Origin of the sequence: Streptomyces sp. NBC_00344 (assembly GCF_036088315.1) — a bacterium.
In the GTDB taxonomy this organism is placed as follows: domain Bacteria; phylum Actinomycetota; class Actinomycetes; order Streptomycetales; family Streptomycetaceae; genus Streptomyces.
In genome coordinates this window covers 5,089,360-5,147,030 of the sequence record NZ_CP107996.1, presented here as the reverse complement: position 1 = coordinate 5,147,030, position 57,671 = coordinate 5,089,360, and the positions used below count along the sequence as shown (strand labels likewise).

Below are 57,671 nucleotides of genomic sequence, written 5' to 3'. Positions count from 1 at the left end.
CAGGGGCCTGACGTCGTCAGGCGCACCGTTCCGGGCAGTTCTCCACAGTGAGATGGTCGCGGCGGAGCCGTGCCGGATGAAGCGGGGAGCCAAGGGGAACAGCGGGCAACGGGTCGGCGGACGACGAGGTCCCATCGCCGCTCCGACGCAGGTCAGCGGCGCGCAGACGCTGCCCATGGAGGACCGCCGCCGACCGCGTGGGCACGCGACGGCGCACCCCTCTCACGGAGGGCTCTGTCCGCCGAGGGGCTCCGCTCTCGACGTCGAGCGCATCGGGATCTGCTCCGGCTCAGCGCCGAGCGCCCGGCGCGCCCAGGCTACGAACTCACCGTTGGTAGCAAACCGAACCTCAAGCGCCTGCGCTCGTGCAGACGGGTCGAGTTCGGCGGCGCGGTCCGTCGCACCGGGATGGGAGCCCACGACACGTGTATGCAGGCGGAATTCGTCGCCTATGCCACGGACTACTGCGGCTCCCAGCGCTGCGACATTTTCCGGTCCTGCCAGGCTTACCCGGATGTAGGCCTCATCCAGTGCCCTGCGCGCAGCGAACCCCGCTTCCCGATGCGGCGGCTCGCTGAACGGACTTGCCATCCACCCGCTGTCCAGCACCCGGTAAGCAGCATCAGTCTGTGACAGGAACCGTTCGTACGACTCGCGCCGCATCTCCCTGTGGGTGTTCGCACGCTGCTCGGCGCGTTCCTCGGCTGCCAGGAGAGCCTGATGCCGCAGTTGCCTGCCGGTCGTCCAAGCCGAGAGCGAGCCGGCCAGCCCGGCAGCGGTCAGCGTTGACAAAGAGGTGACCAAGGCAACCGCGACCGTGTCATTCACGGCCGTTATTGTCTCGTACCCGGCACTGCCGCGCCCCTGCTTTGGGTTGCCGCTCGGAGTGCCGGGCTGAAGCAGACTTCGAGGGCGGCGGCGGCCGTGAGTCATGGAGCGGTTGTCTCTCCCGGAGCCCGGGAGAGACAACCGCTCTCCGCATGTTCCGCGCTGTCCCCCGGTCCCTCGTGATGGGGCGTGAAGGGACACGGAAACGATGGTCCCGCGTCCCTTCACGGGCCCGGCGCCGGGCGCCGGCGCTGCCGGGTCCTCAGTGCAGGGTGAACTTCTGGGCGGCGGAGCCGTTGCAGTCCCAGATCTGCAGCCGAGTACCGTTGCCGGTCGCGCCGCTCGGTGAGTCCAGGCAGCGGCCGGACTGCGGGTTGATCAGCGAGCCGTCGGACTGCTGGTTCCAGACCTGCCCGCCGACGCCGTTGCAGTCCCAGAGTTCGACCTTGGTGCCGTTGGCGGTACCGTTCCCGTTGATGTCCAGGCAGCGGCTGATGGTGCTCAGGGAACCGTTGGTGTGGTGCGTCCAGTACTGGTCCTCGGCGTAGGACTGGCAGTTCCACAGCTGGACCGCGCTTGCGTTCACGCCGGTGTCGTCCGCCGCGACGTCGACGCACTGGCCGCCCGGACCCGTGATCTGTCCCTGGGGGCCGTTGGGCACGTTCGTCTCACCCGAATAGCCGACCGAGACGACGTTGGCCTGGACCGCGTTCTCGGCGGCGTCGGTCGGATAGCCGGAGACCATCACACCCTCGAAGAACGTGCCCATGTTCCAGTTGCTGTTGTCCCCGCCGGTGCCCAGGATGATGCCGCCCTCCTGCTGCATCGGCCGGTAGCCGCCGCGCGTCGGCAGCGCACCGTTCCACCATGTCGTCAGGCCACCGGACTGCGAGTTGCCGCCCTTCAGCGCGTAGGTGGTCTGGCCGTTGTTCTTGAGAACCGCCGTGACGAACGCGCTCTTGTTGCCGGCGTTCGCCGTGTTGGAGCCGTTGTCGCCCTGGAACATGCCGTTCTCCAGGTCGGCCTCGACCCAGGGGCCCGACCCGGTGCACGGCGCGAAGTAGCACGTGGTGGCGATGGACACGGCGTCCATGTGTCCGTTGCCGGTGTCGGCCGGTGTGCTTTCCGCGTTGCCGTAGTCGAAGCAGCAGGCGGAGCCGACGTGGGTGCCACTGGCCACCATGTAGGCGCCCTCGGCCTGTCCGTTCACCGCGACGCCGGACGCCGCTCCGGTGGAGCGGTAACCGACTCCCGGCGAGATCCATATGCCGTAGACCTTGTGGCCGCCGGCCGTGACCGAGAGCTCGCTCGCGTCCGCCCCGCGGTCGGCGCCCATACCGGCCGTGCCCGCGGGCCCCGGGGTGAGGGTGTTGTGACGCGAGGTCTGGTCGTAGACCTTCGAGATGCGACAGGTGCTGTTCCCGCAGAAGCTGTCCTGCGCCGCCGCGTTCGCGTAACCGCCGGCGGACAGCAGCCCGATGTCGGTGGTAGCGCCGTCCGACGCGCGAGTGACCTGGTAGAGCGGGCCGTTGAAGGCGGAGAAGAGAGCGCGCGTCGTGCTGTGGGCGGCGACGCAGGGGGTACCGGCGGCGGCGTAGATGTCGCACGGCTGCGAGCCGGCGGCCTGCGCCGCGCCGGGAAGGCTGATCAGAGCGGCGATGAGGAGCCCGACAGCCGCCACGGCGGACAGCAGGGCTCTGCGGTATCGACGGACCGGTCCGGCCGCGCCGTCGTGGAGGGCTCTCGTGGCGACAGATCTCGTTCTGCGCATGATGTGCTCCTGGATGCCGGAGGAGAGGTGCAACTCGTCTGCACAGCAGCGGAGTTGACGCTGCCCGACGACTCGCTCGGAAGGTACGCGCCCTGGTTGTTTGCGTCAACATTTGTTGCTTTTATTTCCTTGTAACTCTTCACAACGTCCGAATCTGTTGCTTTCCCGGAACCCGTATCTCGCTGGAAGCCCGGGTCCGCCGGCCGCGGGCCCCCAGTGGTACGCCCCGTCGGACGGAAGGGACCTCATGCGCACGCCCCGGCCTGTGACCGGGCACGACCGTGCCCTTACCTCCGGTGTAATCGACCCCCGCACCTGCGCACGGCAGGCTGACGTCATCCGGAACCCCGGGGGCCTCCGCCCCTGCGGCCTACGGCTCCACCAGCCCGTACGACCTCACAGGAGGCTGCTCACCATGTCCGTTCACCAGACCGCTGTCGCCCGTTACTTCACCGCCTGGAACGCCGAGGGACCCGAGGACATCGCCCAGGCGGTGGCCGCGGCCTGGAGCGAGGACGGGAGCTACACCGACCCACTGGCCGATGTCGCGGGACACCAGGGGATCGCAGCAGTGATCGCCGCGGCCGGAGAGCAGTTTCGCGGCTTCGAGTTCCGGCAGACCGGGCCGGTCGACGGCCACCACGGCGTCGCCCGCTTCAGCTGGGAGCTGGTCTCGGCCGTGGACGGTTCCGCGCCGGTCGCCGGTTCCGATGTGATCGCACTTGCCGACGACGGCCGTATCCGTACGGTGCACGGGTTCCTGGACCGCGTTCCCGCTGTCTGAGCGGCGCGCGCGGCTGTCTGAGCGGAGCGCGCCGCTGTCCGAGCGGAGCGCGCCGAGGCAGACTGGCGGTATGCCCGAACTGCCGGAGGTCGAGTCCCTCACCCGGTTCCTGGCCGGCCACGCCGTCGGTCAGGACATCGATCGGGTGTATCCGGTCGCCGTGAACGCCCTCAAGACGTACGAACCGCCCGTCACAGCCCTCGAGGGCCGGCAGTTCGACGAGGTGACCCGGCACGGAAAGTTCCTCGACCTGCGCACCGGGGAACTGCACCTGGTCATACACCTCGCCCGTGCGGGATGGGTGCGCTGGAGCGACGCGCTGCCCGGTACGCCGCCACGTCCGGGCAAGGGCCCGCTGGCGCTCAGGGTCCGGTTCGCCGGCCCCGAGGGCGCGGGCTTCGATGTGACCGAGGCCGGCACCCAGAAGCACCTCGCGGTGTACGTCGTACGCGATCCGCGGGATGTGCCCGGCATCGCGCGGCTCGGGCCTGATCCGCTCTCCGGGGGTTTCACCCTGGCGGCTTTCACCGGGCTGCTGGACGGAGAACGACGCCAGATCAAGGGTGTTCTCCGCGACCAGACGGTGATCGCCGGGATCGGTAACGCCTACTCGGACGAGATTCTGCACGCGGCCCGGATGTCGCCGTTCAAGTTGGCGGCCAGGCTCTCCGAGGAGGAGGTGGTCCGCCTCCATCTGGCGATCGGTACGACGCTCACCGAAGCGGTCGAACACTCGCGGGGGCTGCCCCTGCGAAATCTCAAGGCGGAGAAGAAGAGCGGGCTGAGGGTCCACGGCCGGAAGGGTGAACCCTGTCCGGTCTGCGGGGACACGATCCGTGAGGTGTCCTTCAGCGACTCGGCGCTGCAGTACTGCCCGACCTGCCAGACCGGCGGCAAACCCCTCGCTGACCGGCGGATGTCGAAACTGCTGAAGTAGGGCGCGCGCTCACCGGGCGGCGTCCGCCGGTATGCCGAAGGTCCCCTCCAGCCCTTCCCGGCCGGCGTCGGTGAGTCGCACGACCCTCCGGTACTTCCCGTGGCGCAGCCAGTCCAGGTCGAACAGCCGGTCGGTGATCGCGGCGCCGAGCGCACCGGCGAGATGGTGGCGCTGCTCGGCCCAGTCGACGCAGTAACGGACCGGACTCCGGCGGCGCGGCAGCAGTGTCAGGTCGATTCCGAAAGCATCGAGTTCCCGTTTTCCGTGCTCGGTGAGCAGGTAGGCGACATCCCCCGGGCCGTCGTCCGCAGCGGTGTCCCGCCGGGTCCTCCGTTCGGCGACGGCGTCCTGCTCACGGATGATGTCCCGCACGCGCAGGGCGTCCATCAGGTCGACGCCCAGCCGTCCCGCGAGGTGGTCGTAGCAGAGCCGGGCCCGCAGCAGCGCCCGGGCCCGGGTGTCCGCGTTGAGCGAGCGGGGCGGCAGCGGCCTGGCGATCCGTGCCAACTGCTCAAGGGCGCGGGCGACGTCGGCGGTCGCCAGACGGTAGTAGCGGTGCCGCCCGTCGAGCTCGAAGGTCACCAGCCGGGCTTCGCGCAGCCTTGCCAGATGGCCGCTGATGGTGGAGTTGCTGACTCCGGCCTCGGCGGCGAGGGCGCTGGCCGGCAGAGCCGCGCCGCCGGCCAGCGCCATGAGCACCCGGGCGCGGGACGGATCACCGATCGCCGCCGCGACATGAGCCACGTCCGTCTCGGTACGGGCCTGCTCGGAACCGGCATCGGGGCGGACCTCGTCGGGACCGGCATCATCCGGGCGGAGCCGGTCGGGGCGGGCATCATCGGTGCGGACCCGGTCGGGGCGGGCGCTCTCCATGCGTTCACCGTACGTCCAGGACACTTCGGTGGTCACCGTATCGATCCGCCGTGCCGGCCCTGTCCGTCCGGCCTCCCGGGCCGGCTCGCGGGCAGTTCCGGGACCGGCGGGCGGGCCGCCGGATTCACCGAGGCGAAGCGCGGACGGTAGGGTCACCGGCCTGTACATCGCCGTAGCCATCGGCGTTCCGCGCCGCACCGCCGGTGTTCCGGCGGCGTGCTTCATCCGGGAGCAGCCAGGGCAATCCGGGCGCGAGTGCGGTAGAGCGGCGAGGAGCATACGGGCGTTGGACGAAGCAGCGGCGGTACTCGACCTGCTGGGCTCCGTGGGGCCGTACTTCACCGTGCGGCACGGCGAGCGGGCCGACCCGGAGGGTTTTCGCCCGGTCGCCGACCTGTATGCGGCGGATGATGCGCTCGCACCGTATGTGCGGTCCTGTTCCCGGCGGATGGGGACCGATCAGGGCCGGGTCGCCGCCTCCACCTTCCAGCTCGGTTTCGCTTCCCGGCTGTGGTCCGTCGCGCTGGGCTCGGCGCTGCTGGACGGGCGCGTACCGGATCTGTCACCGAGCCGGCTGCACGCCCGGCAGACAGCGGACGGCGGAATCGAGCTGTGGCTGCCCGAGCCGCAGTTCGGACCGGAGGCGACGCGGCCGGCCGAGTCGCTCCGGGCACAGGTGGCGTTCGCCCATCTGCGGCCGCTGCACGAGACGCTGAGGTCCCGGTATGCGTTGTCGCCGCAGGTCCTGCACGGCAATGCGGCCTCCGCTCTGGTCGGCTCCCTGCGGGTGCTGGCGAACCGCAGGCCGGACGTCGAGGGGCCGGGGGCCGCGCTGGTGTCCCGGCTGCTGGCGGGCGAACCGCTGACGGACAGTGGTGAGTTCATCGTCGAGGAGGGCCTCGGATTCGCCTTTCTGCGCAACAACTGCTGCCTCTACTACCGGGTTCCCGGAGGCGGCCTCTGCGGCGACTGTGTACGGCGCCGGCCCCGGCCCGCGGAGCCATCGCCCCGGCCGTGATCCCCGGCCGGCCACCGGCACTCCCTCGCGACAGCGACACTTCGGTGACGCCCCACCGGCTGCCCGGCGGGCCCGGAAGGGCCGCAGTTCGGCGGACGGCCGGCCCCCGCCCGTGCCCGACGGGTTGCTGTACTGTGGCGGCTCCACACCAGTGGACCGATCGAGGAGGTGAGACCCATTACCGCTGTATCAGGTCGGGTGCTCCCCCTCACTGCCGCACGGCCCATCTGACCCAGGTGGCCCAGGGAGCCCCACAGGCATCCCGAAAGGCTCATATGCCGGTCTCACCGTCACCTGCCCCCGCTCCTGCGCTCTCCGCCGTTGTCGCGAGACTGCGCGCCGCCGGATGTGTGTTCGCCGAGGACGAGGCGGAGTTGCTGCTGTCCGCCGCACGCACGCCGGCCGAACTCGCCACCCTGGTCGAACGCCGCGCCATCGGCCACCCGCTGGAACACGTCCTGGGTTGGGCCGACTTCCGGGGGCTGCGGATCACCGTGGATCCAGGGGTCTTCGTACCGCGTCGGCGCACCGAGTTCCTCGTCGAGCAGGCGCTTGCGCTCACCCCGCCCGGAGCAGTGGTGGTGGATCTCTGCTGTGGCTCGGGTGCGCTGGGCACCGCGCTGGTTTCCGCGCTGCCCGGCCGCGCCGAGCTGTACGCCGCCGATGTCGACCCGGCCGCGGTGCGGTGCGCCCGCCGCAATGTCGCCGGTGTGGGGGGCCGGGTCCATGTAGGCGACCTCTACGACGCGCTGCCGGTCGCGCTGCGTGGCCGTATCGACATCCTGCTGGCCAACGTGCCCTATGTGCCCACCGGGGAGATCGGACTGCTGCCCACCGAGGCACGGGTGCATGAGGCGCGGGTGGCGCTGGACGGGGGCGCGGACGGACTCGATGTGCTGCGGCGGGTGACCCGGGCGGCGGTGGACTGGCTTGCGCCCGGCGGGCATCTGCTGTTCGAGACGAGTGAACGCCAGGCCGGGGAAGCCGTCGAAACCGTCACCCGGGACGGTCTGGTGCCACAGGTGGCCTCTTCGGACGAGCTGTACGCCACCGTCGTCATCGGTACCAGGCCGGATGTCCCGGGCAGGACCACTGCGAGTGACGAGCCCCGGCCGTAATCTCCGCGACCGGATGCCCGGCTGCGGCAAGAATCGGTTCATGGACATCACACCTGTCAATCTGACCGAGGCGCTGGCGTCGTTCGACGACGTCTACAGCCCCCGGATCGTGGCCACCATGAACGACTACGACGTGCGGGTCGCCCACACCCTCGGCGAGCATGTGTGGCATGTGCACGAGGACACCGACGAGTTCTTCCTGGTGCTCGACGGCGAGTTCGACGTCGCGTTGCGCGATGCCGGGGGCAAGGAGCACACGGTCGCCCTGCGCAAGGGAGACACCTATGTCGTCCCGAAGGGCACCGAGCACAAACCCTCGTCCCGAGGAGGGTCGATCCTGATGTTCGAGCCGTCCGGGACGTCGTCGACGGGCGACCGCCACGAGGGCGAGGTGCCCGGTCATGTGGACACCACGACCGGGCACCGGCTTGCCTAGCACGAAGGCTCGTGCCCCGGACAGACGCCGGGGCCACGGCACGACGGCTCGGGCCCCCACGACGCCGGGTATCAGCCCAATGCCGCGCGCGTCCGCCCCGCCGCCGCGCGGGGCGGACCTCAGGGTAGACGGCATGCGTGAGCTGTTCACCTCTGCCGCTCGGGCCATCCGCAGTCCGGCACCTCTCGCCGTCCGGGTGCTCCGCCAGCTCGCCTCGGTCAATATCCTCGACTCCGCCACCCGGCTTGCCGCCCAGGCGTTTCTCTCCGCGGTCCCGGTGCTGTTCGTCATCGGCGCGTTCGCGCCGCAGTACGTACGCGATCAGCTGATCACCTCACTCCATGCGGTGATGGGACTCGACGGAAGTTCGCTCGATGACGTGCAGAAGGTCCTCGGCGCCGAGGAAGGAGAGGCGAAGGAGGCCTCCGGGGCCGTCGGGGCGGTAGTGACCCTGCTTTCGGCGACGGCGTGCAGCCGGGCGCTGCAACGGGTCTGTGAACGGTCCTGGCATCTGCCGGCTGCCGGACTGCGGTCGATCGCCTGGCGCTGGCTGGCCTGGCTGGGGGTTTGGCTTGTCGCGCTGCTCACGCAGGGGGCCCTGCACATCAACCTCGACGCCGGACCCTGGGTCGGCGTACCGCTGTCGTTGCTGGCCAGTCTGCTGCTGTGGTGGTGGACCCAGCGGCTACTGCTCGCGGGCCGGGTGGACTGGCTGCCCCTGCTGCCGGGAGCGGTGCTCACGGCAGCCGGGGTGGTCGCGCTGACCTGGAGTTCACGCCTGTACATGCCGCGCATACTGCAGCGGAGTACCGATCAGTTCGGCCCGCTGGGCGCGGTGTTCACCATGTTGTCCTGGCTGATCACCCTGTTCACCTGCATCACGGTGGGGATCGCGCTGGGCCATGTGGTGGCGCGCGAGACGCCGTTCGACCGGTGGGTGCGGATGCGGGCACCCACCGGCCGGGCGGAACAGTGACGCCGTGGGGCGCCGGGCTCTCAGCGCCCGTAGCGGATCAGGAAACGAACCATCCGGCAGGTGGTGTCGGACGGCGGGTGGATGCCGATACGGGCCGCGGTGGACCGTATTCTGCCGTCCGGTGCCTGGGACGGAAGGTAGACACCCGAGTCGAGCAGGGCGATGGCCAGGCGCATCGCCTTCAGCCTGCGGTTGTGCGAGACATACCAGTCACGTGGTTTTCCGGCGGGCAGGGGCTTCTTGAGGAGCGGCTCCGTCGGATACGTGGCGACGGCCATCGGCGACCTCCAGGCGCTGGTGGTGGGACCCTCACGAACTGCTTCCATTTTACTGCCCACCACTGACAAAAGCCCCTGGCCAGAGCGGTTCGGCGGACCTCTGAAGTACCTTTGGCCCATGGAGATCTGGATCAATCCCGCCTGTTCGAAATGCCGGAGCGCGATCAGCCTGCTGGATGCCGAAGGCGCCTCGTACACCGTCCGCCGCTACCTGGACGACGTCCCGAGTGAGGACGAGATCCGGGAGGTGCTCGGCCGTCTCGGGCTCGAGCCCTGGGACATCACCCGGACACAGGAGGCGGAGGCCAAGGAGCTCTCGCTGGCGGACTGGCCTCGTGACGAGGCTGCCAGGGGCCGCTGGATCGCGGCGCTTGCCGGACACCCGAAGCTGATCCAGCGGCCGATCATCACGGCGGAGGACGGAACGGCCGTGGTGGGGCGCACGGACGAAGCGGTCAGGGATGCGCTCGGCCGGTGACCAGGGCTCCGGCGGCCGGTGCTCCGGCCCGGAAGGTTCACCGGACTGCGGCTCTCGACCTTCCCCTTGCCTCCGGTGGGATGTTCCCCGGGCGCCGTCGCCGCCCAGGTCCCCGACTCCTCGCCGGCCGGCTTCGGGCCTTCCGGGCACGGCTGGTCAGCTGTGGTGCAGCTGCTGCTCCGCCGCCGCCAGGATCTCCGTGAGCCGCAGGCCGAACCGCACATCGCAGGGGTGCGCGATCCCGGTGCGTACGGACTCCAGCAGGGCGTCGACAGCGGCGGCGAACGGAACCAGCGCTCCGCCACCGCCCTCGGGCAGGGTCGCCACGCCCTGCTCACCGCGGAACTCGACGGCCACCCCCGATGCCCTGACCGGGGCGCTCAGGCTGAGCGTGATGGAGCTGGAGGCGCCCGAGGCGTGACGCAGCGCGAGCTGGACGGTGTCGCCGGGGCCACCGGCCGCCGTCACCTGGGTGGCGTCGCCGAGCACCGGGAGCAGCACCGAGAGCGCGTGCGGGCCCACGTCCCACAGCCCGCCCTTCTCCTTGCGCCACGGCGACGCGGCGTACGGGCTGTCCGCACCGGGGGAGAAAAGCGCGCCGAGCCACTCGGCCCGGCCGACGAACCAGCCGTCCACCGCGGCCTGTTCACTGATCCAGGCAGCCGTTCCCGGGGCGAAGCGCATGGTGCAGAAGACAACGGAGGCGACACCCGCGCGTTCGGCCGCCTCGAGGACGTCCCGGGCGCCGCGGGCCGTCGTGGCGACCGGCTTGTCGAGCAGCAGATGGCATCCGGCGGCGGCAGCGCGGGCCGCGAGCGGGGCCTGGATGTCCGGCGGGAGGGCGACCGCGACGGCGTCACTCGCCTTGAAGAGGGCGTCCACATCGTCGTATGCCGTCGTCGAGTGCGCGGCGGCCAGTTCGGCCGCCGCCTCCGGGCGCCTGCCCCAAACGCCGCTGAGTTCCGCACCGGGATGGGCGGCGAGCGCGGGGGCGTGGGTGGACTGCGCCCAGGGGCCGGTGCCGAGGAGCCCGATACGGAGCGGCGCGGTGGGGAGCTTGCTCACGGATGGCGTTGTCATACCGGTCAGTGTCCGCCATCGGCTCGCACGGTGGAAACACGGGAAACGTGTCGTTCACACCTGAGCAACGGACGGGAAATCGCGGATTGCGATGCTGCGGCCACAGACCTGGCGCACCCGCAAAGGATGGCTTCCGTGACGTTCAAGGCCGAGTACATCTGGATCGACGGCACCGAGCCGACCGCCAAGCTCCGTTCCAAGACGAAGATCATGGCAGGGGGTGCGGACCTGCCGATCTGGGGCTTCGACGGATCGAGCACCAGTCAGGCCGAGGGCCACGCGTCCGACCGGGTGCTCAAGCCGGTCTTCACCTGTCCGGACCCCATTCGCGGCGGCGACCACATCCTGGTGCTGTGCGAGGTGCTCGACATCGACATGACACCGCACGAGTCCAACACCCGTGCCCCGCTGGCCGCAGTGGCCGAGCGGTTCGCCGGACAGGACGCGATCTTCGGTATCGAGCAGGAGTACACCTTCTTCGACGGCCACCGGCCGCTCGGCTTCCCCGAGGGGGGCTACCCGGCAGCGCAGGGCGGGTACTACTGCGGTGTCGGCGCCGACGAGATCTTCGGCCGCGAGATCGTCGAGAAGCACCTGGACCACTGCCTCGCGGCCGGTCTCGGCATCTCCGGCATCAACGCCGAGGTCATGCCGGGCCAGTGGGAGTTCCAGGTGGGTCCGCTCTCCCCGCTCGAGGTCTCCGACCAGCTGTGGGTCGCCCGCTGGCTGCTCTACCGGACGGCCGAGGACTTCAATGTCTCGGCGACGCTGGATCCGAAACCGGTGAAGGGTGACTGGAACGGTGCGGGCGCGCACACCAACTTCTCGACCAGGGCGATGCGCGAGGGCTACGACGCGATCATCACCGCCTGCGAGTCGCTGGGCGAGGGCTCGAAGCCGATGGACCATGTGAAGAACTACGGCGCGGGCATCGATGACCGGCTGACCGGTCTGCACGAGACCGCTCCGTGGAACGAGTTCACCTACGGCGTCTCCGACCGCGGCGCCTCGGTCCGTATCCCCTGGCAGGTCGAACAGGACCGGAAGGGCTACATCGAGGACCGCCGGCCGAACGCAAACGTCGACCCGTATGTCGTCACCCGGCTGATCGTCGACACCTGCTGCACCGCGCTGGAGAAGGCCGGACAGGTCTGAGGACAGCCCCGGCTCACGGAGGGCCGCGGACACCGGCACGCACAGGAACAAGAACCGGCTGACAGCGGGACCTCGACGGGCCTGCGGGCGGGCCCGCGAATGTCACCTGCCGAGAAGACCCTGCTGCCGGCCGCCGACATCTGCTTCAATGGGCTCATGGACAGCTACCGGAACACCTCGGCGGGTCGCAGCGACCTCGAGCCGTTCTGGCCGTCCCGTCAGCACCATGACTTCGACCGGGTGTGTTGCCACGCGACGCAGGCGCCGGTCCTCTAAAGCCTGTTCGCAGGTCTTCGCCCGGCGCGCTCGACGTACGTCCCCCCGACGAACTCTCTGCGCGAAAGAGCTGACCACTCATGGCTGACACCCGTTCCCTCTCCGCTGCGACCGCCACCCCTCTTCCGCTCCACCGCAACCGGCTCCGGGCCGTGGACCGTGACGAGGTGGTCCAGATCGCCGACTTCCTCCCGCCGGGTGCGACCTGGCTGCCCGCACCCCAGCACATCCTCCCCTCCGTGCCCGGCCGGCCGCCGATGATCGGCTATCTGGTGCTCGTGCCGGCCGATCACCCGGCGCCCGCCCCGGTCGTGCCCGTTACCGGGGCGCAGCCGGGCGGCCCGGTGCGGATCGACAGTGAGGAGCGCACGGCTGCCGTCGACGGGCAGCCACTCGATCTCACCTATCTGGAGTTCGAACTCCTCGCGCACCTGGTCGCTCATCCGCACCGGGTGCACAGCCGCGACCAGTTGGTGACCACCGTGTGGGGCTACGGACACGTCGGCGACGGCAGGACCGTCGATGTCCATGTCGCACGCCTGCGCCGCAAGCTGGGCGCCGAGCACCGTCACGCGATCCAGACGGTGCGGCGCGTCGGCTACAAGTACGCACCCTGACCGGTTTCGGCGGACCGGCAACGGGCCGCCCCAGGTCCCGGGGGACCTGGGGCGGCCCGTTGCCGGTGCGTGCGCTCAGACCCCGGCCGGCGCCCGGTGCCCCTCGTCGTACTCGTCCCCGCGCTCCGGACCCGGCAGTCGTGCGGAGCCCTTCCTGGCGGGCCAGTTGCGTTCGCCGAGGAGCGTCATCACCGACGGCAGCAGAACCATCCGTACGACGGTGGCGTCCAGCAGGACCGCGACCGCGAGGCCGACACCCATCTGCTGCATGTCCTGCATCGACAGCGTCCCGAAGACGGAGAACACCGCGACCATGATCACCGCTGCGCCGGTGACGGCACCCGCGGTCCGCCGGATGCCTTCGCCGACCGCTTCGCCGGTGCTCAGCCCGCGGTCGTGCGCCTCCCGGATCCGGGACACCACGAACACGTGGTAGTCCATCGAAAGACCGAAGAGAACGACGAGGACGAACAGCGGCATCCAGGACTCGATGGCGCCCGCCTTCTCCGAGCCGATGAGCGAGGCTCCCCAGCCGTACTGGAAGACGGCGGTCATCACTCCGTAAGCGGCCGCCACCGAGCCCAGGTTGAGCAGGATCGATGTCACGGCGATGACCCAGGAGCGGAAGCAGAACAGCATCAGCAGGAAGGTCACCACCGTGATGAAGGCGAACACCGGGACGATGCCGCGCTTCAGCTGGGCCGTGAAGTCCACCGAGCCCGCCAGCTCCCCCGTCACATAGGCCCGGGCGCCCGTACCGCCGAAGGCCGCCGGAACCCGGTGGTCACGCAGCTCGGCCAGAGCGGCCCGGCCTCCGGGCAGCGGCACCTCGATCTCGGCGACGTTCTGCTTCTTGTGGACGGTCACCCCGTCGAAGCCGGACAGTGCCGCGCGTACCCGCGGTGCTCCGATGTCGTCAGCCTGTACCACCACCCGCGCCGGGGCGGGCCCGCCGGGGAAGGTGTGGGCGATGTGCCGGTAGGCCACCGAGAGCTGGGACGACGACCCGAACTGCTTCTCCATGCCGAGCTGTTCCGTCTTCATACCGAGAGCGGGAGCAGCCAGGGACAGCAGGACGACGACCGCGCCGGCCGCGAAGAACTTCGGTCGCGACAGCACGGGCCCGAGGAGTGTGCCGGCGATCCCCCCACTGCGGCGCACGCCCCGTGTGCGACGCCGGGCGAGGAAGGGCACCCGCCCGGCGTCCGTGCGGTCGCCGAGCCAGGAGAGCAGCGCGGGCAGCACCGTCACCGAGCCGAGCATCGCGATGAACACCACCACGATGGTGGCGAGGGCGAACCCCTTGAACAGCATCAGACCGGACAAGAACATACCGGCCATCGCGACCATCACCGTGAGCCCGGAGACCAGCACGGAACGCCCGCTGGTCGCGGCGGCGATCCGCAGCGCGGTCCCGGCGTCGTGGCCGGCCGCCCGCTCGTCCCGTTCGCGGCGCAGATAGAAGAGGCAGTAGTCGACACCCACCGCGAAGCCCATCAGGAACATCACGGAGTAGGTGGTCTGGAAGAGGTGCAGCCGGTGGCTGGCGAGCGTCAGCAGTCCGAAGGCGGCCATGCACGCGGTGAGTGCGAGCCCCACCGGGAGCAGTGCGGCCACCACGGCCCCGAAGGCGACCAGGAGGATGCCCAGCGCCAGCGGTACGGCGGTGAACTCCGCGCTCCGGAAGTCCTTGGAGAGCAGGTCTCCCAGCCATTTGCCCGCACTCGCCTCGCCGAACTGGTACACCGTGACGTCCGGCCGGTCCGCCCGTACGCCGGACACCGCGTCGAGCACCGGCTGCACCCGGTCGGCCGATGAGGCGGCGTCCCCCTTCATGTCGAAGGTGATCAGTGCGTCCTTGCCGTCCTTTGAGGCGACGGGCGCCGCGAGATTCTGCACCTGGCCGGTCCTCGCCACGGCGGTCCGCAGCTCGGCCGCGGCCTGCCGCCACTGACCGGCCCTTCTGGCGGAGACCATGACCATCTCGCCGGCCGGGCGGCTGAGGCCCGCGTCGTCGAGGATGCGGGCGGCCCGCGCCGAGTCGCCGGCGCCGTTCTCGGATTCGGACATCTCGATCATGCCGGATGCGCCGCCGATGCCCGTGGCGAGCACGACGAAGAGCAGCCAGCCCAGGATGGCCGTCTTGCGGTGGTGTGCGCTCCACACACCGATACGGGCCGCGAGGTTGGACCGCATGGCGTTTCGCCCCCAGAGGTAGGTGCCGAACAGGTCGTGTCCGACGCTAGAAAGCCGGCGCCCCGGCCCCAAGCCGTCCGGGCCCCCCTCCGCGGAGCCGCAGAGCGAGGCCGGGGGGTGTTGCCACCTACACCCCCCACCCGGGTGGCCGGCCCCATGACCCGGCTGCCCCTCTGCGGCCAGACTGGGTGCCGCGCCGGCACTCAACCGGCCGAGGACGAGAGGGACTCACCATGAACGCGACGACGGCACGCGACGCCGCACTGGCTGCCGCCCAGGGGCTGGCGCTGACACTGATCTCCCTCATCGGGTCCATCACGCTCTTCACCCTGGCTGCCGTCTCGATTTCCCTGATCCCTGTCGGCGTCGGCGTCTTCACCACCCCTGCCGTGCTCCAGCTGGTACGTGCGCACGCCAATCAGCGCCGGCTGCTCGCGGCACAGTGGGCAGGGACGCGGATCCCGGTCCCCTACCGGCCGTTTCCGGATGACATGCGCAAGGGCGTCACAGGCGGCGTCGAGCGCTGCATGCTCATGCTCAAGGATCCGGCGACCTGGCGGGATCTGCAGTGGCTGCTCGTCGACATGACAGCGGGCGCGGTGCTCGCGATCCTGCCACCCGGCGTACTCGCCGAGGGACTCTTCGGGATGGTGCTGCTGTGCGGTCTGTGGAGGCCGATCAGCGAGGCGGGTGGCGGCCTGTGGTACGGGTTCGTGCCGGTCACCGGTTGGTTCACGGCCTTCCTCGCGGCGCTGCTCGGATGCTGCTGGATACTTCTCGGTACGCGCTTCGCCCGTGCCCTGGTCACCGCGCACTTCAGGCTGACCGCGTCGTCGCTCGCCCCGACCAAGGAGGCCGAACTCGCTCAGCGCATCGACCGGCTGACCGAGACCCGGCACGACGCCGTGGACAACTCGGCAGCCGAACTGCGCCGGATCGAGCGGGACCTGCACGACGGGGCGCAGGCCAGGCTGGTCGCCATGGGGATGAATCTTTCGACCATCGAGGCGCTCATCGAGAAGGACCCCGCGCAGGCCAGGAAGATGCTGTCGACAGCCCGTGAGTCCTCTGCCGAGGCCCTGACCGAACTGCGTGACCTGGTGCGCGGTATCCATCCGCCGGTTCTCGCCGAGCGGGGTCTCGGTGACGCGGTACGGGCTCTCGCGCTGCGGCTGCCGGTTCCCACCGAGGTGTCCGTGGAGATGGCGGGCCGGGTCGACGCGCCGGCCGAGTCGGCCGCGTACTTCGCGGTCAGCGAGTCCCTGACCAATGCGGTGAAGCACGGGGGCGCGGACCGGATCTGGATCGACATCCACCACCGGGAGGGCATGCTGCGGATGTCGGTCACCGATGACGGCCGGGGTGGTGCGGCGATCGGACGGGGGTCGGGCCTGAGCGGAATCGAACGCCGACTGGGTACATTCGACGGCGTACTGGCAGTCAGCAGCCCCGTTGGCGGCCCGACCATGGTGACAATGGAGATTCCGTGCGCGTTGTCCTCGCCGAAGACCTCTTCCTGCTGAGGGACGGCCTGGTCCGGATGCTGGAGGCCTACGACTTCGAGATCGCCGCAGCCGTGGAGACCGGGCCCGAACTGACAGCAGCTCTGGCGGAGTTGGAGCCCGACGTCGCGGTTGTCGACGTCAGGCTCCCGCCGTCGCACACCGACGAGGGGCTGCAGTGCGCTCTCGCCGCCCGCCGCGCCAGGCCCGGGCTGCCGGTCCTGGTCCTCTCGCAGCATGTGGAACAGCTTTACGCCCGCGAGTTGCTGGCCGACGGCACCGGCGGGGTGGGCTATCTGCTGAAGGACCGGGTCTTCGACGCGGACCAGTTCATCGACGCGGTACGCAGGGTGGCTGCCGGCGGCACCGCGATGGACCCGCAGGTGATCCAGCAGCTGCTCTCCCGGCGCGCCCAGGACAAGCCGGTCGGCAGTCTGACACCGCGCGAGCTGGAGGTCATGCAGCTGATGGCGCAGGGCCGCTCCAACGCGGCTATCGCGGGCCAACTGGTCGTCACCGAACGGGCGGTGGCCAAGCACACGTCGAACATCTTCGCCAAGCTGAGCCTGCCGGTGTCGGACGACGACAACCGGCGGGTGCTCGCGGTGCTCGCCTACCTCGACCGGGGCTGACAGCGGGTGCGGGTGCGGGCCCGGAGCCACCGGCTCCGGGCCCACTCGATGCGCGGGTACGGATCAGCTGATGTTCAGCGCCGCGTCATCGATGACGAACGACGTTCCGAGGCTGCTGTCCTCGGCGCCGGTGAACTTGATGGACACCGTCTGTCCCGCGAACGAGGAGAGGTCGAAGGACTTCTGGGCATAGCCGGTGTTCTTGTTCAGGTTGGAGTAGCTCGCCAGGGTGGTCGAGCCCGCCGTCGCCTTCAGTGTGTCGTAGGCCGTGGAGCCGGTCGTCTCCTCGGTGTCGATGTGCAGGTAGAAGCTCAGAGTGGCGTGGCAGCCGGCCGGGACGGTCACCGACTGGGCGACCGTGTCGGTGTGGGTGCTGCCGTATCCGTTCAGCCATGCCTTCCAGGAACCGGAGTGCGCCGGCTCGCCGCTGCTGTTGTCGACCACGCCCGATGTGGTGGTCCAGGGTGCGGCGCTGCCGGTCTCGAAGCCCGGGTTGCCGAGCAGCTGAGCGGCGGTGCAGCCACCTCCGCCCGACGTGGAGACGGTCCAGTTGAAGGAGGTGCTGCCGGACGCGTTGGTGGAGTCCTTGGCGGTGACGGTCACAGCGGACGTGCCGGTGCCTGTCGGGGTACCGGAGATCAGCCCGGTCGAGGCGTTGATGGACAGACCGGCGGGGAGGCCGGTGGCGCTGTAGGCCAGCGACTTGGACGTGTCCGAGTCGGTAGCCTTGATCTGCAGGGATACCGCGGTGTTCACCTTGGTGCTCTGGTCACCGGGGCTGGTGACCGAGACGGTGTTTCCGGTGCTGGTGCCGGGGGCGAAGGCGGTCACACCGTTCGGGGTGCCGAGGCCGGTCGGGCCGTCGTAGCCGGCTGCGGCCTTGCACAGGTAGCTGCCGCAGTTGCCGTTGGCGCCCGATGTGACGTCGTTGAGCGCCGATGTGTGGGCATAGGGGTAGGAGGCCGGGACGGTGTTCGCCGAGGGGGTGCCGGCGAGGGCGTACACACCGGCGATGATCGGTGAGGAGGCGCTGGTGCCGCCGTACACGTTCCAGCCGCTGGTCTGGTAACTGTCGTACACCGCGAGGCCGGTGGCCGGGTCGGCGACCGCGGAGACATCGGCGACGGTGCGCTTGGAGCAGCCGGTGTCGTGCTGCCACGAGGGCTTGGCGTCGTACGCGGAGCAGCCGGAGCCCGCCCCGTCGCCGCCCGAGCTCGTGCCCCAGACCGACTCGGTCCAGCCGCGGGAACCACTCGAGCGGCTGAGCGATGTGCCGCCCACCGCGGTCACGTACTGGGAGGCCGCGGGGTACTCGGTGCCGTAGCCGCTGTCGCCGGAGCTGACGGTGATGGCGACACCCGGGTGGTTGAAGTAGCTCGCGTCCGATGCGGGGTCGGTGGAGTCCTCGTCGCCGCCGTAGCTGTTGGAGACGTACTTGGCGCCCATGGTGACCGCGCGGTTCACGGCAGCGCCGAGGTCCTCCATGCTCGCGCTGTCGGCCTCGACCAGCAGAATGTGGCACTGCGGGCAGACTGCGCTGACCATGTCGACGTCGAGCGAGATCTCACCGGCCCAGCCGGAGTCCGCCGTGGGATAGCTGGTGCCGCCGTTCTGGTCGACCTTCTTGAAGCAACCGTTCGCGGTGGTGCAGGCGGGGAGTCCGTACTGGGAGCGGTAGGTGGCGAGGTCCGCTTCGGCCTTGGGGTCGTCCTGGGCGTCGACGATCGCCACGGTCGCACCTGCACCGGCGCCCGACGGCAGTGCGTAGGCGCTCTGCAGATCAGTGGGGCCGTATCCCGAAGGGGCGGCGTCCGGGGTGATGCCGAGGTGCTGCCTGACATCCGTACGGGCGAGCGCGAGGCAGGCCATCCTGCCGGGCGTCGTGGGCTGCGCGCAGAGCCGTTCGACGGCGGCGCCACCCGACTGTGCGGGTCCGGCCTGTGCGGTGGCGGTCGGTGCCACGGCTATCAGGCCGCCGGTTATCAGCGCCGCGGCCGACAACAGCACCGCACCGGCGCCGCCGGTGAGCCCTGAGCGGCCGGAGGATCTCTTCGAGTACAAGGAACTGCCCTCCATCGGAGATGTGTTCGCCCAGAACGGGCGAGCGGAGGCGCATGCCAAGGGGTGTTAGGTACATGACAAAACACCTCGCGAGATGCCACCCGGTTGAGTGGTGGCAGAGATGAAGGTAGCGACGCGCTCACACACCGACAACAGCGGTGCGGCATACCGGAGGTAAAGGCTTGTCCCCGAAACGGGCTGGATCAAGAGAGGCCCCCCGCGGAGGTTGCGCGTATACCGTGGCGGCCATGGAGCCGGAGGAACCGTCGGTCAGTGCCCTTGTCGAACTCGGCCTGTCGCGCTACGAGTCGCGCGTCTACCTCGCCCTGGTCAGACGGGACTCGTACACCGCGGCACAGGTCGCGCGGGAAGCGGATGTACCGAGGCAGCGGATCTACGACGTGCTGGACGCCCTGGTCAGGGCCCGGCTTGCCGTCGCCCATCGCGGCCGGGTGGCCACCTTCGCCGCGGTGACACCGGAACTGGCCATCACCAGGCTGATGAACCGTCAGCGGGAGTCCCTGGAACAGATGGAGCGGCTGTCGGCCGGACTGGCCGCCACACTGCTGCCCATCTGGTCCGACGGGCGCTCCCACACCGATCCGCTGGACTACATCGAGGTACTGCGCGACCCCCGGCAGATCGCAGATCGCTATGCGGACATCCAGAAACAGGCCAGCGGTGAACTGCTCAGCTTCTGCATGCCGCCGTTCGTCACCCCTGCCGCCAACACCGCCGGCATCAAGGCCGCACGGCGGATCAGCCGGGCCGGCGGAACGGTGAACGCGGTCTACACCCACGACAGCCTGGACGACGAGGAGATGCTGGAGAACGTCAGACGGTTCGGCGACGCAGGAGAGGTGGCTCGCTTCGCCGAGCGGCTGCCGCTCAAACTCGTCATCGCCGACGCCTCGTTGGTGCTGTGCGACATGCCTGACCCGGTCGCGGGTACCGGCGCCACCACCGCACTGTTCATCGAGCACCCGGCACTCGCCGCCTGCCTGCGTCTCACGTTCCAGACCGTATGGGACCGGGCGGCGCCCCTGCAGCACGCGCGCAGTGCATAACGCTCGATCCGTCCGGTTCGCGTACGGAGATTCCTACGATTTACCGGACCGGCTGAACGGGCCGCACTCCGCGCCCGTATGGAACGTCGCGCTTCTTTCCCCTGCCGGGATCCCCGTTACCGGATACGAAGTCTGAGGAGTTCCATGGGACGCACATCACGAAAACGCTCCACGCTGACGACCCGCATGGTGGCCGCATCGGCCGCGCTGGTCCTGGGCGGTGGTGGTTTGCTCGCGGTCAACGTCTATGCCTCCGCCGGTGAGAACCACTCGGGCTATTCGTCGCACCGGCGGTACGCGCAGACACAGAGCGAGAACACCGCGCAGCAGATGTCCACTGTCGACTGCCCCGACGTATCGAACGAACTCCCCGATGTTCCCTATTCGGCACGGCGGGAAGTGGACGGCGAACTGGCCAGGATCGACAGTCAGATCACGGACGCATACAAGAAACTGGCGGACTCCAGAACCCAGATCGCACAGGATCCGGGCTATGCCCAGAACGCCATTCTCGGCCCGCTGAAGGACAAGCGGTGGGCGTCGATCGACCGGATCGCCGTCGCGATCGGCCGCAGCGGCAGCAAGCCGCAGAACCTCGAGAGCCTGGCGCCGTGCAGCATGCGCGGCGACGGCGGCCAGGACACCGGCCAGGACGGTGGTCAGGACGCGGGCCAGAACGGCGGCCAGGATGCCGGTCAGAACGGCGGCCAGGGCGGCGATCAGGGCACGGACCAGGGCGGAGACCAGGGACAGGACCAGGGCGGTCAGGGTGGCGACCAGGGCGGCGGCCAGGCTCAGCAGGGCAACGGCCCCGAGGCGTCCGACTTCGTCGACATCACATCCGTGCAGCCCAACGTCGCCGCACCCCGCCAGCGCCGGTCCGGTTCCACCGGAGTGTTCACCTCGAACTGCGGACGCAACGAGAACGGCAAGTTCAACCCGGCGAACGTCATCGTGGCACCTGGTGTGAGCAACGGCGCGCACCATACGCACGACTACGTCGGAAACCAGGCCACCGACGCCTTCTCGACCGACGACAAGCTGGCCGCAGGCCAGACGAGCTGCCGGAACCAGGGTGACAAGTCCACCTACTACTGGCCCGTCCTCCGGCTCCAGAACGGCCAGGACGAGAACGACGTGAACGAGGACGGTGGCGGCAAGGACCAGAACATCGGCCAGATCCAGACGCCGGCCCAGGTCACCATCAACTGGAAGGGGAGCCCGGTCAGCAAGGTCACCGCCATGCCGCGCTTCCTGCGGATCATCACCGGTGACGCCAAGGCGTTCACCAACGGCGACGCCAACGCCAACGCCTCCTGGTCCTGTACCGGATTCGAGAACCGTCAGCTCAAGGACAAGTACCCGATCTGCCCCGACGGCAGCAAGGTGGTCCGGAGCTTCCACTTCCAGAGTTGCTGGGACGGACAGAACACCGACAGCGCCAATCACCGCACCCATGTGGCGTTCGCCGATGCGAACGGCGCCTGCCAGAACGGCTTCAAGGCCATCCCGCAGCTCGTCCAGCGGATCGTGTACGACGTCCCGCCGGGGCCCGGCTTCGCCGTGGACTCGTTCCCCGAGCAGCTGCACAAGCCGATCACCGACCACGGTGACTTCATCAATGTGTTCAGCGACCAGCTGATGAAGCGGGTGGTGTCCTGCATCAACGGCGGACGCAAGTGCACCTGAGAAACGTCACGTCCGAGTAGCAGTAAGGCCTGTGACCTCAGTGGTCACAGGCCCCCGGACCTGCGCGGTCAGCTCGTGTGATGACCGGAATGCCCGTCGCTCCCCCCGCTGCCACTACTCCCCTGGTGGTGCTGCGAGCCGGCTTCCACGGTCCCACCGAGCCGGCCGCGCAGTGCTGCGACCACCGTGGTGTCGCCGACCGCGACCCACTTGCGGCCCAGCAGATAGGTCCCGCCGTAGTCCTTGGCCGAGTTGATCCACTCACGCTGCCCGCGGTCGGTCGCGAACGTGACCAGCACATACCGCCCCTGGGTGGTGGTGCAGTTGGCCTGGCGCAGTTCGCTGGCGTCCGTCTGGATCTCCGGCTTGCACCGTGCCTTCGACGCCAGCTGCTCCAGGCTGCCGGTCGCCGTCCTCGGCTCGGGTGGCGCGTCGTCGGATTGGTGGGGGTGGGAGGTCGAGCAGCCGGCCAACAGGCCCAGGGCTGCGACCGCCATCGCTGTTCGCGCTCGCATACGCATTCGCCCATCGTGCCGTCTCCGGAACGTTTTCGCGGGCGAACCGTCTACCTCGTCCGGCTGATCCCGCCCCATTGCTCCGGCCCTGCCTCCTCATTAACGTGCGCTGCGCATGCACCTGTTGTCGCAACGCAACACGAGCAACATAAGGAGCGCAGATGCCCGAGCTGTCGAGACGTACGCTGCTGAGCACCGCCGGGGCGATCGGATGCGGAGCGGCGCTGGGCGCCCACTCCCCCGCGTTCGCCACCGGGACCGCGGGGGCCTCCACCGGGGCCGCCAGGGCCTCACTCGATACCGGCCCCGCCCGCGCCGCTCTGCACCGTCTGCTCCCCCACCACGCCGACCAGTTCCGGCTCACACCGCTCACCGGCCGTGAACGCTTCCGGGTCACCGGCTCGTCCGGCCGTATCGAGGTCGCTGCCACCGGCCCCGCCGTGGCCCTGACCGGGGTGCACTGGTATCTCAAGTACGTCTGCCGGGCCCATATCTCGTGGAACAGCTCCCAGCTCCGCCTCCCGGCCCGCCTGCCCGCGCCCGGCGCCGCCGTTCAGCGGTCGGCGACCGTCCCGCACCGCTTCGCCTTCAACGACACCCACGACGGGTACAACGCCCCGTACGCCGACTGGGCCCACTGGGAGCGGACGATCGACGTCCTCGCACTGCACGGGTGCAACGAAGCCCTCGTCACCGCGGGCCAGGAGGCCGTCTACCACCGGCTGCTGCAGGACTTCGGGTACTCCGACACGGAGGCGCGCACCTGGCTGCCCGCCCCGTCTCACCAGCCGTGGTGGCTGCTGCAGAACATGAGCGGATACGGCGGTCCGCTCTCCACCGAACTCATCGAGCGCCGCGCGGCTCTCGGCCGCCGTATCGCCGACCGGCTGCGCGATCTCGGGATGCACCCGGTGTTCCCCGGCTACTTCGGAACCGTCCCCGACGGTTTCACCGGCCGCAATCCAGGTGCCCGCGTCGTCCCGCAGGGCACCTGGAACGGGCTGCGGCGTCCCGACTGGCTGGACCCGCGTACCGAGGTCTTCGGCAGGACGGCAGCCGCCTTCTACCGGCATCAGCGCGAGCTCTTCGGCGATGCGGCGCACTTCAAGATGGATCTGCTCCATGAGGGCGGCACCCCGGGCGACGTCCCGGTATCCGACGCCGCCCGCGCTGTCGAGACGTCCCTGCAGACCGCCCGCCCCGGCGCCACCTGGGTGATCCTCGGCTGGCAGGCCAACCCACGCCGCGAACTGCTCCAGGCCATCGACACCGAACGGGTGCTGATCGTCGACGGACTCTCCGACCTGGACTCCGTCACGGACCGCGACAAGGACTGGGGCGGGGCCCCGTACGCCTTCGGCACCATCCCCAACTTCGGCGGCCGTACGACGATCGGCGCCAACACCGACCGCTGGACGGCGAAGTTCACCGCCTGGCGCGACAAGCCGGACAGCGCACTGGCCGGCACCGCGTACATGCCGGAGGCCGCCGAGCGCGATCCCGCCGCCTTCGAACTCTTCAGCGAACTCGCCTGGCGCACCGAGAAGATCGACAGAGCCGACTGGTTCACCGGCTATCCCGGGTTCCGCTACGGCGGGGACGACCCTGCGGCGAAGGCCGCGTTCGCGGCGCTCGCCACCACGGCCTACCGCCTGACGAGCACCGACGGCCGTCCGGTCGACTCGCCCTTCTCCCGCCGCCCCAGCCTCACCGCCTCCGTCAACTTCGCCTTCGACACCGCCGGTTTCGACGTGGCGTTCGCCTCCCTGCTGCGCGTGCGGGAATCGCTGCGCGGCTCCGACGCCTACCGCTACGACCTCACCGACCTGGCCAGACAGGCGCTCGCCGACCGCGCCAGGATCCTGCTTCCGCAGTTGCGCGCCGCCTACACCGACAAGGATCTGGACACCTTCCGCGAGCTGGCGGCGCTCTGGCTGAAGCTGATGCGGCTCACCGACGCCGTCACCGGCTGCCACCGTGCGTTTCTGCTCGGCCCCTGGCTCGAGGAGGCCAGACGCTCCGGGACGAGCCCGGACGAGGCGGTGCAACTGGAGTGGACGGCCCGGACCCTGATCACCACCTGGGCGGACCGCACGGCGGCCAACGATCTCAGCAACTACGCCAACCGCGACTGGCACGGACTGATGGGCGACGTGCATGTGCCGCAGTGGCAGGCCTATCTGGACGAGTTGACGGCCGCCCTCACCGAGGGCAGGCCGGCGAAGACCTTCGACTGGTACCCGTCGGAGGACACCTGGACCCGGAAGACGGATGCCTACCCGGTACGGGCGACCGGCGACATCCACCGCACCGCGCAACGTGTGTACGACACGCTCGCCGGCGCCCCTTACCAGGGCAGCGCATCCGTCTCTGCCGACCCGGTCGCCTTCACCCCCGGCAGCAAGGGAGAGGTCACCGCGGTCTTCCGCAATCTCAACGGGCTGCGCGGCACCGGCCGGGTCGATTTCACGCTGACCGGCCTGGACGCCACCGCGCAGGGCGACACCTCCCTCAGCGGTGTCGGCCCCGGCGGGACCGGCTCGGTCTCCTGGCAGGTCACCGCGCCGGCGGAGCCGCTGACCGCACCGCTGCGGCCGATGCCGTACTCACTCGTCACCCGGTTCGGGCCGCGCGGCGAGGACCGGGTCGCCGTCACCCGGCGGAGTGCGGTGTACGTGGCGGCGCCGCTGGACACGGTGTGGCGCACCTACACGGGAAACGAAGCGGTGTTCGGGCAGCTCGGTGAGCGGCTGGCGATCAACGGCAGCGGCCAGGACCTGTGGAAGGGCACGGCACAGTTCGGCACGGCCTTCCGGGCCGGGGCGATGGCGGACGGGCGGAGTGCGACCGTGCGGGTGGACTCCCAGGAGAACACCGGGAGCTGGGCCCGCTCGGGCCTTGCCGTCCGCAACAGCCTGGCCACGCCGGGAGCGCCCGGATTCCTCGATCTGGCGGTGACCCCCGGGCAGGGCGTGGTGCTGTCGTACGACAGCACGGGCGACGGGACGCTGGACACCTACAAGCGCGTCACCGGGATCAAGGCGCCGGTTCTGCTGCGGCTCGTCCGCACGGGTACGGCCTTCACCGGTACCTGTTCCACGGACGGCGGAGCGACCTGGCGGACGGTGGGCACCGTCACCGTGCCGGGCACCGAGATCACCCAGGACGTGGGCATCTTCATGAGCGCCACCAACGGCGGCAGCGGCCTGCGCGGCACCGTCGAGTTCAGCCAGTGGTCGATGAGCTGAGCATCCGGTGACCGTACGGGGCGGCCGCCCGCCGCCCCGTACGCCGCGGGAGGGTGACCATCGGCCGACTGGCTCGTTCTGCTGGACGTGCAGCCACAGGATGTCGTCCCGAGCCCCGCGCCGGAAACCGCCCCGGTCGATGCCGAGCAGGCCGGTGCCGCGCTCGCCGAGCACTACCCCCGGTTCGTCAGGCTCGCGTATCTCGTCCTGCCGTCATCGCCCGGACGCAACCGCAGGGTGCTGACCGCGCATTCCCTCGTCCAGCGCGCGCTGCCGCGAGGGCCCCGCCCGGAGGACGACGCGCTCCCCTCGCCTCGCCGGGCCGACGGGCTGGACGACGGCTACGCGTATGTACGCGCCCGGGTGCTCGGGGCGGCACTGAAGGCAGCCGCTCCGCACCATCGCCGCCTGGCGATGCTCCCGCTGACTCCGCCGCTGCTGCCGCAGGTGTGGGGGCTGCAGCTCTTCCCGCACTGCGGAGGGGCCGATGAGCTCGCCCTGGACCAGCGGCTCGCCGATCTCACGGGACCTGCCCGCGCCGCCTATGTGCTGCGCGGTCTGGAACAGCTCGACGATCCGGCGGTGCTGCGGGTACTCGACGAGGCGGGAGTGGCCGACCCCGACGCGGCACTCGCCCTGGCGGACACCGCGCCCGCGCAGTACGAACTGCTGAGCTCCGCCGAGTTCGACCCCTGTTCGCTCCAGGCCAGGCCCACCGATCTGGTGCGGCGCCGGTGGCGGGGCAGAGCGGCGCTGGCCGCGGCGGCCGCGGTGCTGGTGTGCGGGACACTGCTGGCGCTGCCGGACGGCGGCTGGGGCGCGGACGGGCCCGCGGCCCCGCCGTACGCCCGCAACGCCGCGTCCGAACAGGCCCTGAAGCCGGCAAGCCTGCAGCGCGTCGCTGCCGATGCCTGGAAGACCTCGGACCGTACCGACTTCTCCGTATGGCCGGTCCGCGGTGATCACGCCCACGACACCGCGCTGCTGCGCCGTGCGCTCGCCGTCTGGGCCAGGCCCGGCCGTTCCGTCGAGGTCTCCACGACGCCGGGCTCCCCGGCGGGGCCCCCGATGGGCGCGCCGCAGTTGCTGTACGCGGGCACGGTGGACCAGGCGTCCGTCGTGCTGTTCTACGACGGCCTGCGCGTGGTGCGGTACGCCGAGCCCAGGGAGCGCAGCGGTGGCACCGCACTCGACTTCGCACGGGTGGACGGCGCAGGCGAGGCCGGTTCCGACGCCCTGGTCGTCGGGCGCACCGACGGCAACGTCCGTTATCTGACGGCGCCCTGGGTGCGGAGCACCGCCGTGCGGGACCTGCTCACCCCATCGGCCCGAGCGGTCGCGCTGCACCGCACGGCGGACGGCGTCACCGACCCGGTGCGCAGCTCCGCGCTGGCCCGCACCTGCACCTCCTGGGACACCGTCGAACTGCGCGACTCCACCGCTGACCGAGTGATGACGGACCTGGGGGAACTGACCCCCGCCCGGCTGACGTCGGGCCCGCCCGGCAACTCGCACGACGTCTCGGCAGCGGCCGAACGGGCGGCCTGGAAACGTACCGCCTGCCTGCTGCCCACCGTGCGGTCGCACGGCGTACGCACGGTCAACTCCTGGCAGTTCGCCACCCAGCAGCTGCCGGAGCGCAATGGCACCGCCCGCTGGCTGTGCACCCGTGCCGACACCTGGCGCGGCACCGGAAGCCGGGTGCTCGCACAGTTCCAGGCGCCCGGTGCGAAGGCGAACGCCCCGGGCGCGGTGGCGGCCCGCGCGGAGGACTCGGCCGCCTGCGGGGAGCGGAAGCCTCAGGTGCTGGCCGGCGTGCTCTGGAAGTCGCAGGGCGGGCACTGGTTCGTAGTGGCCGCCGGCAGCTCGCAGTTCGCTTCCCTGGCCACTTCCGGCGGGGTCACCGGAAACGCCGTGGGACACCTGCTGACGGTGCCCGCCGAGCGGGGCGCTCAGGCAGAGCTGAACGGACGGCTCGCGGACGGCACCGAGGTCGGTTCTCTGCGATAGCGGCCAACAGCAGGCGCGGGCCCGGCTCCCGGCTCGGTGGGGGACTCCCGGGGCCGGATGACCGGATTCCGAAAATCCTTGACACCCCCGGACCCACAGGAGGAGCATCCTGACGTCGTTGACAACGTTGTCGGGCAGTTCCACCGCTCCCCGTCGCGTTGACCTTCCGTCATACACGAAGGGCAGGAACGGTGTCAGACACGCACAACCGCCGGCCGCGCACCCGGCTCAGAGCGCTCGGATCCGTAGCGGTGACCGCCATGGCCGCCCTCGGGATGGCGGCCACCACCGTCCCCGCGTCGGCCGCGCCGGGCCAGGGCGGCTCCCGTGGCGCCGTGCAGGATCCGGTGTCCTACGTCAAGCCACTGATCGGCTCGTCCAACGCGGGCAACACCTACCCGGGCGCTGTGCAGCCGTTCGGAATGCTGGCCTGGAGTCCGCAGAACTCCCGTGGCAAGCAGGTCTCCACGCCGGCGCCCGGCGGATACCAGTACGACGCGACGAAGATCCGCGGCTTCAGCCTCACCCACCTCAACGGGGTCGGGTGCTCCGGCGCGAACGGCGATATTCCGATCATGCCGTACGTCGGCGATGTGGACTCCTCCCCCACCGCGGACACCACCGACTCCACGTACGCGAGTACCTTCTCGCACACCCATGAGACGGCCTCGCCCGGCTCCTACGAGGTCGGCCTGGACAGCGGCGCGTCCGCCGCGCTCACCACCACCGCGCGCACCGGTACCGGCAGGTTCGGCTTCCCCGCCGGCAAGCCGGCCAGCATGCTCTTCCGCACATCCAACTCGGAGAGCGGCAGCACCGACGCCTCGGTGAAGATCGACGCCGCCGGGCGGACGGTGACCGGTTCGGTGACCGCCGGCAACTTCTGCGGCCCGCAGAGCGCGAACAACCGCAAGGACCTCTACACGCTGTACTTCACCGCCCACTTCGACAAGCCGTTCGCCAAGACCGGCACCTGGACCGACGGCAGCCTGAAGCCGGGCTCCACATCCGCCACCGGCGGTACGGGCTACAGCTCGTCCGGCAACCCGGTGGAGGGCAAGGGCTCCGGCGGGTATGTGACCTTCGCGGACGGGACCAGCTCGGTCCAGGTGAAGGTGGCCGTCTCCTACGTCAGCCCGCAGAACGCCGAGGCCAACCTCCGTGCCGAGAACGCGCCGCACAGGAGCTTCGATTCGGTCAAGTCGCAGGCGGCCGCCGCGTGGAACCGCGAGCTGCGGAAGATAGCGGTGAGCGGCGGCACCGACGCCCAGCGCTCCACCTTCTACACCGCGCTGTACCACTCCATGCTCGAACCGACCCTGACCAGTGACACCGACGGACGTTATCTGGGCGCCGATCGCAGGACGCACCGGCTGGCGAAGGGGCAGAAGGCGCAGTACGGCACCTTCTCCGGCTGGGACCAGTACCGCGCCCAGGTGCAGCTGATGACACTGCTGAACCCCCGGGCCGGCAGCGACTACGCCCAGTCGCTCTACAACTTCGCGGGCCAGCGCGGCGGGGAATGGGACCGCTGGCTGCTGGAGAACGGCAAGACCAGTGTGATGTCAGGCGACCCTTCGGACGCCGCGCTCGCCGGGATCTACGCCTTCGGCGGCCATGACTTCGACGCCAGGGGCGCACTGAAGTCCCTGGTGCGGGCGGCGACCGTACCGACCGCGAACGACTCGGACAGTTCGGGCTGCAACGTCGAGTGCGTGGGCCAGCGCCCGGCACTCGACAAGTATCTGGATCTCGGCTACGTCCCGTCCGACAGCTGCCACTGCTGGGGCGGCGCGGCGGAGACCCTCGAGGACGCCGCGGCCGACTACGGCATCTCCGAACTCTCCGCACAGCTCGGCGACCGGGCCGGCCGGAAGACGTTCCTGGACCGTTCGGGGAACTGGACGAACGTCTTCGACGCCAACGCCACCCCGCAGGGCGGCTACATCCGCGACCGCAAGGCCGACGGCACCTGGGCGGGCACGTTCACCCCGGGCACCGGCAGCGGTTTCGTCGAGGGCACCAGCGCGCGCTACACCTGGATGGTCTACTCCGACGTGGCCGGGCTCGCCCGTGCGATGGGCGGCAAGGACGCGGCCACGAAGCGGCTGGACGCCTTCTTCCGGACGCCGGACGGAAAGTTCGACTTCTCCGCGAAGGACGACACCCGTTACGACCCGACCAACGAGCCCGACATCAACACGCCTTATCTGTACGACTACCTCGGCGCTCCGTACAGGACGCAGGAGACCGTCCGTGCGGAGATGGACCAGCTGTGGACCGACGCGCCCGGCGGCATCCCCGGTAACGACGACGCCGGGACCATGTCCTCCTGGTACGTCTTCTCGGCGCTCGGCATGTACCCGCAGAACCCCAGCCGTGCCGACCTGACGCTGTCCGCACCGCTGTTCCCGCACGCCGTGATCCACACCGGTCAGGGCCGGACCATCAAGGTCAACGCCCCGGCCGCCTCGGCGGACAACATCTACATCCAGAGCCTGCGCACCAACGGCAAGAAGTCGGACAAGCCCTGGGTTCCCGCCTCCCTGGTCACCCATGGCGGCACCCTGGACTACACCCTGGGCGCCGAGCCGGACACCTCCTGGGGCAGCGCGGCGGCCGACGCCCCGCCGTCCTTCCCGGGCGGTGGCGTGAAGTACTTCACCGGTGCCACTCCTGAACAGCTGAAGGTCGAGCCGGGGGGTGATGGTGCACAGACGACCGTCAAGGTGCAGACCCTGGAGGACAAGGCGACCACGGTGCACTGGAAGGCCACCCCGCCGGCCGGTGTCACGGTCACTCCCGCGGAGGGCGATTTCACGGTGCCGGGCGGCGGCGCGGTGAGCGCCAAGCTGTCGGTGTCGGCGGCGACCGGCACGGACGAGGGGCACTACACCGTCCCCGTCACCCTGGAGTCGTCCACGGGCGCGCTCCCCAGGACATCCGTCGCGGTGACCGTGGCCGAGAAGAACGGCATGCTGTGGAATCGCAACAGCGCCGGCATCTCCGCCGATGACGCCAATCCCCAGGCCAACTTCGACGGGGAGGGCTGGAGTTACTCGGCCAAGGCACTGAGCGCGGCCGGTGCCACCCCGGGCGGCACCGTGTCGGCCAACGGTTTCGACTTCAGCTGGCCGAAGGCGAACGCCGGCGACCCCGACAACATCGAGGTGGCCGGTGAGTCCGCTCAGGTCGTGAACGTACCGAGCGCGTCCGGCGCCACCAGGCTCGGCTTCCTGGGCAGCGCGGCCGAAGGCAAGGCGAGCGGCACCGTCACCCTGACCTATACCGACGGCACCACGCAGCAGGCCGACATCGGCTTCAGCGACTGGACGCTGGGCGGCGGCGCGGACAAGCCGGCGTTCGGCAACACGATCGCGGTGCACACGGCATACCGCGACGTCCAGGGCGGCGGCACCGACCCGGTGGACACGGAGATCTTCGCCACCGCGCCGATCGCTCTGCAGGCCGGCAAGCAACTGGCGAGTGTGACACTGCCGTCCAGTACGGACGGCGGCATCCTCCATGTATTCGCGGTAGCCACCGCCTGACAGCCCGCGCCACAGCAACAGGGCCGCTGCGACCGATCCTCCTGGTCGCAGCGGCCCCTCTCATGTGCCGCGGGCTACCGCGCACTCTCGGCCGACTTCAGGTCCGTACCAGGTTCTTGACAAGTGCATGGCGACGGAGAAGGCTCGCAGAGAGCGCTCTCTGACTGGTGCCCCCCATGCTTTTCCGCACGAGCCGGACGGTGCGCTTCCAGCCCCCACAGCCAGGGAGAGCCCATGCCCTCAGCACCACGGACCCCGCATCGCCGCAGCTCCACGCGTCTGCGTACCGCCGCACTCGCCTTACTCGCGGTGTGCGTCGTCACCGCCCTGCCGTCCTCGGCCCAGGCCGCCGGAGCACATGGCTCCGGCACCGCAGCGGCGACCGCTGCGGGCGACCCGCCGCCGGACTCGTTCTGGGGCGACACCAGCAGCATCCCGGCGGCTCAGAACGTCGTCGAGGTCAAGATCCTCAACAAGACCAACGGCAAGTACCCGGACAGCGACGTGTACTGGAAGTTCGGCAACGAGGAGCACTCGATCGCCGAGCAGCCCTATCTGGACATGCCGGCGAACTCGGCGGGCCGGATGTACTTCTACGTCGGCTCACCCGACAGCCCGTACTTCGACTTCATCGAGTTCACCGTCGGCGACGACGTCTTCAACGGCAACACCACCCGCGTGGACGCCTTCGGCCTCAAGCTGGCGATGCGGCTGCACTCCCACGACGGCAACGACGTCCAGGTGGGCGACGACTACGCCACCTTCCAGCAGACCCGGGAAGAGACCTTCCAGCAGTTCAAGGACGAGGTCCCCACCGAGTTCAAGGGCCTCGCCGACATCCAGGCGCCGTACCGCATCCCGGCCCCCGGCAGCGCCCCCGACTTCCGCACCGGCGGCAAGTACGCGGACTACCTGACCGCTTACGCCGCATCGGTCGGCGTGAACGCCCCCACATCCGACATCACCGGCTGCGCCGGAGTCCTGGCCAACGACCCCGGCATGTGCTCGGCCCTCAACCGCCATGTGGCGCAGCTCCCGCAGGACCAGTGGTCGACGCCGAGCCTCTACTACCAGGCCGCCCCGGCGAACTACTACGCCAAGTACTGGCACGACCACGGCATCAACCACCTCGCGTACGGCTTCCCGTACGACGACTACGCGGGCCAGTCCTCCTTCATCTCGCACGGCGACCCGCAGTGGCTGGAGGTGGCGGTCGGCTGGTAACAACCGGCCGGTACGGGGGTGATCGGACGGGACGGTCCGTGGGGCGCCGGTGAGAACGGTGTGCCGCGGGCCGGCCGGGGTGCGCTGCCGGGCGTCACAGGAAGAGGAGTTCGACGCCCTTGTCCCTGCAGAGCCGCAGGACGACCGCCAGCTGCAGGGCATCATCGATGTGTCACTGAAGCACCGATCACCGATCTGGCCCTGCCATTGACCAGTGATCGCCTCCAGCCGTCGCCGGAGATCGTGGAAGCCAGTGCACGACCAAGCAGCGCCCGGACTGCTGACGTCTCCATCATCCGGGAAAAGGATCAGTCCCACGTCACACTCCCTGCTCGACGAGTTGACAGGATCGACCAGGGTGAACGCCGTCTGCAACTGAGATGACGGCGACTTCGGTAGTCGCACAGAGGCCTCTGGCACGATCAGCAGCGGTCCGACCTCGTATCTCAAGCGCAGGAGTCGCCGATGGAAGAGACCGAAGCGCCATACGCCGCTCGGCGCGCGACCGCTCACGCAGCGGTTGGAGCACAGCTCTCTCTGCTCAGCGATCGCAGGCTGGGGAATGCGGTCGCCACCGCGCCGGCACTTGGATCGGGCATCGGTGGCAGGCGAACAGAGATGGAGGTCGCGGGGGTCCCCGTCTTTGTGAAGCGGGTCCCGTTGACGGACATCGAGTTGCGCTCGGAGCATGCGCACTCGACCGCCAACCTGTTCGGTCTTCCGCTGTTCTACCAGTACGGAGTGGGGTCTGAGGGGTTCGGGGCCTGGCGTGAACTGGCCGCTCATGTGGCCACTACCGCTTGGGCCCTGAGCGGCGAGTACGCGGGTTTCCCGCTGCTGTACCACTGGCGGGTACTGCCCGACCATCCACCAGGAGACTTCGCCGATGAGTTCGGAGGCATCGAGGGGGCCGTCACCCACTGGGAAGGGTCACCTGCCGTGCGGCGTCGACTGGAGGCCATCGGCAGATCCTCCGCCAGCCTGGTGCTCTTTCTGGAACATGTACCTCAGACGCTCGGTGCCTGGCTCAGCACCATCCGTGATTCGACTGAAGCGGAGCCGGATCTCGACTCGCCCTATCTGTGAGTGGAAGACGCACTGCTGCGTGGAACGGAGTTCATGAGCTCACGCGGACTCGTGCACTTCGACACGCACTTCAGCAATGTCCTCACCGACGGCCGGCAGGTGTATTTCGCGGATTTCGGGCTCGCCCTCAGCCGCGACTTCGACCTCTCGCGGCGGGAGACCGCCTTCCTCACCGACCACCTCCTGTACGACCGCTCCTACGCCCCCGGTCACCTGTTGCGTCACCTGCCCGAAGCCGTGCGTGGTGGTTCAGAGCATGGAACCTTTCTGCACGACTGGAACGCAGGCCGCCGCCCCGTCGGCGTACCACCCGGGATCGGTGCGATCATTGACCGCCATGCCCCGCACGCCGCCATCCTGGACGAGTTCCACCGTCAACTGATCACGGAAAGCAAGTGCACGCCCTTCCCTGCGACCGATATCGAGCGGGCCCTGGCTACTACTCATAGTTCCGCTCCGGGGCGCGCCCCTCGCAACTACGTGAAAGCAGCGGCCGACCATTCAACTCTCCCCAGATCTCCACACGTGTCGCGCCATCCACGGTTCCACGGCCCGTAGCGTCAGCAGCAACCGTGAACAACGGTAGGGACGTCGAGCCGATACAGGATGGCCGAACTCCACCTCGGCACCTGCCGCTTGACCGCTGCAGCCGGCCATAATTCGCGGGGCATTGTCCGTGCGGCCATGTGCGGTACGAACACGAGGCATTCCGGATGATCCCACTGCTCGAGCGGGCCGGGACGCCCAGTGGCCGTCGATGTGACGAGGGCCCCGTCCCTCGCCCCGGAGGCGGTGCCGGCGCATCACAGGTAGGAACGTTCGACCCCTTGCCCCTGCTGAGCCGCAGCATCACAGCCGACTACAGGCATTACCTATCGTCGGCGGTCCGTCCGCCGTCACCGCGGGCGGGCAAGACTCTGCTTGTTCGCCTCGCGCACCTTTGCCAGTAACTCCGCGCGGCGCGCGTCCTCTTCGTCGTCGCGTTCCGTGGCCTCCGGCTCGGCCGGTTCCGATTCGGCCGACTCCGGCTCACCAGTCACGGAACGTACCCCGCAGTGCTGCTGCCAGCTGTCGGGCCACGCTCGGGTGGCAACGGCCGAGCTCCACCAGCGGAGGCAGGTAGGTACTGGCGAGTGAGACCGGATCGAGCCCCAGCGACGGAAGGAGCACATCCACCGCCGCCAGCGCCGCACGCAACTCGTCCCGTGCCGCCTCGGCTTCCCTGATGCCGGGGCCCGAACTCCCGTACTCCCACGTGCCCATACCTGTCTCGCCCCTCTCGCGATGGCTTCGCCTTCCACGGACAAGCATCGGTCCGTACGGCTACGATCACCAGGAGTAACAGTTTTCGGAGCGCCGAACGAAAACGGGGGCCGCCGATGCCGGCACCGAAGGACCTCGACCCGTCCGCCTCACTCGCCGCCCTCTACGGCACGAAGCTGCGCAAGCTCCGGGTCCGCGCCGGGCTCACCCAACGCCAACTGGGCGACAAGGTCCCCATCGCCCACAGCCGCATCGCCCAGTACGAACTCGGCAACGAGACACCACCGCAGGATGTCAACACCACGCTCGATGCGCTGCTTGGCGCGGACGGGGATCTGGTCGACCTGTGGGGCCACATCAGGCGGACACCGATCCCGGACTGGGCGCGGGCCTTCATGGCCTATGAGGCCAAGTCGGCCAAAATGCTCAAGTACACGTCACAGACAGTGCCTGGACTACTCCAGACCGAGCCGTATGCGCGGGCCCTCCTGCGGATCAGCCGTCCACGGGACATCGACAGCCGGATCGATGAACTGGTAGTCGCCAGGCTTGATCGGCAGAACATTCTCGACGGCGCCGCGCCTCCCCTCCTGTGGTGCATCCTGGACGAAGCGGTGATCCGCCGGCCGGTGGGCGGTGTGACGGTCATGATCGGGCAGTTGGACCACTTACTCGGCCGAGCACTCACGCCACATGTCATCCTGCAAGTACTCCCTTTCGGGAAGGGTGAACACCCGGTCATGGGTGGATCGTTGACCCTTCTGAGCCTCGAGACAGGCCGAGACGTGGCCTACACGGAGAGCTCGCACTCCGGAGAGCTGGTCGAGACTCCAGAACAGGTTGCGGAGTACGCACTGGCATACGATCTGCTGCAAGCACAGGCTCTGCCACCCGATGAGTCCCTTACGGTGATCCGTTCCGCACTGGAGGAGTACCGCGCATGCGCTTCACGCGAGTCGACTTGAGCAGCGCCACCTGGCGCAAGAGCACGTACAGCAACGGTCAAGGCGGCGACTGCCTCGAGGTAGCCCCCGGCTTCCCCTGCACCCTCCCCGTCCGCGACAGCAAGAACCCGGCCGGCCCCGCGCTCCTCATCCCGGCCGCCGCCTGGACCGCCTTCGTCGATGACCTGAAGCGGGTCGGAACCACCCGCCCCTGACCGCTCGCCCGGGCCCGAAACCCCACAACGAACGGGTCGCGCCTGGCGAGACGGACCAGCAGCATGACTGCCTGATCGAACAGGCTGCCTGCCGGGCGGGCGCTCGGCTTGCGGCGGGTGGGCCGACGGGCGGAGCGGTCCGGGACTGGTGAAGCGATCGCACGGTGGGTGTCGGCGCCCTGGTCGAGCAGCGCCGGGGACCGTGTCGTAAACCATTGGTCGATCGCATCATCGCGGAGGGAAGCTGTGCCCATGACGACAACCTTGATCACCGGGGCCAACAAGGGCCTCGGGCACGAGACCGCCCGCCGCCTCATCGCCGCGGGCCACACCGTCTACCTGGGAGCGCGCAACACTGAGCGGGGCGCGGCGGCCGCGGCCGAGCTGGGCGCACGATTCGTGCAACTCGATGTCACCGACGATGCGTCGGTCGCCGACGCGGTGGCCACCATTGAGGCCGACGGCGGCCTGGACGTCCTGGTCAACAACGCCGGAATCGAGGTGCGGTCACCGGGAGGCGACATCATCGGCGCCGCGGAGCTGACCGCCGACGTGATGCGGGAGGTGTTCGAGACCAACGTCTTCGGCCTGGTCCGGGTGACCCATGCCTTCCTGCCACTGCTGGAACGCTCCTCCGCCCCTGTCGTGGTCAATGTCAGCAGCAGCCTGGCCTCGTTGGCCCAGGCAGGCAAGGGGTACCCGGGGGTCGCCTACCCGGCCTCCAAGACCGCGGTCAACATGCTCACCGTGCAGTTCGCCAAGGCGTTCTCGCGGATGCGGATCAACGCCGTGGAGCCCGGCTACACCGCGACGGACCTGAACCGGCGCGAGGGCACACAGACCGTCGAGCAGGGCGCCGAGATTATCGTTCGGATGGCCCAGCCGGGGCCTGACGGCCCGACCGGCGGCTACTTCGACGCGGCGGGCCCTCTGCCCTGGTAAGCGACGAGGTCTACAACACGGTCCGCGATGCCGCTCGACCATTCCGTCGGGAGAAGATCCTCTCGGTGAGCCAGCCCCTGCCGCAGTTGCCGAAACCCGAGTTCGCCTTGATCCGCATCGTCGCTCCACCCGAGGCGCCTGCCCAGATTGCTATCGATCTCGATGAAATTGGTGTCCCGGTCGGGTTGATCGGATATGAGTACCGGCCGCTGAGTGAGCCGGTGTTCCTCGGGGGGATCGGTGAGCGAGGGCTGGTCGCCATCGCGACGAGTGGCCTGTTCGGACGCATCGCCGTCGACGTTGCCACTGGTCACGTGGTGCAGATTCCCGAGATCGAGTCAGCGAGGGCCCGTCATGTGAACAGCGATCTCGGCTCCTTCAACCAATGCGTGGCCGCGGTGATCGCACGATTCCCGTTCTATGCGGACGGCGACGAGGACGGGTACGAGGAGGTGGCGGAAGAGCTTCGTGATCTCATCTCTAGCATCGACGAGACCGCTCTCGCGGACAGCGGTTTCTGGGAGACGTTCTGCGACGACGTGGCGATCGGGGACTTTGGGATGTGTGATCCAACAGCGATTGCCGCCTCAGATCATCCGTCCAGTCTCAGGTCTGTGTCGGCAAGTCAGCCGTCGACCATGTTCGGGTGGAGCTGGATCTGCCTGAGTCTGTGCTTCACGTCCCGGGCGATCTGACCGAGGTCGGCTGCCGCGAGATTGCCGATGTCGCGCTTGACCAGCGACCAGATGCTCTCCTGCGGGTTGAGGTCCGGAGCGTAGGTGGGCAGTTGGAACACGGTGAGCCAGTGGGAGTTCGCTTCGATGAACGCCCGCAGCGGCTTGGTCAGGTGCAGGCAGACGTTGTCCCAGACCAGAACGATCGGGCCACCGAGCTGGATCCGGGCGTGGACGATCAGGTCCCGGAAGTCGCGCCAGCCGAAGCCTTTCGGCTCGTCCTTGCGGCCGCGGTACTCGCGGATCCGATAGATAAGCCGAGACCGCTCACCCGGCTTGTAGCAGGTCATCCCCGCCATCGACACCCGACCGAAACCTCGACCGCGGACTCGGACGACCGGAGTCTGGCCGATCCGGCCTCAGGTTCTGGCACGCGGCGGAATCATCGACTGCCCGGCTTCGTCCTCGAAGACGATCCAGGCCCCGAGGGCCGCTGCGGCGCTTTTACTCGTGGCCAGACCTCCTTCTTCCACAGCTCCACCGCCACGTCGTCGCGCTCGATCGCCTGGCGGGCGGGCTGCTGCCACGACCAGCCGTGTCGTCTCAATAGCCGCCACGTGCCCTCCACCGTGTACAAGACGTGGAACAGTCGGCCGATCAGCTTCTTCACCCGCGCCAGAGACCACCGCTGGTCAACCCACCCATGGACCAGCGGCCCCCGCTCCAACTCTCGTTCCAGCCCGGACCGAGCCTCGGACAGCCGGGCGACCCCTTCGACTGGACGCCAACATCTCCGCGCTCGCGCCAGGCCCGGCGCCACCGCTCCACCGACCGCTCGCTCACGCGTAGCGTGGCGGCGATCCCCCCCGGTTCTTCTCCCCGCCCTCGAAGCGTTCCACGGCCTGCAGCCGGATCCGCTCCCGCGCGGCCCTCTCGGCGTCGGTCAACCCGTCGCCCTGTGCATACCTCACAATCCAGGGCTACCGGAGTCAACATGCCGCTGTCAGGCGAACGGATCCGACATCGCTCAACCAAGTTCAGTAGACCAGCGAATAAAGCGCCGTGTTGGACGCACAGTTCGACCAAGCAGTCTGGATTCACGTGAAAGCTACATGGACTGAGCGATAATGGCTTTTCTTTCGAACAGGGCATTTTCTGTCAAGTTCATTGGTACGCTCCCTGTACCCCCACGCTCCAGCAGAACGAGGCACGTAACGAGTAGGCCGTCCATCAATGAATGCATCACTGGATGCCGGGTGGAGTTATAACACTCTCGCAATCCGTCAACAAAACCCCGAAAGATTTTCAGTTCGATATCGCAGGAATCCTGACTGGAAGGCGCCAACCCCGTTGGTAGATCAATAAGTCCTGCCACACTCTCCGCGGAGGCGATGAACCACCGCCCGATACGGAGGGAGCAATCCCACACGGTCCGCCCATCGACTTCGAAATAGTAACTCACTGAGCAATATCCAATCGTATATCCACGCCTGGGTTCGCCCTTCGCAACTGCGCGAAATGCGAGTCGAGGGCAGAGCGAAAACGTGGCTCGATAGAGTTATTTGTGAAACAGAACCCGATAGGCGCACTCTCATAACCGGGCATATGCTTGCGAGCCTCTATGTAATTTTTGAATTCATGTGGTCGAGGCCGCCGGGTGCGGTCACAGTGACGCTGTCGTAGTAGCTGAACCATTCACCCGAGACGATCTTGCACCCGGCTTCGACGACTGGTGTGGTGCGTAACTCGGATTTGAGGACCTTGGGCCCGGGTGTTGCAGCCGTCGTGGTCGGCGTCGACCCAGTGCTTGAACTTGGTCCGTTCGTAGCCCGTCCGGTTTTCGTCTGCTACGGGGAGGTCGGCGATCCCCTGACTGAGTGGCATGGACGGGGCAGCGGGGGCTTCGGCTGCCTGAGGGAGGGCTGCGGCTGACGCAGGCGTGACGGGGGGTGAGCCCCGAGCGCAGTGCTCGCCCGGTAGGCATCGGATGCGGGTATGAAGAAGCTCCGGCTGGTCGGAGGAAGCCAGCCGGAGCAGTCAACGGAAATACGGAGGGCGGTCGCAGTGAGTCGTCCGCCCGCCGACACACCAGCTCTCTGCCCCGCACAGGCTGAACCACGACGTCCACCCGATGCTCATACGCCCGCTGCCCATCACCCGTTTCGATGTCGGCTTCGGTAACCGCGGCCACGGTGTCGTCGGCCCACGGCCGCCAGCTCGTGCGTCGAGCCGGGATACGCATCACCGAGGAACACCAGCTCTCCCCCGGGGTCAGTCAGGCCCAGTCTGAGAATGGGGGCAACATCGCCACTTGCGGAACCACAGCCTTGAGTGAAGCCGCGAAGGATGTGGCCAGGTTTTGAAGCATCGATACCACAGCGTCGCTATTCAGGGACTCCATGGGTGGTTCTGGCACCCAATTAGTGCGCGATTCACAGTAGATATCCACGACGGTTCCGGAAAACGTGAACTGAAGGTTTCGTTCTACACCCTGGGAGTATAGGTCGACATCAAAATCCTCTCCGAGAGTCGCAGATCGAAGCATACGGGGGAGCTCTTCCAGGAAGGACGATGCATCATAATGGACGTCGAAACCCCAGTTAGCAGACCCGAATCCTCCGATATGGAATTTACAATCCGTTTTTGCCAGCAGTGCACACGAGTAAACTACCAGATACTCGTAATCCTCTGGATCTTCTAGCGGCCCGGGATTCATTTCCGGAGGAAGACGCCTCGTGGGTGGCGTGAGCGTGACGTTGAACATTTCACTCCTCTCAGGGGATTACAGGATACGCCGTCTTGATAAGTCCGGATGACCCTCTGGGAACGACAAGGGCGTGCGTCGCTTCGGCCGTCCTCCCGTCTTGGTAGACCACTCTTCCTGCACCTTTTGGAATTTCGATCAAATACGCCTTCTTCGCTTCAGGCCGATAATTTTCCCTTAGGATATTTGCGGCACTTTCATTGTCGTGCCATTGACCATTATTTTCCACTCCTTTATTTTTTGCACGGTCTGCCATTTTCTGAATGGAATTTCTTGCCCCATGATCGGAAAATGTATGCCCATAGGTTTTTACGCTATTTGGCTTCCAATTTATTTCTTGCGAAGCAGAGGAACCATCCCCCTTAGCTTCTCGGAGTGCCTTTCCGAGGCCCTTTTCGATGCGTTCGATGCCGTCCTTTGCACCGAACGCCCCGCCGACAATCATTCCAGATCCGACGGTCACCGTTGGGACTGAGCCGATGCATCCCCATAGGGTAAGGCATTCGGCTCCGCCCACCAAAATCACGTCCGGGCCGGCTTGTATAGCAAGGGTGCTGAGATATGTTTCGAGTACACCTTGCCAGATATCGCCGTTACTGACGATCGAAGATCCGTAGTTCAGGGCTGTATAGACTCCGCCCGTGAGCCAGTTCCAGGTTTTCTTCAACGTGCTGCCTGTGCTGGTGGTATGGCTTGTGCCGGCGGCCGGGTAGTCCGGGTACTTTTGTTGCCAGGTCTGCCCTGAGGTGAAGTTCGGTGCGTCATGGGATTCTATGAAGTTGGTCTGTCCGTCACAGTTTCCATTGCAGGTGAATGACCCTTGGCCAGTGGGGTCGGCTTTGGTTACTGGGTTGTTCTCGCCGTAGGTGTAACCGTTGAGGGATTGGTGTTTATTCAGTTCAAGGAGTGGGTCGACGCTGAGGAATTGTCCTGTGGTGGGGTCGTATTCGCGGGCACCGATATGGGTGAGGCCGGTGGAAGTGTCGGCGGGTTTGCCGAGGAAGGCCTTGTCGTCGGGCCAACTGCTGGGCTTGGTGCCGCGGCTGGTGCCGAACGGAGTGGTGTAGCGCTTGGTGTACGCCCAGGTGGCCGGAGCGAGGGCGAGGGTTGCGGTGCCGTGGGGGTCCGAGGCAAGGAAGGTGAGTTTGGTGCCGGTGACGTCTTTGGTGGCGGTGCGTAGGGCTATGGTCTGGCCGGCCGCGGTGTAGTAGCGGGTGCCGGTCAGGGTCTTCGTGGTGCCCTTCGCCGTGAGGTGAATTTCGGTGGCGCCGAGGTAGAGGACTGTGTCGCCGTCGCCGCTGGCGCGGCGTATGAGGAGCTGACCGCCGGCGTCGTAGAGGTAGCTCGTGTCGAGCTTGGGCTTGCTGCCCACGGCGGGTTCGGTGGTGGAGGCGAGTTTGCCCTCGCTGTTCCAGGTCAGGGTCTGCTGTGCCTGCGTACCGGGGCGGCTGGTGGTGTTGCCCGTCTTGTCGTAGGCGTAGGTGCTGGTCTTGGGGCCGGTGGTCCCGGTCAGGGGATGGGGCTGGCCGGTAGTGGTGCCGTAGGCGTATGTGGTGGTGCTGTCACCTGCGGTGGTGTGCTGCGTCTCGGTGTGGCGCTGGCCCGATTCGTTGTAGGTGTAGCTGGTCCAGTAGGGGGCTGCGCCGTCGATGTTGGCGGAGGTTCGACCACTGGTGGCGCAGTCGGCGGTCTGAGGGGTCCAGGCTTCGGTCAGGCGTGTGTCGCCGTCGTAGGCGAAGCACTGGTTGTCGGGCTTGGCGGTGCCGCCCTGCGTGCTGGCATCGAAGATTGAGGTGACGTTGCCTGCGTCGTCCTGGGTGAAGTTGAGGTCCTGCGGCATGTAGCCGTGGACGTCGTCGGTGACGTAGGAGCGGGTCAGGCGGCGGGTGCCGTCCTCGTAGTCGTAGTTGAGGTAGGCCTTCTTCGCCGAGGTGGTGGGATCGGTGCCCAGGGTGAGCTGGCGCAGATCGCCCTGAGGGGAATAGGCGGCACCTTGGAGGTATCCGGTGGTGCCTGCGAGGGTGGTCTGCTGTCCGAGCGCGTTGTACTTCGGGGACATGACCTCGGAGGGCAGGCCTGCGACGGCCGGCTGGGATGCCTGGCTGACCGTGCCGTCGAGGTTGTAGCCCGTGGTGAAGGAAAGCGTCTGCGGGACACCGGCAGCAACCAGTGGCTCCTTTGCGGCGTCGGGCAGGATCAACTGGCTGCCGGTGACCCGGTAGAGGTTGTCGTAGCCAGTCACCTTGCTGGTGTAGGCCTTGCCTGCGGTGCCGCCGTCGTAACGCGTCGCGGTGTCCTGCTGGCCCTTGTCCTGGGTGTCGAAGGTCCAGGAGGCGAGCTTGGTCGCGTCGCTCTTCGTGCCGTCCCACAGGTCGGTCTGCCGACCGAGGCTGTCATAAGCGGAGAGCAGAGTCTTGCCGGCGGAGTCAGTGGTGCTGGTGGCCTGGTCCAGTTCGTTGTAGACAGTGCTGGAGGGGCCCTTGTCAGGATCGTCCGTATCCACCTGACGGCCGAACAAGTCATAGGTGTAGGACCACTTGGCCTGATCGGGACCGGTAACTGTCTTCTGCTGACCCGCCGGGGTGTAGGCGTATCCGGTGGTGGTGTAGTTGCTGCCGGTCGGCTGTGGTCCCGCGTACTCGCGGCGCTCTGTAATTTGGCCGAGGGCGTTGGTGACGACCATGGTGGCCTGGCCGCCCGCAGGGGCGCTGGTGGCTGCGGTGTCACCGGCGTAAGTGGTGTTCGTGGTGAAGCGGGTGACGCCGCGGACCTTGGTGACGGCCTGGGTGGCCCGTCCCGCGCCGTCGTAGGTGGTGTCGGACTCCATCGGTGCCGAGGAGCCCTCGGTCTGCAGGAGTGTGCCGGACGGAACGGCCTTGTCCGCCCATGTGTCGGCCAGCGAGGTGACTGCGAGTCCCCGCTCGTCATACAGAGTTTCGGCGATCACCGTGCCACCGACCGGGGAGGGCGTCTGGGTCTGGCGTGCGCGCAGCAGTGAGTCGTAGATCTCGTAGGTGGTGTTGTATCCGGAGCCGTCGCCCTTGATCGCGCCGGTGGACACCCAGGGAGCGCTGGTGGCCTTGACGCTGTAGCCGTACACGTAGTTGGGGGAAGCCCCCAGGATTTTGAGCCGGTTGGGCAGCCACACCTTGGTGACGCGGCCCAGGGCGTCGTACTCGGAGTCGGTGACCTTGTTGTTCGGGTCGGTGACCTTTGTTGTGGCTCCGGTCGCGAAGTCCACGGCAGTGGTCGTCGTGTAGCCCTTGTTGTTGGCGACGGTGCCGGACATCAGCGGACCGATTGTGTTGGACGGGGTGTATGTAGCGGTCGTGACCAGTGCGTCGTTGGTGTCTTGACCGTGAGCGGCCGCCCCAATGCGTCGTAGGTGGTGGTGGCGGTCTTCTGCCGGACGGGATTGTTGCTCGCCGTGTAGCTCTTGGCACGCCCCGTCCACTGCACTTCGCCCACGGTCGGCTTCTGCGTGGAGGACCAGGTGGTCTTGTCGTAGGCGGTGGCGACATCCGAGATGACGTCGCCGGGGCGGCTGGAGTCGGATGGCAGGTCCAGTGCATCACCGGTGGTGGCGCAGGGTTTGCCGGTTACCCGTGTGCGGGAGACCAGGGAGTTGATGCCGAGGTCGTCATTGCGGGCGTACCAGGTGTGGCTGCACTTCTCATCGCCGGTGACGGCGTCGTCGCCCTTGTCCTCGACGGTCTCGGCCATGCCGTAGTCGTCGTAGGTGGTGACGGTGGAATGGACCCGGTCCTTGGCAGTGCCGCTGCTGGTGACGCTGGTCCGGGAGTGGGTGGCAGCGGTGCGCACAAAGTAGGCCTCGGTGTCGGCGTACGACTTGTGCTGGGTGGACGTCTTCTTCGACCACGGGTCGTTGATGGTGCCGCCGACCTCGTTGGCCCCGTTGTAGGTGGCCGATTCGCGGGTGAAGCCGGCGTACTGGTCGGAGTCGGTGATCGCGGCGGCCTTGAGGCCCTGGGCCGTTACCGTCTTCCGCTTGTCCGGGTCCAGAGTCTTGCCGTCGTCCTCGAGGACACGGTCACCGTCCATCCCTCGCATGGAGACGGTGACTTCCTTCGACTGCGTCTTGCCCGTGGCACCGGTGAGGTGGGTGACCTTCGGCTCACCGGTCACGGGTCGCACTCCGCAGGGCTGCGGCGAGCTGCCGGGCCACGCTCGGGTTGCAGCGGCCGAGGTCCACCAGCGGAGGCAGGTAGCTGCTGGCGAGTGAGACCGGATCGAGCCCCAGTGAGGGCAGAAGCACGTCCACCGCCGCCAGCGCCGCACGCAACTCGTCCCGTGCGGCCTCGGCGTCCCTGATACTGAGGCCCGAACTCCCGTACTCCCACGTGCCGCCCATACCGGTTTCGCCCTTCTCGCGATGCCTTCGCCTTCCACGGATAAGCATCGGTTCGTAGAGCTACGATCACTAGGTGTAACGGTTTTCGGAGCACCGAACGAAAACGGGGGGGCCCACCGATGCCGGCACCGAAAGACCTCGACCCGTCCGCGTCGCTGGCCGCGCTGTACGGCACGAAGCTGCGCAAGCTCCGGGTCCGTGCGGGGCTCACCCAACGGCAGTTGGGCGACAGGATCCCCATCGCACACAGCCGCATCGCCCAGTACGAACTGGGCAACGAGACACCACCGCTGGACGTCAACGGCAAAATCGATGCGCTGCTGGACGCGGACGGGGATCTGATCGACCTGTGGGGCCACATCAAGCGGACACCGATCCCGGACTGGGCGCGAAAGTTCGTGGCGTACGAGGCCCGAGCCAGCGCTATGCACAAGTACATGGCGCACAGCCTTCCCGGACTGCTTCAGACCGAGGCTTACGCGAGAGCGATGCTGAGTGTCGGGCAGGTCTTCAGCGGTGGAAGAGCAGAACTGGAGGAGAAGCTGACAGCTCGGATGGAGCGCCAAAACATTCTGAATGAAGCAACTCCCGCGTGGCTGTGGGTCGTCCTTGACGAGGCGGTGCTGCACCGGGTCGTTGGTGGAGCGCTCGTCATGCGTGACCAGCTGGATCACCTGCTCACCATGGCCACGAAGCCGCGCATCACCGTGCAGGTTCTGCCCTACGAACAAGGAGCGCACCCGGGAATGGGTGGTTCGGTGACACTTCTGACGCTGCCCGGGAACGGCCAAGTGGTCTACTTGGAGGGCATCAACACAGGGACGCTGGTGGAGATCCCGGGAGAGGCCGAGCCATACGCCATCGCCTACGATCTTCTCCAGGCCAGCGCATTATCCCCAGACGAGTCTGCGGGCTTCATCCGCAAGGTGATGGAGGACAGGTACCCATGCCCACCGCGCACATAGACCTGACCCAGGCTGTCTGGCGCAAGAGCACCCGTAGCAATCCGTCCGGCGGCGACTGCCTAGAGGTCGCCGACGGCTTCCCCGGCACCCTCCCCGTCCGCGACAGCAAGAACCCGGCCGGCCCCGCGCTCCTCATCCCGTCCGCAGCCTGGACCGCCTTCGTCGACGACGTGAAGCGGGCCGGAACCGACCGCGCCTGACCGGCGATCCGCGCCGAACCACCGGGTCCGCCCAGCTCACCTCCGGGTCGCATTCACCACCGTGGGCACCCAGGGCCGGCGCCGTCGCCCTGGACAACCCGCACGAGACCGCCGCAGCAGCCCTCCCGACGGCCCTCGGCGGCCGCGCCGGGAGCCTCGACCGCCGCCCCGTCGCGGTGATCCGACCGCGTACGCACCACCTCAAAACAGCGGTGCCCACGATGCCGTCCATCCGGCACACTGGCCCTGTGAACGCCGACACACCCAGGTCACCGCACCACCGGGCCCTGAACCACGTCGCCGCCCTCGCATCGGGCGATCCGGTGGATCCGGCTCTGCGGGTGACGCTGAACTTCCACCCGGACCGCGCCGTCCGGGACGGACGGTCCATCCTGGACGCGCTCGCGCAGGACGGCGTCTACCGCTCGCAGTTCGTCACCGGCACCAGCAACGGCGGCCTGACCGCGCACCCCGGCGGCGACCGCTGGCGGTGGGAGAGCCGGATATTCGGTGGCGCCTACGACGAAGCGCCTGCGCACCACCGGCCTGTGTACGGGGCGTTGAACTACCGGCGCCGGGCCGTCGGCGGGGCGCACCGGTTCGGGTCGGCGCATCTGCGGCTCAGGACGGAGGCCCTGGCGCGCGCCACCTTCTGCTATCCGGACAGCGCCCTGGAGCCGGCGGACTTCGGTGTGGCGGACGCCCTGGCGCCGCTGATCGGGCTGGCCGAGGCCGACGGACGGGATGCGCTCGACGACTGCATCGAGGCGCACCTGCACGGGCCGCTGGTGCTCGGGAGGGATGTCGAGGCGATCGTGCTCGATCCCTGTTACCGGGATACCGAAGTGGAGGCGGCGGCGCACCGGCTGCCCTTCCCCGTGGAATGGCACCCCGGATTCCGCCTGTCCGTCGATGAGCTGCGACGCCATCCCGGCTACCGCGGCCCGGAGTACGTCGCGCTCGGCGCCGGGATCGCCGGGGACGGGGTGCTCACACCCCGGACCGTGGGTGAGGCCGTACGGACCGGGCGGTATGACCCGCAGGATCTGAAGCGGGTCTGGCACTGCGTGGCGCGCTTCGGCCTGTGACACCCGGTCGTTGCGCCCGGAGGCGCCACCGGTTGCGGCGCGCGGCCACCGGGCGCGGACCCGGGGGCAGCTGACCGGATGAGACCCGGATCGCCTCTGTCGGTACCCTGTTCGCATGACGACCGGGGCACGGCGCAGGATGGGCGTCGATCAGCGCCGACAGCAACTGATCGCTGTCGCCCTCGAGCTGTTCAGCCACCGCTCCCCCGACGAGGTCTCGGTCGACGAGATCGCGGCGGCCGCGGGCATTTCGCGGCCACTCGTCTACCACTATTTCCCGGGCAAGCAGAACCTGTACGAGGCCGCGCTGCGCCGGGCCGCCGACGAGCTGGCGGCGCGGTTCGTCGAACCGCGCGAAGGGCCCCTCGGGGCGCGGCTGCTGCGCGTGATGAAGCGGTACTTCGACTTCGTCGACGAGCACGGGACCGGGTTCTCGGCGCTGATGCGCGGCGGGCCCGCGGTGGGTTCCACCACGGCCAACGCGATGATCGACGAGGTGCGCAGCGCCGCGTATCTGCAGATCATGTCCCATCTGGAGGTCCGCAATCCGCCCGCACGGCTGCAGTTGGTCGTGCGGTCCTGGGTGTCGCTTGCCGAGTCGACCGCCCTGATCTGGCTGGACGGCCGGAACATTCCGAGGGCCGAGCTGGAGTTGCAGCTGGTGCACGACTTCGCGGCGCTGGCCGCGGTGAGCGCCGCGTACGACGCCGGGATGGCCGATGTGGTGCGGCAGATCCTCGTCGCTGAGCCGCCGGACGGGCCGTTCGGTGACCTGCTGGAGCGGCTGATGGCACTGGCACCCGCCGCGCCGCTCCCCGCTCAGCGGACCTGAGCACCGGCCCGGTCAGCCGTAGACCACCGACACCTGCTTGAAGCCCAGGGAGTGCAGCAGCCCCTGGAGCATGCTGGTGGTGTTCTTCTCGGCGCGCGCCGAGAGCCCGCTGTCCTTGGCCGCCTCACCGATGTGCAGGGCGGCGAGTTTCTGCACCGCGTGCTCGTTGTTCGGGTTGTCGGAGAAGAAGTCGCCCAGCCGGTCGAGCAGTCCGCGCTGTTTGGACACGGCGTACGAACGGTCGGGGTCGATGGCCGGCTTGCCCAGTACCGCGTGCGGCAGCCGCAGGGTTGCCGCGGTGCGGTCCTTGTTGACGGTCACATTGCCCTTGGCGACCTTGCCGAGGTCGACGAACGAGCCGACGGTGCCGGCGCCCACGTACAGCATCCTGGAGCCGCGGATCGCGTCCGGCAGGAATTTGGTGTCCTTCTCCAGGTCGACGACGACCTGGAAGTTCCCGGAAGCGGCCTCGTAGCGGCTCATGTCCTGGATCGACTTGAGCAGTGCGGGCCCCGAGCGGTCCGTCGTCTTCTCGCCGAACACGTCCCCGAGGCCGGGGAGCAGATCGAGTCCGCTGCCCGCCAGGAGCAGAGCGAGGATCACTGCCAGGCCCACCGGCACCTTGACCCACAAGGACTGCCGGGGGCGCCGGCCTTCCTGCTTCACCTGCGGTTCGGTCAGTGTCATGCAGTCCTGGTTCCCCCAGACTCCATGAACACTCAGCGCTTGCGGTAGGACGCGTCCAGATCGCGCACCTCGGCGGAGATGTGCACCGGGCGGCCCGCCGGCTTCAGATGCTGCTCGGCGAGACCGAGCACCGCTTCGGAGAGGCGCGCCTTGGCTTCGGCGCTGCGTCCGGCCAGCAGCCCGATGCCGACGTGCAGCACCGCGTCATCGGCCGAGCCGTCGCCCGCCACGAACTCCTCCGCCACGGTGAACCGGGTCTGGCAGGCGGGCATCTTCGCGTCGACCGTCTCGACGACCACAGGGTGCAGCGCCAGAGCGAAGCCCCGGCGGTCGAAGGCGTCCCCCAGGGACGCGGAGTACTCGACGGTGATCTCCGGCATGGCAGTCTCCCGGTCCCTCGTGAACGGCTGTCGGTGCCCACCCTTACGGTGATCAGCATGACCGCACAACTCACCCTCCGCATGGCGGACAGGGACGACACCGAGATCCTGGTAGCGCTGTACGACGGGGCGGCGCGCTGGATGAAGGACCAGGACATCGACCAGTGGCTGCCCGGGGAGAAGGACACCGAGCACTTCCTGCGCCGGATGAAGGACGGCGAGGTGTGGCTGGCATCGGCGGGAGCGCATCTGGCGGGCGCCTATGAGCTGTGGTGGGACGACGAAGAGGCCTGGGGTGTGCAGCCACCGGTCGCCGGATACGTGCACCGGCTGATGGTGAATCGCGCGCACGCTCCGGCCGGCACCGGCCGGGCGCTGCTCGCCCACGCCGAGCAGCGGATGATCGCTGCCGGGCGTGGGCGGGGGCGCCTCGACTGTGTCACCGACAACCCGAGGCTGCGCGCGTACTACGAGAGCGCCGGGTACCGGTTCGCCGGGGAGTTCTCCGGCAAGGTCCGCAAGGACGGACGGGTCTACGGGGTGACCTTGCTGGAGAAGCTCCTCGGCTGAAGCGTTCCGGTGCCCCTCAGCGTCCGGCCCTGAAGACGGCGACAGTGCGCGCCGGGACCTTGAATGTTCCCGAACTCCTCTCGTAGGAAGCCGACTTCACGGTGGCGTCCGCCCCATGGGCCTGCACCGGATGCAGGGTGTACGCGGTGCCCGCGAGGCCGGGCACCTGCTGCGTCGTGGCGGCCGGGGTGGCGTTGAAGACCACCACCAGGTCACCGAGGCGCATGGTGATCACGCCGGGGGTCTCGTCCTTGCCGGAGAGCGGGAAGGCGAGTGCCGACTGGACCTGTGCGGCGGTGGCGAGTCCGAAGGCCGGCTCGGTGGTGCGGATCTTCAGCAGATCCTGGTAGGCGGCGGATGTCCGGTCGATGGTGGCGCAGCCGGCCGGCTTCACCGTACTCAGCAGCGGTTTGGCGTACGGCCATTTGGGCTGGTTGTCGGCGGCCATCGGCAGCCCCCGCCCGAAGCCGTTGCCGTCCCGGCAGTCCCAGTGGATGGCGTTGAACCAGTCGCCGCTGTCGAAGGAGTTGCGGTCCAGGGACTTGGAGCGCAGCAGGTCCGTACCGGCCTGGGAGAGCGAGGGCCCCTGGGAGAGCGCCGCCGTGGCCATGGCGAGGACCTGCATCCGGGAGCGGTCGGCCGCACTGGTCGACCCGGGCAGTTTGAAGGTGAGTGCGTCGTAGAGGGATTCGTTGTCGTGGGCGTCGGCGTAGGCGAGTGCGTCCCCGGGCGCGGACGCGTAACCGGCCGGTGCGCCGTTGTAGTCGACGTCCGATCCCCTGACCTCGGCGCCGGAGGAGTCGGTGAAGGTGTAGGCGGCCAGGTTTCCGCTCAGACCGACCTTGATCAGGTCCTGGTAGTGCAGCAGCCGGGCCTTCTGCTCGGCCTCTGTGCCGTTGGCGGCCGATCCGTTGGGGTCGGTGTAGAGACCGGATGCGAAGCCCTGGACCCCGGGGTCCTCGTCGAACGGGCTGCCGCCCCGGATCGCGTCGCGTGAGCGGTCCGAGAAGGTCGCGATGCCCGTGCCCGCCATGTTCTTCTGGGTGGCCTGGACGAAGCGGGCGTCGTCGGCGACCTCTCCGAAGTTCCAGCCCTCGCCGTAGAGGATGATCTTCTTGCCGTCCACGCCGTCCTTGGCGGGCGTCAGCGTGTCGAGTGCCTTGCGTACGGCCAGGATGTTGGCCTTGGGGTGGTGGCCCATGAGGTCGAAGCGGAAGCCGTCGACCTTGTACTGCTTGGCCCAGGTGACGATGGAGTCGACCACCAGCTTGCCCATCATGGTGTTCTCGGGCGCGGTGTTGGCACAGCAGGTGGAGGTCGCCACCGTCCCGTCGTCCATCAGCCGCTGGTAGTAGCCGGGGACGATCTTGTCGAGGACGGACTTGTCGGCCTGGCCGCTGGCAACGGTGTGGTTGTAGACCACGTCCATCACGGTGCGAAGGCCCGCGCCGTTGATGCCCTGGACCATCTGCCGGAACTCGACGGTGCGCCGGGTGCCGTCGGGGTCGCTTGCGTAGGAGCCCTCGGGGACCGTGTAGTGCAGCGGGTCGTAGCCCCAGTTGAAGGCGTCCTTGGCCGCGGCTTTCGCCACACAGGCCTGCTGCGACTCCGAGTCGGGTGCGTACACCTTCAGATCACAGGCCGGCACCGTCCGGTCGGACTTCTTCTCGGGGATGGTGCCGATGTCGAAGGCCGGAAGCAGATGGACGTAGGACGTGCCCGAGGACGCGAGCTGCTTCAGATGCTTCATCCCGTCGGAGTTCTTGTCGGTGAAGGCCAGATATTCACCGGCGTGCTTCGACGTGGGGTCGGCGATCGAGAAGTCGCGGATCTGCAGCTCCTGGATCTCCGCGTCCCGCAGCGGTACGGCGGCCGGCTTCCTCAGCGAGGTCCAGCCCCTGGGGGCGAGTGCCGGGTCGCTGAGATCGACCACCAGGCTGCGGGCCGAGTCGGTGGTCAGGGCGGTGGAGTAGGGGTCGGTGACCTTGTTGGTGACCAGCTTCTGGACGCTCGGCGCCCACACCCTGACCACATAGCGGTACGGCTTCCCGGCCCAGTTGCCGCTGCCGGTCACCGACCACACACCGTCGGTGGAGTCCCGGTGCATGGGGACTGATCTGCCGTCGAGTTCGAGGGACACCGAGTGGGCAGTGGGGGCCCAGACGGACAGGGTGGGCCGCCCGTGATGGAAGACCGGGCCGAGCGAGGCCTTCGCCGCGGCCGGGCTGTAGATGTCGTCGAGGATGCCCTGGGTCTGCACGCCGGTGGCGGCCAGGAGCGCACCGTTGGCGGCCCGCTGGGTGGCGATGATCTGCCCCTTCAGCGACTCCTTGACACGGTCGCGGTCCCGCTGGTCGACGGTGAACGCCGGGTAGTCCTTCAGGTGCGGGTACGCGGCCTTCTGCGCGTCGGTCAGCACGGACGGGGTGAGCCGCAGCCACCGCCCTTCGTCGGACAGCGCGCCGTCCACGGTTTTGATACCGCCGTCGGGTGCGTACACCAGCTGCTCGCTGGTGGCGGCAGTCGCCTTCACCTTCCAGACCACGGTGTCGCGGTCGATCCACTGCGCCTCGGACGTGGTGAGATCGAGCGAGGGCACGGCGCCGGTCTGCGGCAGCAGGTACTTCTGCACCCCGCCGAGCAGCCACACCTCGTGGCCGTAGGCCGCCAGGTCCAGGGACTGGTCGGTGGGCAGATCCTTCTCGTCGCCCTTGTGGATGATGTAGCTGAGCGCGGTGGCACCGGCCGCGAGCGGGACCTCGAAGGTCACACCGGATGCGTCCTTCTTCACGGGCTGGAGCGGCTTCGACCAGTCGGTGGGTTCCGCGGCCCCGGTCCAGGTGTGCAGTCCCCAGCCGTCGTAGTCGCCGTCCGCACGGTAGTAGTGCAGCACCGCCTTGGTGGTGTCCTGCGGGGGGTACGCGCCGTCCGGCGCCGTCCCGCTCTGGCCCGCGTCGCCCTGACTGATCCAGACCTCGCCGGTCGCCGCCAGGTCGACGGAGCGCTGCGGGCCGTCCGCCTCGCCGCTCTTCTCGACGGTGTACGGGACGGAGCCCGCTCCCTCGGGGACCTTGACCCAGGCGAAGGCGCCGTAGGTGTCCCGTCCGGTGAAGGCGGCGTTCTGGTCGCCGGACTTCAGCTGCCAGCCCTCGTAGTCCTTGTCCGTGCGCCGGTAGTGCACGACCGCGTAGTCGCGCTGGACGGCGACCGGCTTGGCGGGCGGCGGTGTCCGCCCCGCGGTCGACGCGGCGAGGGCGCTCGCCGTGCGTCCGGAGCTGTCGATCACCACGGCCTTGTAGCGCAGGGCGGTTCCGGCGGACACCGTGGCGTCCAGATACTGGGTGACCTTGTACGGCGCGTGGTCGGCGGAACCGAGGGTCTTCCACTGTCCGTTGCCGGTCTGCGCTGCGAAGACGACCCGGTCGAGCCGGCCGCCGTCCGTGTCCGCGCTGATCTCCACGGTGCCGGTGGCTCCGGCGGCCGGCGCCTTCAGGGTGATCGAGGGCTTGGTGGCGGGTGCGGCCAGGGGCTTCGCCGCTTCCAGTACGAGGGACGACAGGGCGGGTACGGTGACCTTGATCTTCTGATCCGCGCTGCTCCGAGTGGTGCCCGAACCACCGTACAGAGTGCGGTAGTTCATGTGCGGTGAGCCGACCGTGATCTCGACGGTCTTCACCTCGGTGGCGTTGTTCACGGCCACCACGTCCTCGTCGAGCCGCTTGGTGTCCGTACGGGAGAAGGCGTAGACGGAGTCCGCGGAGTACCGCTGGGTCTGCACGCCGTCCCTCAGCGCGGGATGGTCCTTGGTGAGCTTCGAGAGAGCCGCGATCTGCCGGTACAGCGGGTGCGCGGGGTCGTAGGCGTCGGAGGCCTGGGTCCGGTCGGTGCCCAGTTCGTCGTCGTCCAGATAGTCGGCGGTCTTCGACGCGAACATGGTCTGGCGGGCGTCCTTGTCGCCGCCCGGGCCGGTGAAGCCCTGCTCGTCGCCGTAGTAGACGACGGGGTTGCCCCGGGAGAAGAACATCAGGTCGTTCGCCAGCTCGTCACGCTTGAGCAGTTCGGCGTCGTCGGCCTCGGGGTTGTCCTGGGCGATGAACGAGCCGATGCGGCCCATGTCGTGGTTGCCGAGGAAGGTCACCTGCTCATAGGCGTTGGCCTTGTCGGTCGTGTACTTGTAGTCGTCCGCGAACACCGCGGCGAGTTTCGATGCCGGCGCCCCCTGCGAGGCGTACTGGCGTGCCGCGTCCTGGAACGGGAAGTCAAGGGTCGCGTCGAGCCGTCCGCGGGTCACGTAGGGCGAGGTGACCGAGGTGTCCGACGAATAGGTCTCGCCGAACAGGAAGAAGTCCGGGCGGCCGTGCCGGGCGGCGTATGCGTCGAGGGCGGTAGCCCACTGGGTCCAGAAGTCCAGGTCGACGTTCTTGACCGTGTCGATCCGGAAGCCGTCGATGCCGAAGTCGCGGACCCACTTCTCGTAGATCTGCTCCATGCCGTGGACGACCTCGGGCCGCTCGGTCCACAGGTCGTCCAGACCGGAGAAGTCGCCGTACTCACCGCTCTCCCCGGCGAAGGTGGAGTCACCGCGGTTGTGGTACATCGTCGGGTCGTTGAGCCAGCCGGGGACCTTCTTCTCAGCGGCCGCCGGCGAGGCGGCCGGTGTGTAGGGGAAGGAGCCGGCGTTGACCTTCTTCATTCCGGCGCGGTCGTCGAACGGCCGGCCGTCCTTGTCCAGATAGGGGTACGCACCCTTGGACCGGTAGCCGTACTCCTTCTCCGCGTAGTCGACGGTGTCCGCCGTGTGGTTGGTGATGACGTCGAAGAAGACCTTCATGCCCTTGGCGTGGGCCGCTCTGATCAGCTTCGCCAGATCCGCGTTGGTGCCGAAGTGCGGGTCGACCTGGGTGAAGTCGGTGATCCAGTAGCCGTGGTATCCGGCGGATGCGTCCTTGCCCGTTCCCTGGACCGGACGGTTCTTGAAGATCGGCGCCATCCAGATGGCAGTGGTGCCGAGCCCCTTGATGTAGTCCAGCCTGCTGGTGAGCCCCTTCAGATCACCGCCCTGGTAGAAGCCCTTGTCCGTGGGGTCGTAACCGGTCTCGAGCCGCGAACCGGTGAGGCCGCCCCTGTCGTTGGCCGTGTCGCCGTTGGCGAAACGGTCCGGCATGACGAAGTAGAACTGCTCGCGCGTCACATCATGACGGGCCGGTGCGGAGGCCAGCTTCGCATCCGACGGCGGTACGGGGGCCTTGGCGGCGGCCGCGGAGGGTATCGCCGGCGCGAGCGCCGCGCAGAGCGCGAACACGACGGCGGCTGCCGTTCTTCGCAGGGACGGACTCACGGAAGGGCACTCCTCGGTAGGCGCGGCAGCATGGAATTCCGATGGGTGAATCCTCTTGCTGCAAAAATGCAAGAACCGTTGCGCAGCAGACCGTACGAGCCCTCAACTCCCTGGTCAACCCCTTGGACATGACGGAATCGCAACCCTGAAATCGCCCACACACCGCAACGGACCCGGCCTGCCGCGGCGTCAACGGAAGCCCGCAAAATATTGCGCAAGACATTGCAGTGGAGCGCTGTACCGCGTTAGATTCAGCGCACGCAGAGAGGCCCCGGGGCCAACTCCCCGCCGGCCCGCCCTGGGCAGGCCCGGGGGCCTTCATCTGCGGGAGCCGGAAGCATGCCGGACACAACGGACGCCGCCCTGCCGTGTGATGCGGCAGGGCGGCGTCCGTTTTCGCCGGGGCGGAAGGTCAGCCGGCCCGGCGGGCCGTCGACCCCCGTACCACCAGTTCCGGCTGGAAGACGAACTCCGTGTGCTGGACCGGGTTTCCGCCGATCTCCTCGAGCAGTGCGCCGACCGCCGCCGCGGCCATCGCCTGCACCGGCTGGCGCACTGTGGTGAGCGGCGGGTCGGTGAAGGCGATGAGCTGCGAGTCGTCGAACCCGACCACCGAGACGTCGTCCGGCACTTCGAGGCCGCGTTCCCTGGCCGCCCGCACCACACCGAGCGCCATCAGGTCACTGCCGCAGACAATGCCGGTGCACCCCTGGTCGAACAGCGCACCGGCCGCCGCCTGGCCGCCCTCGACACTGAACAAGGTGTGCTGGAGCAGGACTTCGGCCTCCTCAACGGACTGCCCGAGATGGGCCGACACCGCGTCGATGAAGCCCTCGCGCTTGCGGCGCGAGGGGACATAGCGCGACGGGCCCACCGCGAGACCGATCCTGCGGTGGCCCAGGTCCGCGAGATGCCGCACGGCCATATGGACGGCGGCATGGTCGTCGGGCGAGACGAAGGGGGCGCTGATCCGCTCGTTGTATCCGTTGATCAGGACGAACGGCACCCCGCGCTCGGTCAGTCCGGCGTACCGCTCCGGGTCCGACGACGTGTCGGCGTGCAGACCTGAAAGAAAGACGATGCCCCCGACCCCGCGTTCCACCAACTGCTCGACCAGCTCGTCCTCGGTGGCGCCGCCGGGCATCTGGGTGCAGAGCACGGGCGTGTAGCCGTGACCGGCCAGGACCTGCTCCACGGCCTGCGCGAAGGCCGGGAAGATCGGGTTGGTGAGCTCGGGCGTCACCAGCCCGATCAGGCCCGCGCTGCGCTGCCGCAGCCGGAGCGGACGCTCGTAGCCCAGCACGTCGAGCGCCGCGAGCACCCGCTGACGCGTGGTGTCCGCGACGCCCGGCTTCCCGTTGAGCACCCGGCTGACCGTGGCCTCGCTGACCGCCGCCTGCGCCGCGATGTGCGCGAGCCTGGGAGGTGCGGTCACACCGCCCACCAGACGGTGGTGTCCTCGGGAAGTACGACCTCACCGTCGGCCGGTGTCACTTCGGTGCTGGCGAGCACCGCACGGCCGGGGGCCGCGATGCGGACCGCCCGGCCCGTCGTGTTGACCGTGCAGACGAAGCCGGGGCGGGCGAAGGCCAGCACTCCTGCGGGCATCCCGGGCAGCCAGTCGACGGACTCGCCGGCTCCCAGACCGGGGAGCTCGCGCCGCAGTGCGATCGCGCTGCGGTAGAGCTCCAGGGTGGACGCCGGGTCGCCGCTCTGCGCCTGCACGCTGAGACCCGACCAGCTGTCGGGCTGCGGGAGCCAGCTGCCGCCGGACCCGAATCCGTACGAGGACCCCGTGGTGGTCCAGGGGATCGGCACCCGGCATCCGTCGCGGAACCCGTCCTGGCCCGCGGCGCGGAAGAAGGAGGGATCCTGGCGCACCTCGTCGGGAAGGTCGGTGACGTCCGGGAGACCGAGCTCCTCGCCCTGGTAGACATACGCGGAGCCGGGCAGCGCCAGCATCAGCAGCGTGGCGGCACGGGCCCGGCGGAGCCCGAGTTCACGGTCGCCCGCGGTACGGATCTGCGTGCCGCCCGGCGGGTTGGCGAAGCGGGTCGCGTGCCGGGTGACGTCGTGGTTGGAGAGCACCCAGGTGGCCGGGGCGCCGACCGGGCGCATCGCGGCGAGCGAGACGTCGATGACCTCGCGCAGCCGGTCAGCGTCCCAAGGGGTGCCCAGGTACTGGAAGTTGAATGCCTGGTGCAGCTCGTCCGGGCGGACGTAGTTGGCCGTGCGCTCCACGGTCGGGGTCCAGGCCTCGGCGACGGCGATCCGCTCGCCGGGGTACTCGTCGAGGATCTTCCGCCAGGAGCGGTAGATCTCGTGGACACCGTCCTGGTCGAAGAACGGCATGACATCGTTGCCGAGCAGCTTGAGCTGTTCGGCGCCGCCGATGTCCGGCAGCCCCTCCGCCTTGACCAGGCCGTGTGCCACGTCGATACGGAAACCGTCGACACCCATGTCGAGCCAGAACCGCAGGATCGAGCGGAACTCGTCCGCGACGGCCGGGTTCTCCCAGTTGAGGTCGGGCTGCTCGGGGGCGAAGAGGTGGAGGTACCAGCTGCCGTCGGCCGTCCGGGTCCAGGCCGGCCCGCCGAAGATGGACTCCCAGTCGTTGGGCGGGAGTTCACCGTTCTCGCCCTTGCCCGCACGGAAGTGGTAGCGGTCCCGCAGTGGTGAGGACGGGCCGTCGTTGATGGCCCGCTTGAACCATTCGTACTGGTCCGACGTGTGGTTGGGCACCAGGTCGACGATGATCCGCAGGCCCAGGTCGTGCGCGTCACGGATCATCGCGTCGGCGTCCAGCAGGGTGCCGAACATCGGGTCGATGGCGCGGTAGTCGGCGACGTCGTAACCGGCGTCGGCCTGTGGCGACGCGTAGAACGGCGAGAGCCAGACGGCGTCGACGCCGAGGTCGCGCAGATACGGGAGCCGGCTGCGTACGCCTTCGAGGTCGCCCATGCCATCACCGTTGGCGTCGGCGAAGCTGCGCGGATAGACCTGGTAGATCACCGCGTCCCGCCACCATCCG

The 57,671-nt window shown here is 68.6% G+C and carries 47 protein-coding genes and 2 pseudogenes (1 of these 49 running past the window's edge); 28 read left to right on the top strand and 21 right to left on the bottom strand.

Translation table 11 applies throughout. The features are described 5' to 3' along the window. Nucleotides 1-222: 222 nt before the first annotated feature. Both OHS16_RS23215 and OHS16_RS23210 read right to left on the bottom strand, forming a co-directional pair. Nucleotides 223-828 carry a hypothetical protein gene (locus OHS16_RS23215; protein ID WP_328539166.1) on the bottom strand — a complete coding sequence of 202 codons (606 nt, stop codon included), beginning with the start codon at nt 826-828 and terminating at the stop codon, nt 223-225. Nucleotides 829-1,090: 262 nt separating this feature from the next. Next, nucleotides 1,091-2,599: an arabinofuranosidase catalytic domain-containing protein gene (locus OHS16_RS23210; RefSeq protein ID WP_328539165.1), complete on the bottom strand. Its 1,509-nt coding sequence runs from the start codon at nt 2,597-2,599 to the stop codon at nt 1,091-1,093. A 415-nt stretch (nt 2,600-3,014) separates the two neighbouring features. Between OHS16_RS23210 and OHS16_RS23205 the strand changes: the two genes are divergently transcribed. Together OHS16_RS23205 and OHS16_RS23200 are read left to right on the top strand one after the other, a co-directional pair. Then, nucleotides 3,015-3,383, top strand: coding sequence for a nuclear transport factor 2 family protein (locus tag OHS16_RS23205; RefSeq protein WP_328539164.1), 369 nt, complete (start codon nt 3,015-3,017; stop codon nt 3,381-3,383). Nucleotides 3,384-3,453: 70 nt separating this feature from the next. Then, nucleotides 3,454-4,320, top strand: a complete 867-nt coding sequence (locus tag OHS16_RS23200; RefSeq protein WP_328539163.1) for an Fpg/Nei family DNA glycosylase — start codon at nt 3,454-3,456, stop codon at nt 4,318-4,320. A 9-nt stretch (nt 4,321-4,329) separates the two neighbouring features. On the opposite strand, the gene OHS16_RS23195 is transcribed toward OHS16_RS23200, so the two are convergent. Then, nucleotides 4,330-5,229 (bottom strand): ArsR/SmtB family transcription factor, encoded by a 900-nt coding sequence (locus tag OHS16_RS23195; protein WP_328539162.1) that lies wholly within the window; start codon nt 5,227-5,229, stop codon nt 4,330-4,332. Between the two features lie 250 nt (nt 5,230-5,479). Here OHS16_RS23195 and OHS16_RS23190 point away from each other — a divergent pair, with 250 nt between their 5' ends. The 4 genes from OHS16_RS23190 (at nt 5,480) to OHS16_RS23175 (ending at nt 8,741) form a co-directional block, all read left to right on the top strand. Beyond that, nucleotides 5,480-6,211, top strand: a complete 732-nt coding sequence (locus tag OHS16_RS23190; protein WP_328539161.1) for a (2Fe-2S)-binding protein — start codon at nt 5,480-5,482, stop codon at nt 6,209-6,211. 275 nt (nt 6,212-6,486) lie between these two features. Then, complete coding sequence (locus tag OHS16_RS23185; protein WP_328539160.1) at nt 6,487-7,329, top strand: putative protein N(5)-glutamine methyltransferase; 843 nt, start codon at nt 6,487-6,489, stop codon at nt 7,327-7,329. A gap of 40 nt (nt 7,330-7,369) precedes the next feature. After that, nucleotides 7,370-7,765, top strand: a complete 396-nt coding sequence (locus tag OHS16_RS23180) for a cupin domain-containing protein (protein ID WP_328539159.1) — start codon at nt 7,370-7,372, stop codon at nt 7,763-7,765. Between the two features lie 133 nt (nt 7,766-7,898). Then, complete coding sequence (locus OHS16_RS23175) at nt 7,899-8,741, top strand: YhjD/YihY/BrkB family envelope integrity protein (RefSeq protein ID WP_328539158.1); 843 nt, start codon at nt 7,899-7,901, stop codon at nt 8,739-8,741. Between the two features lie 20 nt (nt 8,742-8,761). On the opposite strand, the gene OHS16_RS23170 is transcribed toward OHS16_RS23175, so the two are convergent. Continuing rightward, complete coding sequence (locus tag OHS16_RS23170; protein WP_328539157.1) at nt 8,762-9,019, bottom strand: hypothetical protein; 258 nt, start codon at nt 9,017-9,019, stop codon at nt 8,762-8,764. A 118-nt stretch (nt 9,020-9,137) separates the two neighbouring features. Here OHS16_RS23170 and OHS16_RS23165 point away from each other — a divergent pair, with 118 nt between their 5' ends. After that, nucleotides 9,138-9,497 carry an arsenate reductase family protein gene (locus OHS16_RS23165; RefSeq protein ID WP_328539156.1) on the top strand — a complete coding sequence of 120 codons (360 nt, stop codon included), beginning with the start codon at nt 9,138-9,140 and terminating at the stop codon, nt 9,495-9,497. Nucleotides 9,498-9,653: 156 nt separating this feature from the next. On the opposite strand, the gene OHS16_RS23160 is transcribed toward OHS16_RS23165, so the two are convergent. Next, nucleotides 9,654-10,577 carry a Gfo/Idh/MocA family protein gene (locus tag OHS16_RS23160; RefSeq protein WP_328539155.1) on the bottom strand — a complete coding sequence of 308 codons (924 nt, stop codon included), beginning with the start codon at nt 10,575-10,577 and terminating at the stop codon, nt 9,654-9,656. A 135-nt stretch (nt 10,578-10,712) separates the two neighbouring features. On the opposite strand from OHS16_RS23160, the gene glnII reads away from it, so the two are divergent. The 3 genes from glnII (at nt 10,713) to OHS16_RS23145 (ending at nt 12,625) form a co-directional block, all read left to right on the top strand. Continuing rightward, complete coding sequence (gene glnII / locus OHS16_RS23155; RefSeq protein ID WP_328539154.1) at nt 10,713-11,732, top strand: glutamine synthetase; 1,020 nt, start codon at nt 10,713-10,715, stop codon at nt 11,730-11,732. 99 nt (nt 11,733-11,831) lie between these two features. Continuing rightward, a complete protein-coding gene (locus OHS16_RS23150) occupies nt 11,832-12,008 on the top strand; it encodes a hypothetical protein (protein ID WP_328539153.1) in 177 nt (58 codons plus the stop codon). Nucleotides 12,009-12,088: 80 nt separating this feature from the next. Next, nucleotides 12,089-12,625 carry a winged helix-turn-helix domain-containing protein gene (locus tag OHS16_RS23145; RefSeq protein ID WP_328539152.1) on the top strand — a complete coding sequence of 179 codons (537 nt, stop codon included), beginning with the start codon at nt 12,089-12,091 and terminating at the stop codon, nt 12,623-12,625. 75 nt (nt 12,626-12,700) lie between these two features. On the opposite strand, the gene OHS16_RS23140 is transcribed toward OHS16_RS23145, so the two are convergent. Further along, the gene (locus OHS16_RS23140; RefSeq protein WP_328539151.1) at nt 12,701-14,821 is read right to left on the bottom strand and encodes an MMPL family transporter; all 2,121 of its coding nucleotides are present in this window, start codon (nt 14,819-14,821) and stop codon (nt 12,701-12,703) included. A 233-nt stretch (nt 14,822-15,054) separates the two neighbouring features. Here OHS16_RS23140 and OHS16_RS23135 point away from each other — a divergent pair, with 233 nt between their 5' ends. Then, a complete protein-coding gene (locus tag OHS16_RS23135) occupies nt 15,055-16,344 on the top strand; it encodes a sensor histidine kinase (RefSeq protein WP_328539150.1) in 1,290 nt (429 codons plus the stop codon). Beyond that, a complete protein-coding gene (locus OHS16_RS23130) occupies nt 16,308-16,955 on the top strand; it encodes a response regulator transcription factor (RefSeq protein WP_328539149.1) in 648 nt (215 codons plus the stop codon). The genes OHS16_RS23135 and OHS16_RS23130 overlap by 37 nt, the downstream gene beginning before the upstream one ends. A 63-nt stretch (nt 16,956-17,018) precedes the next feature. Here OHS16_RS23130 and OHS16_RS23125 read toward each other — a convergent pair whose 3' ends face one another. Continuing rightward, nucleotides 17,019-19,031, bottom strand: a complete 2,013-nt coding sequence (locus tag OHS16_RS23125; protein WP_443042679.1) for a putative Ig domain-containing protein — start codon at nt 19,029-19,031, stop codon at nt 17,019-17,021. 233 nt (nt 19,032-19,264) lie between these two features. Between OHS16_RS23125 and OHS16_RS23120 the strand changes: the two genes are divergently transcribed. Next, nucleotides 19,265-20,083, top strand: coding sequence for a TrmB family transcriptional regulator (locus OHS16_RS23120; protein WP_328539147.1), 819 nt, complete (start codon nt 19,265-19,267; stop codon nt 20,081-20,083). A 144-nt stretch (nt 20,084-20,227) separates the two neighbouring features. Further along, nucleotides 20,228-21,772, top strand: coding sequence for a DUF1996 domain-containing protein (locus tag OHS16_RS23115; RefSeq protein WP_328539146.1), 1,545 nt, complete (start codon nt 20,228-20,230; stop codon nt 21,770-21,772). Nucleotides 21,773-21,840: 68 nt separating this feature from the next. On the opposite strand, the gene OHS16_RS23110 is transcribed toward OHS16_RS23115, so the two are convergent. Further along, complete coding sequence (locus tag OHS16_RS23110) at nt 21,841-22,287, bottom strand: hypothetical protein (protein WP_443042787.1); 447 nt, start codon at nt 22,285-22,287, stop codon at nt 21,841-21,843. A 161-nt stretch (nt 22,288-22,448) separates the two neighbouring features. Here OHS16_RS23110 and OHS16_RS23105 point away from each other — a divergent pair, with 161 nt between their 5' ends. From OHS16_RS23105 to OHS16_RS23085, 5 genes and pseudogenes are all read left to right on the top strand, one after another. Then, nucleotides 22,449-25,535 (top strand): alpha-N-acetylglucosaminidase, encoded by a 3,087-nt coding sequence (locus tag OHS16_RS23105; protein WP_328539145.1) that lies wholly within the window; start codon nt 22,449-22,451, stop codon nt 25,533-25,535. Nucleotides 25,536-25,622: 87 nt separating this feature from the next. Beyond that, nucleotides 25,623-27,545, top strand: a complete 1,923-nt coding sequence (locus OHS16_RS23100; protein ID WP_443042678.1) for a hypothetical protein — start codon at nt 25,623-25,625, stop codon at nt 27,543-27,545. 260 nt (nt 27,546-27,805) lie between these two features. After that, entirely contained in the window at nt 27,806-31,096 is a 3,291-nt protein-coding gene (locus tag OHS16_RS23095) for a GH92 family glycosyl hydrolase (protein WP_328540953.1), read from the top strand. Between the two features lie 234 nt (nt 31,097-31,330). Then, nucleotides 31,331-32,320: a glycoside hydrolase family 64 protein gene (locus OHS16_RS23090; RefSeq protein WP_328539144.1), complete on the top strand. Its 990-nt coding sequence runs from the start codon at nt 31,331-31,333 to the stop codon at nt 32,318-32,320. A gap of 465 nt (nt 32,321-32,785) precedes the next feature. Further along, a pseudogene (locus tag OHS16_RS23085) lies at nt 32,786-33,841 on the top strand (protein kinase family protein); the annotation flags it as partial. A gap of 461 nt (nt 33,842-34,302) precedes the next feature. On the opposite strand, the gene OHS16_RS23080 reads toward OHS16_RS23085, so the two are convergent. Then, nucleotides 34,303-34,446, bottom strand: coding sequence for a hypothetical protein (locus OHS16_RS23080; protein ID WP_328539143.1), 144 nt, complete (start codon nt 34,444-34,446; stop codon nt 34,303-34,305). Then, the gene (locus OHS16_RS23075; RefSeq protein WP_328539142.1) at nt 34,436-34,669 is read right to left on the bottom strand and encodes a hypothetical protein; all 234 of its coding nucleotides are present in this window, start codon (nt 34,667-34,669) and stop codon (nt 34,436-34,438) included. The genes OHS16_RS23080 and OHS16_RS23075 overlap by 11 nt, the downstream gene beginning before the upstream one ends. Before the next feature lie 116 nt (nt 34,670-34,785). Here OHS16_RS23075 and OHS16_RS23070 point away from each other — a divergent pair, with 116 nt between their 5' ends. The 4 genes from OHS16_RS23070 (at nt 34,786) to OHS16_RS23055 (ending at nt 37,465) form a co-directional block, all read left to right on the top strand. Continuing rightward, a complete protein-coding gene (locus OHS16_RS23070; RefSeq protein ID WP_328539141.1) occupies nt 34,786-35,634 on the top strand; it encodes a helix-turn-helix domain-containing protein in 849 nt (282 codons plus the stop codon). After that, on the top strand, nt 35,610-35,828 hold the full coding sequence (locus OHS16_RS23065) for a DUF397 domain-containing protein (RefSeq protein WP_328539140.1): 219 nt from the start codon (nt 35,610-35,612) through the stop codon (nt 35,826-35,828). Before OHS16_RS23070 ends, OHS16_RS23065 begins: the two co-directional genes overlap by 25 nt. Nucleotides 35,829-36,080: 252 nt before the next feature. Continuing rightward, nucleotides 36,081-36,770 carry an SDR family NAD(P)-dependent oxidoreductase gene (locus OHS16_RS23060; RefSeq protein WP_328539139.1) on the top strand — a complete coding sequence of 230 codons (690 nt, stop codon included), beginning with the start codon at nt 36,081-36,083 and terminating at the stop codon, nt 36,768-36,770. Nucleotides 36,771-36,835: 65 nt separating this feature from the next. After that, on the top strand, nt 36,836-37,465 hold the full coding sequence (locus tag OHS16_RS23055; protein WP_328539138.1) for an SUKH-4 family immunity protein: 630 nt from the start codon (nt 36,836-36,838) through the stop codon (nt 37,463-37,465). Here the strand turns inward: OHS16_RS23055 and OHS16_RS32160 are convergent. From OHS16_RS32160 to OHS16_RS23020, 6 genes and pseudogenes are all read right to left on the bottom strand, one after another. Beyond that, nucleotides 37,396-38,415, bottom strand: a pseudogene (locus OHS16_RS32160) (IS630 family transposase). The gene OHS16_RS23055 and the pseudogene OHS16_RS32160 overlap by 70 nt on opposite strands. Nucleotides 38,416-38,552: 137 nt before the next feature. Next, the gene (locus tag OHS16_RS32155; RefSeq protein ID WP_443042677.1) at nt 38,553-38,906 is read right to left on the bottom strand and encodes a DUF6086 family protein; all 354 of its coding nucleotides are present in this window, start codon (nt 38,904-38,906) and stop codon (nt 38,553-38,555) included. 813 nt (nt 38,907-39,719) lie between these two features. After that, nucleotides 39,720-40,208, bottom strand: a complete 489-nt coding sequence (locus tag OHS16_RS23035) for a hypothetical protein (RefSeq protein ID WP_328539135.1) — start codon at nt 40,206-40,208, stop codon at nt 39,720-39,722. Nucleotides 40,209-40,218: 10 nt separating this feature from the next. Further along, nucleotides 40,219-43,497, bottom strand: a complete 3,279-nt coding sequence (locus OHS16_RS23030) for an RHS repeat-associated core domain-containing protein (protein WP_328539134.1) — start codon at nt 43,495-43,497, stop codon at nt 40,219-40,221. Further along, on the bottom strand, nt 43,497-44,354 hold the full coding sequence (locus OHS16_RS23025; protein WP_328539133.1) for a hypothetical protein: 858 nt from the start codon (nt 44,352-44,354) through the stop codon (nt 43,497-43,499). The genes OHS16_RS23030 and OHS16_RS23025 overlap by 1 nt, the downstream gene beginning before the upstream one ends. Next, nucleotides 44,344-44,580 (bottom strand): hypothetical protein, encoded by a 237-nt coding sequence (locus OHS16_RS23020; protein ID WP_328539132.1) that lies wholly within the window; start codon nt 44,578-44,580, stop codon nt 44,344-44,346. The genes OHS16_RS23025 and OHS16_RS23020 overlap by 11 nt, the downstream gene beginning before the upstream one ends. 119 nt (nt 44,581-44,699) lie before the next feature. Here OHS16_RS23020 and OHS16_RS23015 point away from each other — a divergent pair, with 119 nt between their 5' ends. From OHS16_RS23015 to OHS16_RS23000, 4 genes are all read left to right on the top strand, one after another. After that, complete coding sequence (locus OHS16_RS23015) at nt 44,700-45,545, top strand: helix-turn-helix domain-containing protein (protein ID WP_328539131.1); 846 nt, start codon at nt 44,700-44,702, stop codon at nt 45,543-45,545. Further along, nucleotides 45,527-45,745 (top strand): DUF397 domain-containing protein, encoded by a 219-nt coding sequence (locus OHS16_RS23010; RefSeq protein WP_328539130.1) that lies wholly within the window; start codon nt 45,527-45,529, stop codon nt 45,743-45,745. Before OHS16_RS23015 ends, OHS16_RS23010 begins: the two co-directional genes overlap by 19 nt. Nucleotides 45,746-45,966: 221 nt before the next feature. Beyond that, a complete protein-coding gene (locus OHS16_RS23005) occupies nt 45,967-46,833 on the top strand; it encodes a DUF3626 domain-containing protein (RefSeq protein ID WP_443042676.1) in 867 nt (288 codons plus the stop codon). A gap of 115 nt (nt 46,834-46,948) precedes the next feature. Further along, nucleotides 46,949-47,665, top strand: coding sequence for a TetR/AcrR family transcriptional regulator (locus OHS16_RS23000; RefSeq protein ID WP_328539128.1), 717 nt, complete (start codon nt 46,949-46,951; stop codon nt 47,663-47,665). 12 nt (nt 47,666-47,677) lie between these two features. On the opposite strand, the gene OHS16_RS22995 is transcribed toward OHS16_RS23000, so the two are convergent. Together OHS16_RS22995 and OHS16_RS22990 are read right to left on the bottom strand one after the other, a co-directional pair. After that, complete coding sequence (locus OHS16_RS22995; RefSeq protein WP_328539127.1) at nt 47,678-48,352, bottom strand: DUF4230 domain-containing protein; 675 nt, start codon at nt 48,350-48,352, stop codon at nt 47,678-47,680. Nucleotides 48,353-48,384: 32 nt separating this feature from the next. Continuing rightward, nucleotides 48,385-48,732, bottom strand: a complete 348-nt coding sequence (locus tag OHS16_RS22990; RefSeq protein ID WP_328539126.1) for a 5-carboxymethyl-2-hydroxymuconate Delta-isomerase — start codon at nt 48,730-48,732, stop codon at nt 48,385-48,387. Between the two features lie 57 nt (nt 48,733-48,789). Here OHS16_RS22990 and OHS16_RS22985 point away from each other — a divergent pair, with 57 nt between their 5' ends. Next, a complete protein-coding gene (locus tag OHS16_RS22985; RefSeq protein ID WP_328539125.1) occupies nt 48,790-49,302 on the top strand; it encodes a GNAT family N-acetyltransferase in 513 nt (170 codons plus the stop codon). A gap of 16 nt (nt 49,303-49,318) precedes the next feature. Here OHS16_RS22985 and pulA read toward each other — a convergent pair whose 3' ends face one another. The 3 genes from pulA to OHS16_RS22970 form a co-directional block, all read right to left on the bottom strand. Beyond that, complete coding sequence (gene pulA / locus OHS16_RS22980; RefSeq protein ID WP_328539124.1) at nt 49,319-54,640, bottom strand: pullulanase-type alpha-1,6-glucosidase; 5,322 nt, start codon at nt 54,638-54,640, stop codon at nt 49,319-49,321. 412 nt (nt 54,641-55,052) lie between these two features. Then, nucleotides 55,053-56,087 carry a LacI family DNA-binding transcriptional regulator gene (locus OHS16_RS22975; RefSeq protein WP_443042786.1) on the bottom strand — a complete coding sequence of 345 codons (1,035 nt, stop codon included), beginning with the start codon at nt 56,085-56,087 and terminating at the stop codon, nt 55,053-55,055. Then, nucleotides 56,072-57,671, bottom strand: partial view of a glycoside hydrolase family 13 protein gene (locus OHS16_RS22970; RefSeq protein ID WP_328539122.1) — the 3' portion only. Its footprint extends 53 nt past the window's final position; the window shows 1,600 of its 1,653 coding nt (coding positions 54-1,653); its start codon lies beyond the right edge, outside the window; it ends in the stop codon at nt 56,072-56,074. The genes OHS16_RS22975 and OHS16_RS22970 overlap by 16 nt, the downstream gene beginning before the upstream one ends.

Coding starts and splice junctions, on each gene's coding strand:
- OHS16_RS23210 (WP_328539165.1), bottom strand. CDS start 2,599: ATGCGCAGAACGAGATCTGTCGCCACGAGAGCCCTCCACGACGGCGCG.
- OHS16_RS23205 (WP_328539164.1), top strand. CDS start 3,015: ATGTCCGTTCACCAGACCGCTGTCGCCCGTTACTTCACCGCCTGGAAC.
- OHS16_RS23200 (WP_328539163.1), top strand. CDS start 3,454: ATGCCCGAACTGCCGGAGGTCGAGTCCCTCACCCGGTTCCTGGCCGGC.
- OHS16_RS23185 (WP_328539160.1), top strand. CDS start 6,487: ATGCCGGTCTCACCGTCACCTGCCCCCGCTCCTGCGCTCTCCGCCGTT.
- OHS16_RS23180 (WP_328539159.1), top strand. CDS start 7,370: ATGGACATCACACCTGTCAATCTGACCGAGGCGCTGGCGTCGTTCGAC.
- OHS16_RS23175 (WP_328539158.1), top strand. CDS start 7,899: ATGCGTGAGCTGTTCACCTCTGCCGCTCGGGCCATCCGCAGTCCGGCA.
- OHS16_RS23170 (WP_328539157.1), bottom strand. CDS start 9,019: ATGGCCGTCGCCACGTATCCGACGGAGCCGCTCCTCAAGAAGCCCCTG.
- OHS16_RS23165 (WP_328539156.1), top strand. CDS start 9,138: ATGGAGATCTGGATCAATCCCGCCTGTTCGAAATGCCGGAGCGCGATC.
- OHS16_RS23160 (WP_328539155.1), bottom strand. CDS start 10,577: ATGACAACGCCATCCGTGAGCAAGCTCCCCACCGCGCCGCTCCGTATC.
- OHS16_RS23150 (WP_328539153.1), top strand. CDS start 11,832: ATGTCACCTGCCGAGAAGACCCTGCTGCCGGCCGCCGACATCTGCTTC.
- OHS16_RS23145 (WP_328539152.1), top strand. CDS start 12,089: ATGGCTGACACCCGTTCCCTCTCCGCTGCGACCGCCACCCCTCTTCCG.
- OHS16_RS23140 (WP_328539151.1), bottom strand. CDS start 14,821: ATGCGGTCCAACCTCGCGGCCCGTATCGGTGTGTGGAGCGCACACCAC.
- OHS16_RS23135 (WP_328539150.1), top strand. CDS start 15,055: ATGAACGCGACGACGGCACGCGACGCCGCACTGGCTGCCGCCCAGGGG.
- OHS16_RS23125 (WP_443042679.1), bottom strand. CDS start 19,031: ATGGAGGGCAGTTCCTTGTACTCGAAGAGATCCTCCGGCCGCTCAGGG.
- OHS16_RS23120 (WP_328539147.1), top strand. CDS start 19,265: ATGGAGCCGGAGGAACCGTCGGTCAGTGCCCTTGTCGAACTCGGCCTG.
- OHS16_RS23115 (WP_328539146.1), top strand. CDS start 20,228: ATGGGACGCACATCACGAAAACGCTCCACGCTGACGACCCGCATGGTG.
- OHS16_RS23110 (WP_443042787.1), bottom strand. CDS start 22,287: ATGCGAGCGCGAACAGCGATGGCGGTCGCAGCCCTGGGCCTGTTGGCC.
- OHS16_RS23105 (WP_328539145.1), top strand. CDS start 22,449: ATGCCCGAGCTGTCGAGACGTACGCTGCTGAGCACCGCCGGGGCGATC.
- OHS16_RS23095 (WP_328540953.1), top strand. CDS start 27,806: ATGGCCGCCCTCGGGATGGCGGCCACCACCGTCCCCGCGTCGGCCGCG.
- OHS16_RS23090 (WP_328539144.1), top strand. CDS start 31,331: ATGCCCTCAGCACCACGGACCCCGCATCGCCGCAGCTCCACGCGTCTG.
- OHS16_RS23075 (WP_328539142.1), bottom strand. CDS start 34,669: ATGGGCACGTGGGAGTACGGGAGTTCGGGCCCCGGCATCAGGGAAGCC.
- OHS16_RS23070 (WP_328539141.1), top strand. CDS start 34,786: ATGCCGGCACCGAAGGACCTCGACCCGTCCGCCTCACTCGCCGCCCTC.
- OHS16_RS23065 (WP_328539140.1), top strand. CDS start 35,610: ATGCGCTTCACGCGAGTCGACTTGAGCAGCGCCACCTGGCGCAAGAGC.
- OHS16_RS23060 (WP_328539139.1), top strand. CDS start 36,081: ATGACGACAACCTTGATCACCGGGGCCAACAAGGGCCTCGGGCACGAG.
- OHS16_RS23035 (WP_328539135.1), bottom strand. CDS start 40,208: ATGTTCAACGTCACGCTCACGCCACCCACGAGGCGTCTTCCTCCGGAA.
- OHS16_RS23030 (WP_328539134.1), bottom strand. CDS start 43,497: ATGTCCGGCACCGTCGCCAACAACAAGGGCTACACGACGACCACTGCC.
- OHS16_RS23020 (WP_328539132.1), bottom strand. CDS start 44,580: ATGGGCGGCACGTGGGAGTACGGGAGTTCGGGCCTCAGTATCAGGGAC.
- OHS16_RS23015 (WP_328539131.1), top strand. CDS start 44,700: ATGCCGGCACCGAAAGACCTCGACCCGTCCGCGTCGCTGGCCGCGCTG.
- OHS16_RS23010 (WP_328539130.1), top strand. CDS start 45,527: ATGCCCACCGCGCACATAGACCTGACCCAGGCTGTCTGGCGCAAGAGC.
- OHS16_RS23005 (WP_443042676.1), top strand. CDS start 45,967: ATGCCGTCCATCCGGCACACTGGCCCTGTGAACGCCGACACACCCAGG.
- OHS16_RS23000 (WP_328539128.1), top strand. CDS start 46,949: ATGACGACCGGGGCACGGCGCAGGATGGGCGTCGATCAGCGCCGACAG.
- OHS16_RS22995 (WP_328539127.1), bottom strand. CDS start 48,352: ATGACACTGACCGAACCGCAGGTGAAGCAGGAAGGCCGGCGCCCCCGG.
- OHS16_RS22990 (WP_328539126.1), bottom strand. CDS start 48,732: ATGCCGGAGATCACCGTCGAGTACTCCGCGTCCCTGGGGGACGCCTTC.
- OHS16_RS22985 (WP_328539125.1), top strand. CDS start 48,790: ATGACCGCACAACTCACCCTCCGCATGGCGGACAGGGACGACACCGAG.